This window comes from Mycobacterium sp. NGS45 (assembly GCF_059812645.1).
In genome coordinates, this window is the sequence record NZ_JCALDB010000002.1 from 1 (window position 1) to 57,381 (window position 57,381).

The window sequence follows — 57,381 nt, forward strand, 5'->3', positions numbered from 1 at the left end:
GCCCGCATTTCACCGCGCTGCGCGCCACCACGGCGGTACCGTGATCGCGTGAATGAGCCTTGCGTCCCCACGGTGCTGCGCGAGCGCGCGAGTATGCAGCCCAACGACATCGCATTCACGTTCGTCGACTACGACACCGACTGGAACGGTGTCGCCGAAACGCTGACCTGGGCACAGGTGTACCGCCGAACGGTGAATGCCGCACGGGAGTTCAGCCGCGTGGGCGCGCCGGGGGATCGTGCGGTGATCCTCGCGCCGCAGAGCCTCGACTACGTCGTGGCGTTTCTGGGCGCGCTGCAGGCCGGGCTGGCCGCGGTGCCGCTGGCGGTTCCGCAGGGCGGCGTCAGCGACGAGCGGGTCACCTCTGTGCTGCTCGATGCGGCTCCGTCGGTGCTGCTCACCACGTCGGCGGTATCGGGGGTGGTCGACGAATACGTGCGCGCGCACGACGGCGTCGTGGCGCCCGCGGTCGTCGAGGTCGACCAGCTCGACCTGGACGCTGCACCGGTCTCCGGCGCCGGCGACGACGACGACGACCTGCCGGACCTCGCCTATCTGCAGTACACGTCGGGCTCGACCCGGTCACCGGCCGGGGTGGTGATGTCGCACGACAACATCATGGCCAACTTCGGTCAGTGGGCCGGCGGGTACTTCGCCCAATGGGGGCACGTGCCGCCGGCCGGCGCCACCGTGGTGTCGTGGCTGCCGTTCTACCACGACATGGGGCTGTATCTGGGTATCTGTGCCCCCATCCTGCAGGGTGTACCGGCGGTGATCACCAGCCCGGTTGCGTTCCTGCAGCGGCCCGCGCGGTGGATGCAACTGCTGGCCGGGCACCCCAAGAGCTTCACGGCCGGACCGAATTTCGCGTTCGAGTTGGCGGTGCGCAAGACCTCCGACGAGGACATGGCCGGACTCGACCTGTCCGACGTGCTGGTGATCGCCACCGGCAGCGAACGCGTGAATCCGGCTACGCTGCAACGCTTCACGCAGCGGTTCAGACCACTGGGCCTGCGCGAGGAAGTGGTCCGACCGTCCTACGGTCTCGCCGAGGCGACCGTCTTCGTTGCCAGCCGGGACGCCGGCGACCCGCCGAAGGTGGTGCGGTTCGACTCCGAGAAGCTCAGTGCCGGGAAGGCCGAGCCCTGCGAGCAGGGCGGTATCGCCCTGGTCAGCTACGGCCCGGCGACCTCGCCGCTGGTGCGCGTCGTCGACCCGGACAGCCGGCAGGAGTGTCCGTCGGGCACCGTCGGTGAGATCTGGGTGCACGGCCCCAATGTCGCGCAGGGTTACTGGGGCAAGGCCGATTCGTCGAAGGAGATGTTCCAGGCGAGCATCGAGACGCCGGCTCCGGGCACCCCCGAGGGCCCGTGGTTACGGACCGGCGATTCGGGCTTCTTCTTCGAGAACGAGCTCTACATCATCGCCCGGATCAAGGATCTGCTGATCGTCTACGGCCGCAACCATTCGCCCGACGACATCGAGGCCACCATCCAGGAGATCACCCACGGCCGGTGCGTGGCGATCGCCGTTCCGGACGCCACCACCGAGAAACTCGTGGTGATCGCCGAAGTGCGCAAGCGCGACGAGCCGGAAGCCGAGGTGGCCGCCAAATTGGCGGCGGTCAAGAGCGAGGTTGCGGCCGCCGTCTCGCAGACACACGGTCTGGCCATTGCCGACCTGGTGTTGGTGCCGCCCGGCTCGATACCGGTCACGACCAGCGGCAAGGTGCGTCGATCGACCTGCGTGGAGCAGTACCGCGGACGCCAATTCGCCCGCTTGGATGCCTGACCGACGGCGACCAGGTATTTGACCGCCGGGTGTAACGAACCACTACCGTGGGTAGATATGAGCAGCATGGGAATAGTGATGCGCAAGGTAGGGGCGACGTTCGGCATCTCGGCGATGGCGGTGTCCGCGGCAGTGACGATCGGTCTGGGTACGGCCAACGCCGATCCTGAAGTCACGCCGTCCCCCGAACCCACCACCGAACAGGCTCCCGCCGAACAGGCTCCGGCCGAAGCGGCTCCTGCTGAACAGGCGCCCGCCGAGGCGACGCCGGCCGAGGAGCCCACTACCGAACCCGCACCGGCCGCCGGCAACGTGACCTACACGCTGCTGTCCGATGCGCCCTACGCCTTTGAGATCACCTATCTGGTCAATCAGCCGGAAAGCAAGGACGCGTACAACGCCGACGCCTACTCCTACCTCAAGCGCGAGAAGGTCACCGTCGCACCGGATGCGCCCTGGGTGTACAGCGCCGACCTCGCCGACCCGCAGTGGGCCATCCTGACCGCCAGCAGCACCACCCACGGTGGCCAGGGTGCGCCGAACGCGCGCTGCCAGATCAGCGTCGACGGCCAGGTCGTCGCCGACGTCGCGGCGCCCTACAGCCCGCGCTGCCAGCTCGGCCAGTGGTGATCACCGCACTTTCCTGACCGCCGAAGCCCCGTCACCGTTACCGCGGTGACGGGGTTTTCTTTGGCTATTCGCCGATCATCTGCGCGCCCGGGTGCGCCTCATGCCAGGCCGCGATCGCGGTGTCCCACTGTCCACCGTCCAGCGTGGTCAGCGAGGCCGGAAACAAGCCGTCCTCTTCCTTGGCGATGTGGGCATACAGTTCGTCGAGTTCGCGGCGGATCCGCTGCTGGTCGGCGGCCGCGGTGACGTCGACGCCATCCAGGAACGCGCCCAACGCGCGGTGTTCGGCCACCAGCGGGCTGATGTGCTCGGCGAACATGTCGTCCTCGTCGCGCAGCACCGCGAACAAACCGTTCTCCTCGCCGCGCCAATGCGCGCGCAGTTCCTCGGTCATCGCGGCCACCTCGCGGCGTGCCTTGTCCAGGTCCCCGGCGTCCAGAGCCCGCACCGCGGCGCCGCCGTGGTTGATCACCCGTTCATGCTCGGCGATGTAGTCGCGCAGCAACGGCATGTCCCGGCATCCGCAGTACTGGCACATCGCAACCGGCGACCTCTCAGCTCTCGGCCTGGCCGAACTCCATGGTGTTCATGTTCCAGTACCCGCGCAGGTTGGTGATCAAGCCGGCGTCGTCGACCCGGTAGGTGAACACCCCGCGCACGGTGGAGGTCATGCCGCCGTCGAAATGGCTGCGCAGCACCAGGATGTGCGCGATCTCGCTGGGCGAGCTGGACGGGAAAGTCTCCTCGCAGGTGATCCGCGTGTTGCTCTTGCCGACGATGGTGTCGTAGAACTCGGCCACCGCGGCCTTGCCGCGCACCCCGTTGCCGTCGGCGTTGGTCGGGGCGGGCCCGATCGGATCCTCGATGACGACGTCGTCGGCCATCAACGCCAGCCAGGCCTGCTTGTCCTGGGCCTGCACCGCAGCCCAGGACGCGCGCGAGGCGGCCAAGGCGGGGGAGACGTCGATGGTCGTCATGGGCTACTCCTCGCTCCGGTGTACACAGCTCACCTCACACTAGCCAGCTGCCGGCGCGGTTTGAACCTCAGGACGAGCGGTTGCGTTTGACCTGGTTGAACGGCACGCCGCGGTCGGCAGCCATTTCGCGCGGGAAACCGAGCACGCGTTCGCTGATCACGTTGCGGGCCATTTCGGTGCTACCGCCGCCGAGTGAGCCGGTCTGCCGCGACAGGTACCGGACCCCGACCTCGAGCAGACCGGATCCGTCGTCGACCACACCGGCGGTGCCCGCGATCTGCAGCGCAGTGTCCACCTCGAGTTCGGTGGTCTCGGCGTGGAACAGCCGGATCAGGGTGCCCGCGGTCGGCGGCAGCGAACCATTGGCCACCGCGGCCGACACATGCGCGATCAACTGTTGCTTGACCTCGCGGTGCACGAAGGCCTTGCCGGCCAATTCCTGGATAGCGGTGTCGTCACCGAGCCCGGCCGCCTCGGCCAGTCCGATGTGATCCGGCGGCGCCTCGTTGGCATTCTCCGAACCGGTGCCGCTGATGAACTCCGAACCGCCGCCGACCGCGCGGCGCTCGTGGAACAACTGCCGGGACGCCACCGCCCAGCCGTTGTTCACCTCGCCGACCACGGCGTCCGCGGGCAACTCGAGGCCGTCGAAGAACTCCTCGCAGAATTCTTCGTTGCCGTTGACTTCCTTGATCCGGCGCATCGTGATGCCGTCGGCGGCCAGCGGCACCAGGAACATGGTCAGACCCTCGTGCTTGGGCACCGACCAGTCGGTGCGCGCCAGCATCAGCCCGTAGTCCGCGGCGAACGCGCTGGTACTCCAGGTCTTGGCCCCGTTGATGATCCACTTGTCGCCGACCTTCTCGGCGCGGGTGATCACACCAGCCAGATCGGAGCCGCCACTGGGTTCGGACAACAGCTGGCACAGGATCTGATCACCGCGGATCGCCGCGGCGATGTGCTCGCGCTTCTGCTCTTCGCTACCCATGTCCAGGATCGTTGCCGCGCAGATGGCGAACGACGGCACGTTGAGGATCAGCGGCATCTCATAGCCGCGGGTTTCGACGTTGAACGCCTGCTGATAGGCGATGTCCAAACCCAGACCGCCGTACTCGCGCGGGAAGCAGATCCCGGCGAAGCCACCGGCGTACAACTTGCGCTGCAGATCCCGGGCCCGGTCCCAGGACGACTGTTCGGCGCGCACAGAGTAGGGCGGGTTGTCCGGATCGATCGCCGGCATGTTCTCGGCCAGCCAGGCCCGTGCCCGGGTGGCGAATTCTTCGACGGACTCGGTGGTCTCGGAGGCGATCACGGTCTCGGTCATGCCTTGCTTTCCGCCTTCCTGTTCAGCGCGTACACGGCACGCTGGTGATCTTCGGGGGAGCCGAACATGGCCCGGTACAACGCAACTCGCCGCAGATACAGGTGCAGATCGTGCTCCCAGGTGACGCCGATGCCGCCGTGCAGTTGCACGCAGTCCTGCAGCATCGCCGGCGCCCGTTCGGCCACGTATGCCTTGGCCACCGCCACCAGCCTGGGCGCCTCGGGTGAGCGTGCGGACACCGCCGCGACGGCACCCGCGGTGGTGGCTCGGGCTGCCTCGAACCACAGCTTCATGTCCGCGGCGCGGTGCTTGAGCGCCTGATATGACGACAGCGGCCGACCGAAGCTGTGCCGGTCGCTGAGCCACTGGAAGGTCATGGCCAGCACCGCGTCGAGGATGCCGACGATCTCGGCGCACTGCAGCACCAGTGCGATCTGGCGCTGCCGTTCGACGATCGCGGCGGTGTTCTCGGCGGTACCCACCGCAGCGCTCTCGGGCACCTCGACACCGGCGAATTCCACTCGGGCGTACCGCTTCACCAGATCCAGCGACTGCGCCGGGGTGACCGTGACGCCGGCCGCATCGGTGGGCACCAGCACCTGGCGCAGCTGACCACCGTCGTCGGCGGTGACCAACAGCAGGCCCGCGTTGTCACCTGCTTCCACCCGGTCTTTGACTCCGTCGAGGCGCCAACCGGATTCGGTGCGGGTCGCGGTGAGTCCGGCCCGAGTGGGATCGAACGGTTGGCCCGGTTCGTACACCGCCCAGGATGCGACGAGTTCACCGGACACCAGCGACTCGATGGTCTCCTCGTGTCCCTCCGGCGCCTCCACCAGGCCGGCCAGCACGACGCTGACCGGATGCAGCGGACCCGGCGCGACGGTGCGCCCGATCTGCTCGGCCACCAGCGCCAGATCAGCCAGACCGTCGCCGGAAACGCTGCCGCCACCGAGTTCCTCGGGAACCAGCAGGCTGGCCCAACCCAGCTCGGCGGCTCGCTGCCACCAGTCCGGTTCGAAGGCAACACCTTCGGCGTGCAGTGCGCGCACGCGCTCCAGCGAGGCTTCCTTGTCGATGAACGCCTGTGCGGTTGAGGCGAACAACATCTGTTCTGGATTTGCCACTTCGGTCATGAGTTTCGTTGTGCCTCTTCGCGATGGGGGATCAAGCACCGTGAGCGCGCCGGTGGTACCGACACGCTCACGGTATACGAGACGGGATCAGGCGATCACCAGGGCTGGCACATCGGGCTTGTGCACCTGCTTGTTCTCGACGCCGAACAGGTCGATCAGGTTCTTGCCCATCACCTTGCGGACACCTTCATCGTCGAGGCCCTGGCGCTCCAGGTCGTCGGCCAAGGTGATCGGATCTGCCAGGCCCTCCGGATGCGGCCAGTCCGAACCGAAGATGATCCGGTCGATGCCGCACAGGTCGGCCATCTGCTTGAAGTCGTCCTCCCAGAACGGAGCGACGTACACGCAGCGCTTGAAGGCCTCGATCGGGTCCTCTGGAAACTCCTGCGGCATCTTCGAATAGACGTCCTTGAACTGGTAGAACAGGTAGGGCACCCAGGAGGCGCCGTTCTCCACCGACAGGATGCGCAGGTCCGGATTACGGGTCAGCGCGCCGTGGCAGACCAGCGCGGCCATGGTGTCCTCGATCGGGCGCTTGCCCATGGCCACCATCCGGAACGAGGTCGGCTTGAACGGCAGGAACTCGTCGGCGGGCTCCCAGTCGTTGAGGTACTGCGCATAGCCGCTGTCGGAGGCGTGCATGCAGACCGGGATGCCGGCCTTGACGCAGGCGTCCCAGAACGGGTCGAACTCGGGCAGGCCCATCGAGCGGCTGCCGCGGTAACCGGGGACCGGTGCGGGCCGGACCAGCACGGTCTTGGCGCCCCGCTCGAGGCACCACTCCAGTTCCTCGAGGGCGCGGTCGACCACGCCGAGGTTGATCACCGGGGTGGAGAAGATGCGGTCGGAGTAGTTGAACGACCAGGTCTCATACATCCACTGGTTGAGCGCGTGAATGATGTCGAGGATCAGGTCCGGGTCGTCCTTGAGCCGTTCCTCGACCAGGCTGGCCAGGGTGGGGAACATGATCGTGTAATCCAGGCCCAGGCCGTCGAGCACTTCGAGCCGGGCTTCGGGATTGCGGAAGGCCGGGATCGCCTTCATCGGCTTGCCCATCACCTCGCGGTAGCTCTTGCCGCCGCTGCCGTGCCGGAAGTACTCCTCCTGGGCGCCGGGGCGGGCGACCACCTCGAAGGTGGGGTTGGGGATGTAGTCGCTGATCTGGTTGCGCACCACGATCTTGGTCCGGCCGTGCACGTCGATGTAGTCGATGACGCCCTTGCGGTTCTCGGGCAGGAACTGGGTGAGCGCTTCCTTGGGTTCGTAGAAGTGGTTGTCGGCGTCGAACACCGGATAGTCGAGGATGCGGGACGGCATTGTGGACTCCTGGGCTGTCAGTTGACCGAAGGGGCAGACGGTGGCGGTAACGCCATTACCACCCCAGTGGTAACGAGGTTACCACGCCGTGACGGTATGCCGCCAGAATGTAACGTTGAACCAGGTTCGTGCAGGTCAGATGGTCAGCGCAGCAGTCCGCGCAGACAAAAACCGTAGACGTGGGCGCCGTCGATCGGCCGCCCGTTGAGTTCTGCGCCCAGATCCCGCAGCCGCACCGCGCCGAGCACGGTTTGCATCAGGATCGCGGCGTCGGTCTGGACGTCCAGATCGGGCCGGAAACTGCCCTCGTCGACACCGCGCTGCAGGATGTCGCAGATCAACCCGTGCAGGGGCGAGAGCACCCGGGCGAACTCCTTGGGCCGGGTCTCCAGCAGGTGGTCGTCGTAGTAGGTCAGACCTCGGTTGATGCTGTTCTGGGTGCTCGATGCCGCCGGCGCACTGATCCGGTCGATCAGCATCCGCAGCGCCTCGGTGCTGGGTCGACCCGCGGTCTCTTCGGTCCAGCGTTCGGTGGAGTCCGCCATGATCTTCTCGACCAGCGCCAACAGCAGTTCGTCCTTGCTGGCGAAGTGCTGGTAGAACGCGCGCAGTGAGGTCTTGGACCGCTCCACCACCTCGGCCACGGTGAAGTCGGTGCGCCCGGTTTCGCCCAGGATTGCCAGGGCGGAGCGCATGAAGCTCTCGGCGCGCGACTCACCGGCGGGCCGCTGCGCCTTGGCGCCGTTCGGCACTGCCATTGCCACCCCTAGAGCTTCCACGCGCACGGATTGCCACGTTGGTGGACGAGGGTACCGGCTTTACACCGTGCTGTGCGAGTGTCTAGCGCGCAGGCCGCCCGGGCCGTTACTGTCTTGGACCCATGGCCGAGTGGTACCTGTTTTTGCCCCAAGTGCGGCTGGGCATCGATGAGGTGGTGTTGCGCGCGCGCACCGCCGAAGCGGCCGGATTCGACGGCATCGCGTTCATCGACCACCTGGAGCCTCCCGGTGCGCAAGACCAAAGCATCTGGGAGGCAATGACTATCGCCACTTGGGTGGCGGCGGCCACCGAACGGCTGCGGATTTCTCACCTGGTGCTCTGTGACGCCTTCCGGCATCCGGCGGTGCTGGCCAAGCAAGCTGTCACGCTGGCCGAGGCATCCGGCGGTCGGTTCGAACTGGGCCTCGGTTCCGGATCCTGGCCGGCCGAATTCGACCGCTTCGGCATCGACGGCGGTGACGACGCCAAGGGACGCGCGCGTCGGCTGGCCGCCGATGTGGAGCTGATCCGCGAGTACTGGGGCTGTGCCGGGGTCACCGAACGCACCCAGCAACCCGTTGCCGCCCAACCGATCCCGTTGGTCCTCGGCGGTACCGGCAAGACCACCATGGACCTGGTCCGCCGCTACGCGGACTGGTGGAACATTCCGTCGCACCAACTCGACCGGCTCGACGATCTGCTACCGACCATCGGGTCGGCCCGGGCGTCGTTGCAGCAGATGGTCGGTTTCGTCGGCGCCGACGCCGACCGCGAAAAAGTGGTCGAAACCAGCACGCGGCGCTTCGGACATCTGGGCGACGGGCTGGTGTGCGGCGACGCGGGCGAGTTGTCGGCCCACTTCGACGGGTTGCAGGCCCGCGGCATCGAACGTTTCTACGTCTGGTTCGCCGACTTCGCCGCACCGCAGACCATCGGCGAATTCGCCGACACCGTAATCAAAGTCGTCACCCGATCAGGAGGAAATCAACAGTGACAACGCAATCGGAACCGATCGTCTGGACCGTTCAGACGCTGCTCGACCTGTTCGACGTCGAGCAGATCGAGGAGAACAAGTTCGCGGCTCCCACCGGACCGACCGGTGAGGACGAGCGTCAGGTGGTCGAGGGCACCCAGGTGCTGGCCCAGAGCATCGTCGCGGTGGCCAAGCGGTTCCCGGAGAAGTCGGTGCGTTCGGCGCACGCGGTGTTCAGCCGGGCCGTACTGGTCGGTGCGCCGGTGGAATTGCTGATCGATGTGGTGCAGGAAGGTCGTTCGACCGCGACCGCCGTGGTCACCGCACTGCAGAACGGCAAGCGCTGCATCACCATCACCGTGTTGGCCGACGTGCCGACCGCTGATGTGATCACCCACCACCAGCCGCGCCCGGATGTGGCCGGACCGGACGAGGCCAACGAGTGCCGGATGCCGATGGTGGGCCGGCAGGTCCGGTTGGTCGACGTGGTGGACGTGAACAGCCCCGACGAGGTGGGTCCACCCGAGCTGTACGCCTGGCTGCACTACGACCCGATCCCGACCCGCGACGATCTGGCCAAGGCGTTGATCGCGTATTTCACTGGACACCTGGGTATTTCGACCACCATGCGGGCACACGAGGGGATCGGTACGGCGCAGGCGCACCTGACCGTGTCGACCGCGCCGATGACCGTGACGGTCAGTTTCCACGAGCCGGTCAGCTGGGACGGTTGGCTGCTCTACACCCATGAGAGCACCCAGGTCGGGGCCGGCATGTCCTATGTGCGCGGCACCGTGCACACCGAGGCCGGCGAACTGATCGCGTCGTTCGGGCAGGACGGTCTGATCCGGCCGTTGCGCACCACCGACAACGCGATCGCCGCGACGGCTCGGCTCTAGGTCGACGGTAGCCGCGCCCCCCGTCGTAGAAACTGCGAAACGATCCGCCTAGGACGGCGTGTCGCGGATGAAACCGCAGTTTCGGCCGGGGGGCGGCCGGCGGTGGGGTGCGGCCAGCAGCGGACGGCGGCCGGCTACGCCGACAGCGCCGACTTCAGCACGTCGAGTGGCAGCCCGCCCAAGTCCAGTGCGCGGCTGTGGAACTCACGCAGCGAGGACCCCGCGGCCAAGGCGTCGTCGCGCAGCTGCTGCCAGAATCGCTGCCCGATCGCATACGACGGCGCCTGCCCGGGCCAGCCCAGGTAGCGATCCAACTCGAAGCGCAGATTCTCCTCGGCCATCGCCGAGTGCGTGGTGAGGAACTCCCAGGCGCGCTCGGCGTCCCAGTGCCCACCGCCGGGTGCCGGCAGTCCGCAGTGCACACCGATGTCGATCACCACCCGCGCGGCGCGGAACCGCTGGGCGTCGAGCATCCCCATCCGGTCGCCGTCATCGTCGAGCCAGCCCAGCTCGGCCATCAGCCGTTCGGCGTACAGCGCCCAACCCTCACCGTGGCCGGACACCCAACACCCCAGCCGGCGCCACCGGTTGAGCTGGTCGCCCAGCGCCACGGCCCGACCGATCTGCAGGTGATGACCGGGCACGCCCTCATGGAAGACCGTGGTGGTCTCCTTCCAGATGTGGAACTCGTCGACACCGGGCGGCACCGACCACCACATCCGGCCCGGCCGGCTCAGATCCTCCGACGGCCCGGTGTAGTAGATGCCGCCGGTCGCGGTGGGGGCGATTCGGCATTCCAGCGTGCACAACGGTTCGGCGATCTCGAAGTGCGTGCCCGCCAGTGCTGCCACCACCCGGTCGGACAGCTCCTGCATCCAGCGCTGCAGCGCGTCCACACCCGACACGGTGTAGCGCGACTCGGCGTCCAACGCCGCCATCGCCTCGGCCGGCGTGGCCCCGGGGTAGAGCCGGTCGGCGATCGAATACTGTTCGGCGACAATGGATTCCAACAGAGCCAGGCCCCAGCTGTAGGTTTCGTCCACATCCACCTCGGCGCCCAGGAATTGCCGGGAGTGCAGCCGGTACTCGTCGCGCCCGCAGCCATCCTGGGTGCCGGCCCGCGGTGCCACCTCGGTGCGCAGCACCTCGGCCAACCGCTGGTAGGCCGAGGCCGCGGCCGCCGCGTTCTCGGCCAGCGAGGTGGTCAGCGCCGGGCTGGTTTCCGGTGCGCCGCTGATCATCTCGACGAACAAGTCGGCGGAGGTGACGGCCTGCGTGATGCCGCGGGCCACCTGCCGCAGCGCGGGCGGTCGGCCGCGTTCGGTGCGCTCGCGCAGCGCCACCAGGTAGCTGTCCACGCTGGCCGGCACCGCGGCCAATCGCCGGGCGATCAGCGCCCAATCTTCCTCGGTTTCGGTGGCCATCAGGTCGAACACGTCACGGATGGTTTGCAGCGGTGAGGCGATGACGTTCAACTCGCCGACATCCAAAGCTGCCTCGTGACAGTCCAGGACGACCCCGAGCCGCTCCCGCATGGCGGCCGCGGTCACCCGGTCGGTGCTGTCGACCGGGGCGGCGGCGTCGAGTTCGCGTAGCGCCGCGCGGGCCGCATCCGCGCGGGCATCGGTGGCCTCGGGGGAGTAGTCGGTGAGTCGATCGTCATGACCGACGATGCCCAGTTCGGTTGCCGCGCATGGGTCGAGGGCGGCAAGAGTGTCGAGGTAGCGGTCAGCGACCGAATCGACCGGGGTGGATGTCCTTGGGGTCACGTTCCTCGCTGTGACTAACCGTCGAGGCTCGCGGCGCCGTAGGTGTCACACTTGCGCAGGTCGCCGGTCTGGTAACCGACGGTGAACCAGTGCTGACGCTGCTCGGACGAACCGTGCGTCCAGCCCTCCGGGTCGACCCGCCCGGTGGCTGCCTTCTGGATCCGGTCGTCGCCCACCGAGGCAGCCGCCGACAGCGCATCACTGATGTCCTTGTCGCTCAACGGCTTCAGGAACGGTTGATCGGATCCGGGGGCGTTGATCACCGCGGCGTAGTGCGCCCACACACCGGCGTAGCAGTCGGCCTGCAGCTCGGTGCGCACGCTGTTGCCTTCCGCGCCCTGCGGGCCGCGCTGCGCCTTGGCCAGGTTGCCCATCAGGTTCTGCACGTGGTGGCCGTACTCGTGGGCCACCACGTACTCCTGGGCCAGTGGCCCACCGCTGGAACCGAACCGGGTCGTGAGCAGGTCGAAGAAGTCGACGTCGAAGTAGGCGGTGCGGTCGGCCGGGCAGTAGAACGGGCCGACGTCGCTGGTGGCTGCACCGCACGCGGTGTCGACCTGCCCGCTGAACAGCATCATCGACGGCGGGGTGTACCCGCGCAGCAGCTGGCCGAAGACCGTGTCCACCGAGTTGCCGGTCGCGATCACCCGGCACTCGACCATGGTGTTGGCGTCAGCTCCGGTGCGGCACTTGGACTTGTCGAATCCGGGAGTCTGCACGCCGGGGGAATCGACGCTCTGCTGAGTGACGATGCCGCCCGGGTCCACACCCAGGAACAGCGCCAGCAGCATGATGATCAAACCACCGACGCCGCCGCCGATCGCCATACCGCGACCGCCGAACCCGCCCCCGCCGCCGCTCGTCGACGTGGTGCTGGTGTCGATCCGGACCCCTTCGTTGAAGGTCATCGGCGCTCTCCATCCGCATCCTGGCATCGGCCCGGGCTGACCGGGTCTACTCGGCTACAGCTTTGCACATGCCGTTGCTGGTGTGGCTGACATCGGCACCTCCGGACCGCAGTAGGCGCTACCGTCGAGCGAATGGGTGAGTTGCCGATCGCCGAGCAGGCGAAGCTGACCAGCGGCGCTGACTTCTGGACCACCAAGGCCGTCGAGCCGGCCGGTGCCGAGCCGGTCGGCTCGATCACCCTGACCGACGGCCCGCACGGTGTACGCCGCCAGCGCGGCGCGACCGACCACCTGGGGATCAACGCGGCCGAACCGGCCACTTGCTTTCCGCCGGCGGTCGCGCTGGCCCAAACCTGGGATCCGGAGCTGATCGCGCGGGTGGCCGGCGCGATCGGGACCGAGGCGCACGCCCTGGACGTGCAGGTGGTGTTGGGGCCCGGGGTCAACATCAAGCGGGATCCGCGCGGCGGGCGCAACTTCGAGTACTACTCCGAGGATCCGCACCTGGCCGGGGTGCTGGGCAGCGCCTGGGTCTCGGGTATCCAGGCCCGCGGCGTAGGGGCCTCGGTCAAGCACTTCGCGGCCAACAACCAGGAAACCGACCGGATGCGGGTCAGCGCCGAGGTCGACGCCCGCGCGTTGCGTGAGATCTACCTGCGGCCGTTCCACCGGATCGTGACCCGGGCCAAGCCGTGGACGGTGATGGCGGCCTACAACCAGATCAACGGGGTGCCGGCCACCGAGGACCGCTGGCTGCTGACCACGGTGTTGCGCGAACAGTGGGGGTTCGACGGCGTGGTGGTCAGCGACTGGGGCGCGGTCGCCGACCGGGTCGCCGCGGTGACCGCCGGTATGGACCTGACCATGCCCGGCGGCGACGACGTCGGCGACCGCGAGGTGCTCGCGGCGGTGCGAACCGATGCCGCGGTGGCCGCGGCCGTGGCCGTCAGCGCCGACCGGATCGCCGCCTTGGCTCGGCGCGGCGCCCGGAACCGCCGCCCGGACACCGTGGTCGACACCGATGCGCACCACGAACTGGCGCGCGAGGCTGCCCGCCGAGCGATCGTGCTGCTGCGCAACGACGACTTCGCGCCGGGTTCAGCCACGTTGCCGCTGCCGGCCGGTGAAGCTGTGGCCGTGATCGGCGAGTTCGCCCGCACGCCGCGCTATCAAGGCGGCGGCAGTTCCCACGTGCCACCGACCCGGCTCGACATACCGCTCGACGAGATCGCGGCGCGTGCCGGCGGCCCGGTGCAGTTCGCCGCGGGATACGGCGGCGACGGCGACCCGGCTGCGTTGTGCGCCGAGGCGGCCGGCATCGCCGCCGACGCCGGTGCCGCGGTGGTGTTCCTGGGTCTGGACGACGCCGCCGAAAGCGAGGGATTCGACCGGACCGGCATCGACCTGCCGCCAGAGCAATTGGATCTGCTGGCCGCGGTGCTTGCCGTGCAGCCGCGCACCGTCGTGGTGCTGGTGCACGGCGGGGTGCTGGCCCTGCGACCGGTGGCCGCGCCCGCGGTGCTCGACGCCGCGCTGGGCGGTCAGGGCGGTGGCGCGGCGGTCGCCGACGTGCTCTACGGGCTGGTGAATCCGTCCGGGAAGCTGGCCGAGACCGCACCCCGCCGGTTGGCCGACGCGCCGTCGTACTTGAACTTTCCCGGCGAGGCCGGGCAGGTGCGCTACGGCGAGGGCATCTTCGTCGGCTACCGCTGGTACGACGCGCGTGACCTCAGCGTCGAGTTCGCGTTCGGACATGGCTTGTCCTACACCAGCTTCGAGTACCGCGATCTGCAGGTGCAGCCCGACGGTGACGGGTTGGTGGCTGCCGTGACGATCGTCAACACCGGTGCGCGTGCCGGACGTGAGGTGGCGCAGTTCTATCTCGCGGTGCCGGACTCGCGGGTGCAACGCGCGCCGCGGCAACTCGTCGGGTTCGGCTCGGTGCAGCTGGAACCGGGGCAGCAGCAGCGTCTGCAGGTCCGCCTGGACCGCGACGATCTGCTGTATTGGGATGTGCGGATGGGGGATTGGGAGCTCGAACCCGGGACCTACCGGATCGACGTGGGCGCCTCCAGCCGCGACATCCGAGCCGAGATCACGGTGCCGGTCGAGGGCACCCCGGCCGCGGTGCCGTTGCGGATGTCGTCCACGTTGGCCGAGGTGTTCGCCGACCCGGCCGCGCGGCAACGGTTGCAGACGCTGCTGGCGCAAGTGATGCCGGCCGGTGTGCCGGACGAGGCGGCCGGCTTCGGTGCGGTGGCCGCGATGGCGGCCGGCATCCCGCTCGACCGGCTGGCGGGCTTCAGCGGCGGCGCGATCACCCGCGAGCAGCTGCGCCAGGTGATCGAGGACCGGTAGCCCGGTACGACGCGCTCGATCGCTCGTCGGCATCGCGGCGTGATCGGCATACTCGCCCAGGTAGTGGCGTACGCCACCTCATAGACTGGTCAGTCGTCTCGGGCCCCCGACTCTAGGAGTATGTAGTGCTGCGCACCCGCACCGCCGGTTCGTTGCGTGCCGCCGACGCCGGTCAGACGGTGACGCTGGCCGGTTGGGTGGCGCGTCGTCGCGACCACGGCGGCGTCATCTTCATCGACCTGCGCGACGCCTACGGGGTCGCGCAGGTGGTGTTCCGGGCCGCCGATGTGCTCGACCAGGCGCACCGGTTGCGCGCCGAGTTCTGCGTCGCGGTCACCGGTGTGGTCGAGATCCGCCCGGAGGGCAACGCCAACCCGGACATCGCCACCGGCGAGATCGAGGTGAACGCCACCAGCCTGACCGTGCTGTCGGAAAGCGCTCCGCTGCCGTTCCAGCTCGACGAGACCGCAGGCGAGGAAGCCCGACTCAAGTACCGCTACCTGGACCTGCGCCGGGAAGGCCCGGGCCGGGCGCTGCGGCTGCGCTCCCAGGTCAACGCGGCCGCCCGCCGGGTGCTGGCCGAACACGACTTCGTCGAGATCGAGACCCCGACGCTGACCCGCTCCACCCCGGAAGGCGCGCGCGACTTCCTGGTGCCGGCCCGGCTGCAGCCCGGCTCGTTCTACGCGCTGCCGCAGAGCCCGCAGCTGTTCAAGCAGCTGCTCATGGTCGCCGGTATGGAGCGCTACTACCAGATCGCGCGTTGCTACCGCGACGAGGACTTCCGCGCAGACCGTCAGCCCGAGTTCACCCAGCTGGACATGGAGATGAGCTTCGTCGACGCCGACGACGTCATCGCGGTATCCGAGCAGGTGCTCAAGGCACTGTGGGCGTTGATCGGTTATGACCTGCCGACCCCGCTGCCGCGGATCAGCTACGCCGAGGCCATGCGTCGGTTCGGCACCGACAAGCCGGATCTGCGGTTCGGCGTCGAACTGGTGGAGTGCACCGAATACTTCGCCGATACCCCGTTTCGGGTTTTCCAGGCGCCCTACGTCGGTGCGGTGGTGATGCCCGGAGGTGCGTCGCAGCCGCGGCGCACGTTGGACGGTTGGCAGGAGTTCGCCAAGCAGCGCGGTCACAAGGGCCTGGCCTACGTGCTGGTCGGCGAGGACGGCACCCTGGGCGGACCGGTGGCCAAGAACCTCTCCGACGCCGAACGCGACGGGTTGGCCGCACACGTCGGCGCGCAGCCCGGGGACTGCGTGTTCTTTGCGGCCGGGCCGGCCAAGTCGGCGCGCGCGCTGCTGGGCGCCACCCGCGGCGAGATCGCCAAGCGGCTCGACCTGATCGACCCGGATGCGTGGGCGCTGACCTGGGTGGTGGACTGGCCGCTGTTCGAGGCAGCCGAGGACGCCACCGCCTCCGGTGACGTCGCCGTCGGCTCCGGGGCCTGGACCGCGGTGCACCACGCCTTCACCGCGCCGCAACCGCAATCCGAGGCCACCTTCGACACCGATCCGGGTAGCGCGCTGGCCAACGCCTACGACATCGTTTGCAACGGCAACGAGATCGGCGGCGGGTCGATCCGTATCCATCGCCGCGACATGCAGGAACGGGTGTTCGCGATGATGGGCATCGGCGCCGCGGAAGCCCAGGACAAGTTCGGATTCCTGTTGGATGCGTTCAGCTTTGGCGCACCGCCGCACGGTGGGATCGCGTTCGGTTGGGACCGCATCACAGCGCTGCTGGCCGGCGAGGACTCGATCCGCGAGGTGATCGCGTTCCCCAAGACCGGCGGCGGTGTGGACCCGCTGACCGATGCGCCCGCCCCGATCACCGCCCAGCAGCGCAGGGAAGCCGGGATCGACGCCAAACCCGAGGAGTGATTTCGGTGCGTTTGGGGGCGCGCAGCGCACCCAAACGCACCGAAATCACTGCAGGAAGCGGGCCAGTTCCGCGCGGATCGGGGCTCCCGAGACCACCAGGTCGACCATGGTCACCGACAGGTGGGTGTGCCCGCGGGCGGGCAGGTGCTCGACCGGAACCCCGGCGTCGGCCAGCGCCTTGGCGTAGGCATCGCCCTCGTCGCGCAGCGGATCGAACTCGGCGGTGACGACGATCGCGGGTGGCAGCCCGGACAGGTCGGCGCGCAGCGGCGCCAACCACGGATCGTCGGCGTCGGTCGGGTCCGCGTAATGCGCGTGGAACCATGCCATCAGTGCCGAGGTCAATCCGTAGCCTTCGGCGTTCTCTCGGTGCGACGGGTATTCGCGGGTGTCGGTGACCGGACACAGCAGCGCCTGCCGCTGGATCGACGGGCCGTTTTCGTCGCGAGCGCGTTGACACAGCACGGTCGCGATGTTGGCGCCGGCACTCCACCCGGCCAGCGCCAGCCGTCCCGGGATACCCCCGAGCGCACCGGCGTTGCCGGCCACCCACTGCAGGGCGGCCCAACCGTCGTCGATCGCGGCCGGGAAGCGGTGCTCCGGGGCGTGCCGGTAGTCCGCCGAGATGATCAGCGCGCCGGTGCGCACACACAGATCCCGGCACAGCGGGTCGTCGGTGCTGGTGTTCCCCAAAACCCAACCGCCACCGTGGAAGTAGACGATGACCGGATGCGGTCCCGGCGTGGCGGGACGGTACAACCGGTAGGCCAGCTCGCCGGCCGGGCCGGGCAGGGTGCCGTCCACGACCTCGCCTACGTCCGGTCCGGGCGGCATTTCCGCCACGCTCAGCATCCACATCTCGCGGGCCGCGTCGACCGGTAGCGACTCGAATGCCGGCGGGTTCAACTCCGCGAGTTGTTCGAGCACCATCTGTACATCGGGTTGCAGTTGGCGCACCACTCCGTCGTGGCAGCTGCTGGCGTCCGGTCCGGTCAACCGGAAACCCAGATAGTCCCGGTTCGCCACTTCCTGGCAGACCCGGTGATAGAAATCGACTCCCGCGGCATATGGCATGAACACCCGCGGCTTACCGGGCACGTTGGCACCCATGTACCACGAATTCGCCTGGGGGAACAGGGTGATCGCCGCGGCGTCGGCGACGTGTTGCATCCAGCCCGCCTCGGCGGTCTCGGTGGCCTCGACGGTGTCGAATCCGTGCGAGCGCAGATACGCCAAGGTGTCGGCGACGAAGTCGACGTGCTCTTCGATCGACACCGCCATGTTGGACAGCACCGAAGGGCTGCCCGGCCCGGTGATCAGGAACAGGTTGGGGAAACCGGCCGTGGTGAGCCCGAGATAGGTCGATGGGCCGGGCGCCCACTTGGATTTCAGGCGAGCTCCGGCCCGGCCCGCGATGTCGATCGCATTGATCGCGCCGGTCATCGCGTCGAAGCCGGTGGCGAACACGATGGCATCGAATTCGAAGGATTGCGTCGCGGTGTCGATTCCGGTCTCGGTGATGCCCAGCAACGGATTCTGCTGCAGATCGACGAGTCGGACATTGGGCCGGTTGTAGGTGGCGAAGTAGTCGGTGTCCAGACACAAGCGCTTGGCGCCCACCGGATAGCTGGTGGGGCACAGCTTTTCGGCTGTCTGCGGGTCGTGCACGGCCGCGCGGATCTTGCTGCGGACGAACTCGGCGAACGCGTCGTTGGCATCCGGGTTGCTCATCAGGTCGGCGAACAGGTTCCAGGTGTCGAGCAGTTCGCCGGTCTGCCAGGCCTGCTCGTAGCGGGCTGCCCGGTCGTCGTCCGACACCGCGAACGTCAGTGTCTGAGAGCGCTCCATCGGCGCACCGCCGAACGATTCCCGAGCCGCCCGCCGATAGCCGCTCTCGTCGGTGGACACCGTGGCCAACCGCTCGGCCGGCACCGGGCCGTTGTGCGCCGGCAGCGAGAAGCACGGCGTGCGCTGGAACACCGTGAGTTCGCGAGCCTGCGCGGCGATCAGCGGGATGGACTGGATACCCGAGGAGCCGGTGCCGATCACCGCGACCCGTTGTCCGGTGAAGTCGACGGGTCGATGCGGCCACCGATTGGTGTAGTAGGTGGCACCGGTGAACCGCTCGACGCCGTCGATGTCGGGTTCCTTGGGGACCGACAACACCCCGGTCCCGAGCACCAGATAACGGCAGCTGACGTCGTCGCCGCGGTCGGTGCGCACCTGCCAACGTCGCGCGGTCTCGTCCCAGTGCGCCGCTGTCACCCGGGTGCCGAACTGCACGTCGCGGCGCAGGTCGAACTTGTCCGCGACATGCTCGAGATAGCGCAGGATTTCCGGCTGGGTGGCGTACTTCTCCGACCAGGACCAGTCCTGCTGCCAGTCCGGATCGAAGCTGTACATGTAGTCCAGGCTCGGAATGTCCACTCGGGCACCGGGATAGCGATTCCAGTACCAGGTGCCGCCGACGTCGTCGCCGGCTTCGAAGACCTGGATCGACATGCCCAGGCCGCGCAACCGGTGGATTGCGTAGAGTCCGGCGAAGCCGGCGCCGACGATCACTGCGTCCAGGTGTCGTTCGTCCATCACTGCCCCCACGGCCTTGGCTGAGCACAGTATGCGCCGCCGAGAGTCAGCACCGAGGCGATTCGGAGCACCATGGAGTGGTCGGACCTGTGGGTTGCCGACTGCTCGCGGTACGGTCAGCGCGGGACCATCGAGGTGTCCGGACAGCAGAACAAGTCGGGCCGGAGTGGAGGAGAGACGAGGTGTCGGTGCCGCTGCCAAGCTGGGGACTCGATGCCGCGGCTGCCGGCACCGAGCCTGACCTGCTGGCCGGTTACCGCGCAGCGCGCGGTCAAGAACCCCTGTTCGAGCCGGACGAACCGGCTGAAGACGGCTACGACGAGCTCTTCGACCCATCCGGCGAGCTGCGCCCGGCCTGGCGGGAGCTGGCCGAGGTGGTCAGCGCGCGCGGGTCCGCCGGTCTGAGCCAGTTGCGCGCCGACGTGGCCACCCTGGTGGACGCCGAGGGCATCAGCTACACCCGGGTGCAGGCCGACGCGGACGCGCCTGCCCAGTTGAGCGCAGGCCCGCAGCAGTGGCAACTCGACGGCATCCCGCTGCTGGTGTGCTCGTCGGACTGGGACGCCCTGCAATCCGGGCTGCTGCAACGTTCCCGACTGCTCGATGCGGTACTCGCCGACCTGTACGGCGACCAGCGGTGCCTGACCAGCGGCGCGATCCCGGCCCAGTTGGTGTTCGCCCATCCCGGCTATCTGAGGGCCGCGCGCGGCATCGCGCTGCCCGGACCGCACCAACTGTTCCTGCACGGCTGCGATGTCAGCCGCTCGAGCGCCGGCGGGTTCGTGGTGAACGCCGACTGGACCCAGGCGCCCTCGGGCGCCGGTTACGCGCTGGCCGACCGGCGGGTGGTCGCGCACGCGGTCCCGGAACTCTACGAGCGGCTGGCGCCACGCGCGACGTCCCCGTTCGCCCAGGCGCTGCGGCTGGCTTTGATCGAGGCGGCGCCGGAGGCGGCCGAGGACCCGATGGTGGTGGTGCTCAGCCCCGGTATGCACTCCGAAACCGCCTTCGACCAAGCCTATTTGGCATCCGCACTGGGTTTCCCGCTGGTGGAGAGCACAGATCTGGTGGTTCGCGACGGCAGGTTGTGGATGAGATCTTTGGGCACCCTCGAACGCGTCGACGTGGTGCTGCGCCGGGTGGACGCGGCGTACGCCGACCCACTGGACCTGCGGGCTGATTCGCAACTCGGTGTGGTGGGCCTGGTCGAGGCGCAGCGGCGGGGCACGGTGTCGGTGGTCAACACCTTGGGGTCGGGAATCCTGGAAAGCCCCGCCATCGCCCGGTTTCTGCCCGAACTGGCGAAAACCCTGCTGGGCGAGACGCCGCTGCTGGGAAGCGCACCGAGCTACTGGGCCGGCATCGGCGTCGAGCGCTCGCATCTGCTGGCCAATCTGGACTCGCTGCTGATCAAGTCGGCATCGGGTGGCCCGACCATCGTGGGTGCCACCCTGTCGTCGGCGCAGCGGGCAGCTCTGGCCGACCGGATCACCGCCGAACCGTGGCGCTGGATCGGGCAGGAGCCACCGGAGTTCTCTTCCGCGCCAAGTGCATACGCCCCGAACGGGCTGGCCCCGCACAGCGTGGGTATGCGTCTGTTCTCGGTGGCACAGCGTGGCGGCTACGCGCCGATGATCGGTGGGCTCGGTTACGTGGTGGCTCCCGGCGCTGCTGCCTTCGCCCTCGAGACCGTTGCCGCCAAAGATGTTTGGGTGCTACCGGCGGCGCGCACCGGAACCGAGGAAGCCGTCACGGTGCCGTCGGTGGAGTTGCCCACCGAAACCGCGGCCGGCCCGGGCCTGGTCAGTTCGCCCCGGGTGCTGGCCGACCTGTTCTGGACCGGACGCTACTCCGAGCGGGCCGAGGCCACCGCGCGGTTGTTGACCGTGACCCGGCAGCGTTACCACGAATTCCGCAAACGACAGGATCACGACGCCAGCGAATGCGTCCCTGTTTTGTTGACGGCGCTGGGTTCGATCACCGGCTCCGACATCGGCGGCGGGGACCGCGCCGAGCTGATCGCGATCGCCCCGACCACGTTGTGGTCGTTGACCTTCGACCGGATGCGGGACGGTTCGCTGGCGCAGTCGGTGGAGCGGCTCGGGTCGGCGGCGCGCGGCGTGCGCGACCAGATGTCCAACGACACCTGGATGGTGCTGGCCGGTGTGGACCGTGCGGTGCTGCACACCTTGGTCACCGCGATGCCACCGGACACCCAACTGCGCGGCGAACCGGAGATGGCGCACGCGCATGCCCGCACCCTGGCCGGGATGCTCGCGCTGTCCGGGGTGTTGGCCGAATCGACCGTGCAGGATGCCGGCTGGACCATGATGGACATCGGCAAGCGGATCGAACGCGGCGTGGGGTTGGCGGCGCTGCTGCGGTCCACCATGTGCGAACGGCGCAGCCCGGAAGCCCAGCGCGCGATCACCGAATCGGTGCTGGTGGTCTCGGAGTCCGCGGTGATCTACCGGCGACGCAACCTGGGCAAGATCAGTGTGGCCGCGGTGGCCGAACTGCTGCTGTTCGACGCCCAGAACCCGCGCTCGCTGGTCTATCAACTCGAGCGGCTGCGGGCCGGTCTGCGCAGCTTGCCGGTGGTGGCCGGTTCGTCGCGCGGTGAGCGGGTGGTCGACGAGGTGATGACCAGATTGCGCCGGCTGGACCCGGCCGAACTCGACGTCGTCGACGACGACGGCGTGCGCCGGCAGTTGGCCGGTCTGCTCGACGGCGTGTGCGCCGGTCTGCAGGAACTCTCCGGTGTGCTCACCGCGGCTCAGTTGAGCCTGCCGCGGCGCACCCGGCCGCTGTGGGGCGGCGAGCAACGGCGCCGGCTGCCATGACCGCTGACGCGCCCGAACCGGCCGGGTCGCCGACCCGCCGGCGCTATGCGATCACTCACCGGACCGTGTACCGCTACTCCGACGTGGTGGCCAGTTCCTACGGCCGCGGGTTCCTGACGCCGCGAGACTCGGACCGGCAGCGCTGTCTGGCCTTCGGGCTGGACATCGACCCCGAACCCGCCGATCGGTCCACCAGCCGGGACGGTTACGGCAACCTCAGCTCCTACTTCCACGTCACCGAGAAGCACCGCACGCTGACCGTGACCAGCCGGGCGGTGGTCGAGGTCGATCCGCCGCCGGCCGAATTGTACGGCGCGGGTTCGGCTCTCGCGCCGTGGGAGATTTCCCGTCCGGTCGGCCTGGACGGTGCCCTGGCCACCGAGTTCATCCTGGATCTGGTGCCACCGGAGATCACCGACGAGGTCCGGGACTATGCCGCACCGAGTTTCGCGCCGGGTCGTCCGCTGATCGAAGTGCTCGCCGACCTGAACACCCGAATCTTCACCGACTTCACCTACCGGTCCGGGTCGACGACGGTGTCGACCGGCGTTGCCGAGGTGTTGGCGGCGCGCGAAGGGGTGTGCCAGGACTTCGCCCGGCTGGCGATCGCATGTCTGCGGGCCAACGGTCTGGCCGCCAGTTATGTGTCCGGCTACCTGGCCACCGATCCGCCACCCGGACGCGAACGTATGATCGGTGCCGATGCCACCCATGCCTGGGCGGCGGTGTGGACGCCACAGAATCAGTGGCTGGGCCTGGACCCCACCAATGAACAGATGATCGATGAACGGTATGTGGTGGTGAGCTGGGGCCGGGACTACGCCGACGTGCCCCCGCTGCGCGGCGTCATCTACACCGACTCCGAGCAGAGTGAGGTCGACGTGTCGGTGGACGTGGCGCCCTGCGACGAGGTGGTGCTCGATGCGTGATTTCCGCTGCCCCGAGTGCGGCCAGCACCTGACCTTCGAGAACTCGCTGTGCTTGGCGTGCGGCAGCGCGGTGGGCTTCTCGCTGCCGGATATGGCGATGCTGGTGATCGCCGCGGGCGCCGAGGGCGGGCACGGTGGGGCGGTGGACGCCAGCGAGTACCGGCTGTGCGCGAATCTGCACTTGGCCGAATGCAACTGGTTGGTCCGGGTGGACCCCGCCCACCCGCAGGACGCGCCACTGTGTGTGTCCTGCGCGTTGACCCGGACTCGGCCGCACGACGGCGACACCGAGATGCTGCGCGCCTTTGCGGTCGCCGAGCACGCCAAGCGCAGGCTGATCGCCGAGCTGACCGAGTTGAACCTGCCGATCGTTGGCCGCGATCAGGATCCGCAGTACGGGCTGGCCTTCGACTTGCTGTCCAGCCGGGACGAAGCGGTCTTCACCGGCCACCAGAACGGCGTGATCACACTGGATCTCGCCGAAGGCGACGACGTGCACCGGGAGCGGTTGCGGATCGAGATGGACGAACCGTACCGCACCCTGCTGGGTCACTTCCGCCACGAGATCGGTCACTATTACTACTACCGGCTGGTCGACCCGTCGCCGGAGTACCGGAGTCGGTTCCAGGAGCTTTTCGGCGACCCGGACGCCGACTATCAGGAGGCACTGGACCGGCACTACCAGCAGGGGCCCCCGCCGGGCTGGACCCAAGACCACGTGTCGTCGTATGCCACCATGCATCCGGCCGAGGATTGGGCCGAGACGTTTGCGCACTACCTGCACATCCGCGACACGCTGGACACCGCGGCCGCCTTCGGCTTCGCGCCCGCGGGTGCCGCCTTCGTGCAGAAACGGCTGGGCCCCAGCGGTTTCGACGGCCTGATCGAGCTGTGGCTGCCGCTGGCCTGGGCCCTGAACATGGTGAACCGCTCGATGGGCAAGGACGACCTGTATCCGTTCGTGCTGCCGGGACCGGTGCTGACCAAGATGCGCTTCATCCACACCGTGGTCAGCGAGCAGTCCTCCGACGGTCGGGTCTGATCCGCGCCGGGTGTGCCGACGCCACGATTTGGTCACGAGCCGGTGCGGCGTCCCGGGCCGGGGCGGCGCGCGGCCTACCATCGCCGGCGTGACCGACCGCTATGGCAATGACGTACTGTCCCGAAACCCGCATCAGCGCACCAAGGTTCGTGCCACCGAGGTGCCGGTCGAGATCGGCATGGTGGTCGAGGACCACGAAAGTGGATTCGTCGGCGCGGTGGTCCGGGTCGACTACGGCCGGATGGACCTCGAGGACCGCAACGGCCGGACCCGCGGTTTTCCGGTGGGGCCGGGCTACCTGATCGACGGGGCGCCGGTGATCTTGACCGCGCCGCGCAAGGCCGCACCGGTGGCACCCACTCGTACCGCATCCGGTTCGGTGGCCGTACCCGGCGCCCGGGCCCGGGTGGCGCGCGGCAGCCGCATCTACGTCGAAGGCCGACACGATGCCGAACTCGTCGAGCAGGTCTGGGGTGCGGACTTGAGGCTGGAGGGAGTGGTCGTCGAATACCTCGGCGGCGTCGACGACCTGCCCGGCATCGTCACCGACTTCGGGCCGGGACCGGGCCGCCGGCTCGGGGTGCTGGTCGATCACCTGGTGACCGGCTCCAAGGAATCGCGCATCGCAGAGCAGGTCAGCCGCAGCCGCGCCGGGGCACACACGTTGGTGGTCGGGCATCCCTACGTCGACATCTGGGCCGCGGTCAAACCGCAACGACTGGGTCTGCGGGCCTGGCCGAAGATCCCGCGACACATCGAGTGGAAGCACGGCGTGTGCCAGGCCCTGGGCTGGCCGCATCAAAACCAGGCGGACATCGCGCGGGCCTGGCAGCAGATCCGGTCGCGGGTGCGGGACTGGAACGACCTCGAGCCCGCGTTGATCGGGCGGGTCGAGGAACTGATCGACTTCGTCACCGCACCCGAGGCGCCCTAGCTTCCAGAGGTTACGAGCAGATGCTGGGCCGACCGGCCAGGTAGTCGCACTGCATCGGGAAGCGGTTGTCCACCGGCGGATCCAGCGGTCCGATGAACGACAGCGTGAACGGCTCCTTGGTCATGCCCGGCTGCAGACCGCAGCCCTCGCCCCAGATCGAGCTGTGCGTGCCGGTCAGCGACACCTCGGAAAACGCGTAGCTGTCGGTGGTCTCCAAGTAGCCGCCGCCCGGGCATTCCTTGCCTTCGGCGTTCTTGATCGTGATGGTCCACAGCCCGTCGATCAGCTTGCCGCGGTTGCTGAAGTTGATCAACCGTTCGTCGCGGGTCAGCCGCGACGGCGTCTTGCTGGACCAGTTGACCGTGCAGCCCTGGGCCTGGATGGTCGGGTCGGTGTAGTCGGACTGGATGCGGGTGCCGCTGGCCTGCGAACACAGACTCTGCAGCTCCCAGGTGGCGCTGGGCAGCCCGGCCTGCGAAAACGTGTAGTAGCCGTCGGCCGGCGGGTTGATCGCGCCGGCCGGTGCTGCGGTGCCGGCGGCAACCACAGCGGCCCCGACACACACCAGGCCGAGGCGGTGCAGCTTGGTCATCTCGAAACCCCTTGCCAGACGTCAGCGGGCGAAAACTCGATAGAGAAGGTCTATCACCCCAGCGCAGCTACGTCACGCAGCCGGCGCAGCAGGTCAACACCGCACGCCCGGATCCGAGCCGGGAGTCTGCGAATTCGCCGGTGCAGCTATGGACGGTACCGGCAGCAGGTGACACCATGCTGCAGTGAGCAATCCAGCATCCGAGCCGCAGCCGGGCTACCAGCCGCCGCCGTCCGGCTACGAGCCGCAGCCGTCGGGCTACGAGCCACAGCCGGGCTACCAACCGCCGGGCTATCAACCGCCGCCGCCGGGATACCAGCAGGCCCCACCGGGATATCCGCAGCCGGCCGCGCCCGGCTATCCGCCGTCCGGGGGATCGCCTTATCCGCAACCGGGGGCACCGTTCGGCGTCGATCCCTGGGGGCGTCCCCTCTCGGACAAGAGCAAGCTGGTGGCCGGGCTGCTGCAGCTGTTCCTGGGCTCGCTGGGCATCGGCCGGTTCTATCTGGGCTACACCGGAATCGGCATCGCGCAGATCGCGATCACGGTGGTGACCCTGGGCACCCTGGGCTGGATCTGGCCACTGATCGACGCGATCTTGATCCTGACCGGCAAGCTCCCCGACGCGCAGGGACGCACGCTGCGAGACTGACCGGCGCCGACGCGCGCTGGTGGGCGCGGCCCGCACCGACGCGTTCTGCTGCGCCGGTTTGGTTAGCCTGAGGCCATGTCCGACGGCTTGTTCGACGTTCCCGGCGCGACCGACGTCCCGCAGCCGGGTTCCTCGGGTCTGCCGGCGGCCGGACCGTCGTCGCCGCTGGCGGTCCGGATGCGCCCGGCCACCCTCGACGAAGTGGTCGGCCAGGATCACCTGCTGCGGCCCGGCTCGCCGCTGCGACGTCTGGTCGACGGCTCCGGTGCGGCCTCGGTGATCCTCTACGGACCGCCCGGCACCGGGAAGACCACCCTGGCGTCGCTGATCTCGCAGGCCACCGGTCGCCGCTTCGAGGCGCTCTCGGCGCTGTCGGCCGGCGTCAAGGACGTCCGTGCGGTGATTGACGTCGCGCGCCGCGCCGCCATCGCCGGTGAGCAGACCGTGCTGTTCATCGACGAGGTGCACCGCTTCTCCAAGACGCAGCAGGACGCCCTGCTGGCCGCGGTCGAGAACCGGGTGGTGCTGTTGGTGGCCGCCACCACCGAGAACCCGTCGTTCTCGGTGGTCGCACCGCTGCTGTCGCGGTCGCTGATCCTGCAGTTGCAGCCGCTCAGCGCCGACGGCATCCGCACCGTCATCGAACGTGCGATCACCGACCCGCGCGGGCTGGCCGGCAAGGTCGAGGTGGAATCCGATGCCCTCGACCTGCTGGTGGCGTTGTCGGCGGGGGATGCCCGGCGTGCCCTGACCGCACTTGAGGTGGCTTCCGAAACGGCCTCGGGAACACCGGCGGATGCCACCCTGGTGACCGTCGACGTGGTCGAACAGTCGCTGGACCAGGCCGCGGTGCGCTACGACCGCGACGGCGACCAGCACTACGACGTGGTCAGCGCGTTCATCAAGTCGGTGCGTGGCTCCGACGTCGACGCAGCCCTGCACTACCTGGCCCGGATGCTGACCGCGGGGGAGGACCCGCGGTTCGTGGCGCGCCGGCTGATGATCCTGGCCAGCGAAGACATCGGGATGGCCGACCCCACCGCGCTGCTGACCGCGGTGGCCGCCGCGCAGACCGTCGCACTGATCGGGATGCCGGAAGCCCAACTCACGCTCGCGCACGCCACCGTGCACCTGGCCACCGCACCCAAGTCGAACGCGGTCACCACCGCACTGGGCGCGGCGATGGCCGATATCAAGGCCGGCAAGGCCGGGATGGTGCCCGCCCACCTGCGCGACGGGCACTACTCGGGGGCGGCTGCCCTGGGCAATGCCCAGGGGTACCGCTACGCCCACGACGATCCCGACGGCGTGGTGCCGCAACAGTATCCGCCCGATGAACTGGTCGGCACCGACTACTACCGGCCGACCACGCACGGCGCCGAGCGGGAGATCACCGCTCGGCTGGCCAAACTGCGGGCCATCGTGCGCCGGTCCGGCCGGTAGCCTCGGCCAGCGTCGCTCAGCGGTCCTCGCTCAGCGGTTCAGCAGCCCGCTGCGCCGGCGACCCATCAGGGCGGCGACCAGGGCGACACCACCGATGGCGACGATGAGCTGAACCAGCAACTCCAGCCAATCCACCCCGCCGGTGGCCGTCGGCACACCCATGGCCCGCGCCAGCGCGGTGCCCAGGAACGCCGACACGATGCCCACCAAAACCGTCAGCAATACGCCGATGGGCTGCTTGCCGGGGAGCACGAGGCGGGCGAGCACGCCCACGAGTGCGCCGATCAGGATGGCGCTGATAACTCCGGTGATGGTCATTGCCTGCTCCTTCGACGTGCCGGTGTGTGCGACCTGAAATACCCGGCGGACCAGCGGCACAAACGTAGGCTGGCGATGTGCACAGCGAGGCCTTCGACGTCGACACCTCCACCCGGCGCATCCTCGACCTGACCGATCGGGTCCGACGGTTCTGCGCCGCGCGCGGGGACGGATTGTGCAACGTGTTCGCCCCGCATGCCACGGCCGGCGTCGCGATCATCGAGACCGGTGCCGGCTCGGATGACGACCTGGTGGCCGCCCTGGAGCGGCTGCTGCCGCGCGACGATCGTTATCGGCACGCGCACGGATCTCCCGGTCACGGCGCCGACCATGTGCTGCCGGGCATCGTCGCGCCGTCGATCACCGTGCCGGTGCTCGGCGGTACACCTGCGCTGGGCACCTGGCAGAGCGTGGTACTGGTCGACCTGAACAGGGACAACCCGCAGCGCACGGTGCGATTGAGCTTCTTGGGCGGCTGATGCGGGCCGCTCGCGGCGACCGGTAGTGTTAAGCGGTTGAAAGTGTGGCGCGGCAGTGCGCGCACGGCCGGCGAAACTCCTCCAGCGAACCAGGAAGTCAAGCAAGTGCAGACACACGAGATCAGGAAACGGTTCCTCGATCATTTCGTGACCGCAGGCCACACCGAAGTGCCCAGCGCCTCGGTGATCCTCGACGATCCCAACCTGCTGTTCGTCAACGCGGGCATGGTGCAGTTCGTACCGTTCTTCCTCGGTCAACGCACCCCGCCGTACGCCACCGCGACGAGCGTGCAGAAGTGCATCCGCACCCCGGACATCGACGAGGTGGGCATCACCACCCGGCACAACACCTTCTTCCAGATGGCCGGCAACTTCAGCTTCGGCGACTACTTCAAACGCGGCGCCATCGAGTTGGCGTGGTCGCTGCTGACCAACCCGGTCGACGAGGGCGGCTACGGCTTCGACCCGGAACGCTTGTGGGCCACCGTCTTCTACGACGACGACGAGGCCATCGAACTGTGGCAGGAGATCGCCGGGCTGCCGCCCGAGCGGATCCAGCGCCGCGGCATGGCCGACAACTACTGGTCGATGGGCATCCCCGGACCGTGCGGGCCGTGCTCGGAGATCTACTACGACCGCGGCCCGGAATACGGTGTCGAGGGCGGCCCGGTGGCCAACGAGGACCGCTACATCGAGATCTGGAATCTCGTGTTCATGCAGAACGAGCGCGGCGAAGGCACCTCCAAGGACGACTTCGAGATCCTCGGGCCGCTGCCGCGCAAGAACATCGACACCGGCATGGGCGTGGAACGCATCGCGTGCCTGCTGCAGGGCGTGGACAACGTCTACGAGACCGACCTGGTGCGTCCGGCGATCGACGTGGTCGCCGCCCGCGCCCCGCGCGGCTACGGGCAGGGCAACCACGCCGACGACGTGCGCTACCGGATCATCGCCGACCATTCCCGCACCGCGGCGATCATCATCGGCGACGGGGTCACCCCGGGCAACGAAGGCCGCGGCTACGTGCTGCGCCGGCTGCTGCGCCGGATCATCCGGGCGGCCAAGCTGCTCGGTGTGGACGACCCGATCATGGCCGAACTGATGATCACGGTGCGCGACGCGATGGGCCCGTCGTACCCGGAACTGGTCAGCGACTTCGATCGGATCAACCGGATCGCGGTGGCCGAGGAGACCGCGTTCAACCGCACCCTGGCCGCGGGTTCCAAGCTGTTCGCCGACGCCGCGGCGGCCACCCGCTCGGCCGGTAAGAGCACACTGTCCGGTACCGATGCGTTCACGCTGCACGACACCTACGGCTTCCCGATCGACCTGACCCTGGAAATGGCCTCCGAGGCCGGCCTTTCGGTCGACGAACTCGGTTTCCGCGAGCTGATGGCCGAGCAGCGCCGCCGGGCCAAGGCCGATGCCGCAGCCCGCAAACACGCGCACGCCGACCTGAGCGCCTACCGCGAACTGGTCGACGCCGGGCCCACCGAGTACACCGGCTTCGACGAGTTGTCGTCGGAAGCCCGGATTCTGGGCATCTTCGTGGACGGCAAACGGGTGCCGGTGGTGTCGCATTCGGGTCGGCCCGAGGCCGGCCAGGACATCCCGGACCGGGTCGAGATCGTGCTGGACCGCACCCCGCTGTACGCCGAATCCGGCGGGCAGATCGCCGACGTCGGCAGCATCTCGGGTGCCGGCGGTACGGCCCGGGCCCAGGTGACCGACGTGCAGAAGATCGCCAAGACTTTGTTCGTGCACCGGATCAACGTCGAATCCGGTGAGTTCGTGGAGGGCGACACCGTGACCGCCGCGGTCGACCCGAGCTGGCGTCGCGGCGCCACCCAGGGCCACTCCGGCACCCACATGGTGCACGCTGCGCTGCGACAGGTGTTGGGCCCCAACGCTGTTCAGGCCGGCTCGCTGAACCGGCCGGGTTATCTGCGGTTCGACTTCAACTGGCAGGGCTCGCTCAGCGAAGAGCAACGCAGCGAAATCGAACTGGTCGCCAACGCGGCCGTGGAAGCCGACTACCAGGTCAACACCTTCCACACCAAGCTGGACCAGGCCAAGGCGATGGGTGCGATGGCACTGTTCGGCGAGGCCTACCCGGACGACGTGCGGGTGGTCGAGATCGGCGGACCGTTCTCGCTGGAGCTGTGCGGCGGCACCCACGTGGAAAGCTCGGCGCAGATCGGTCCGGTCACCATCCTGGGTGAGTCCTCGGTGGGCTCGGGCGTGCGGCGCGTCGAGGCCTACGTGGGCCTGGATTCGTTCAAGCACCTGGCCAAGGAACGCGCCCTGATGGCCGGGCTGGCGTCGTCACTCAAAGTCCCCTCCGACGAGGTGCCGGCCCGGGTGGCCAACCTGGTGGACCGACTCAAGTCCGCCGAGAAGGAACTCGAGCGGATGCGGCTGGCCTCGGCGCGCGCCGCGGCCACCAACGCGGCCGCCGGGGCCGAGACCGTCGGCAAGGTCCGGCTGGTGGCCCAGCGGATGTCGGGGGACATGAGCGCGGGTGACCTGCGCTCGCTGGTCGGCGACATCCGCGGCAGCTTCGGTTCCGAACCGGCCGTCGTCGCCCTGATCGCCCAAACCGACGGCGGCTCGGTGCCGTACGTGGTCGCCGTCAACGCCGGTGCCCAGGATCTGGGGCTGGGCGCCAACGATCTGGTCAAGGTGCTCGCCGCGGCGGTCGACGGCCGCGGCGGCGGCAAGGCCGACCTGGCCCAAGGCTCCGGCAAGAACGCCGGCGGCATCGAGGCGGCCCTGGCTGCGCTGCGGGCCGAAGTAGCCCGGAGCTAGCCGCGGTGGGCGCCGAGGAGCATCGGGTGCCGGACCGGCCCGGCACCGATGACCCGGGGCGGGGCCGCCGGCTGGGGATCGACGTCGGAACCGTGCGGATCGGGGTCGCGGTCAGTGACCCCGACGCGATCCTGGCCACGCCGGTCGAGACGGTGCGCCGGGAGCGCACCGGCAAGCACCTCAAGCGGCTGCGCACACTGGTCGGCGAGTACGACGTGGTCGAGGTGGTCGTCGGGTTGCCGCGCACGCTGGCCGACCGGGCCGGTGCCTCAGCCGCCGACGCCGTCGAGATGGCCGATGCGTTGGCCGCGCTGCTGCCCGGCATACCGGTGCGGATGGCCGACGAACGACTCACCACGGTGACCGCGCAACGAGCACTGCGCGACGCCGGGATCCGCGCCAAAGGCCAGCGCGCCGTGGTCGACCAAGCCGCCGCTGTCGCGATTCTGCAGGGCTGGCTCGAGCAGCGTCGTACAGTACTGAGCAGTTCATCTCCCGAAAGGCCGCATGACTGACCACGACGAGCGCGAACGCGCCCAACCGGTCGCCGTGGGACCCCCGCGTCGCAGGATGTCCCGGACGGCCCGAGCCCGCGCCGAACGGCAACGCCGTCGCCGCCGCTGGGTCGGGGTGTTCACCATCGGGTTGCTGTGCGCGGTGCTGTTCGCGCTGGTGTTCGTCGGCTCCAAGATCTGGCATTCGATGACCGGTTCGGCCTCGGACTTCGCCGGTGAGGGCACCGCCGACGTGGTGTTCGAGGTGCAGCCCGGCGACACCACCGCGGTGATCGCGCAGCGGCTGGCCGACGCCAACATCGTCGCCGAGGCCAAGACGTTCAAGGAAGCCGCTCGCGGCAACCAGGCCATCACCGACATCCAGTACGGGTTCTACCGGTTGCGCACCGAGATCCCGGCGCAGCGCGCGGTGGACCTGTTGACCGATCCGGAGTCCCGGGTGGGCAAGCTGACGATCCCGGAAGGCCGCCAACTCGACGACACCCGCGACGTGAAGACCGACGCCGTCACGGCCGGGGTATTCACCTTGATCTCCAACGCCAGCTGCGTCGAACTCGACGGCGAGCGCCGCTGCATCCCGGCAGCTGCGCTCAAGCAGGCCGCCGGCAGCGCCGATCTGGTGGCGCTGCAGGTGCCGGACTGGGCTTCGGCGCGGGTCGCCGAGATGGGGGCCGACCACCGCCGCATCGAGGGTTTGATCGCGGCCGGAACCTGGGACGTCAACCCGTCGGCGTCGCCCACCGATGTGTTGGCCTCGCTGATCGCTACCAGCAATGCGCACTACGGTCAGGTTGGTCTGCTCACCGCGGCGGCGAACAAGGGGATGTCGCCGTACGACGTCTTGGTGGTGGCCTCGCTGGTGCAGAAGGAATCCCATCCGCAGGACTTCGCCAAGGTGGCCCGGGTGATCTACAACCGGTTGGCTCAACCGCAGCAGCTGGAATTCGACTCCACCGTGAACTACGCCCTGGATCTGCAGGAGGTGGCGACCACCGACCAGGACCGGGCCACCGTCACGCCGTGGAACACCTACGCCTCACCCGGGTTGCCGGCCACGCCGATCGCCTCACCCGGTGATGACGCGCTGCGCGCCGCCGAGCATGCCGAGCCGGGGGACTGGCTGTACTTCGTCACGATCGACAACGACGGCACCACGGTGTTCACCCACGACTACCAGCAGCACCTGGCGAACATCGAAATCGCCCGCCGCAACGGTGTGCTCGACAGTGCACGCTGATCCCGGATCGGTGCACCGGGCCGGGGTGCTCGGGTCACCGATCGCGCATTCGAAGTCCCCGCAGTTGCACCTGGCGGCCTACCGGGCGCTGGGCCTGACCGATTGGACCTACGACCGGATCGAGTGCACGGCCGAGCAGCTGCCCGAACTGGTCGGCGGGTTCGGCCCGGAATGGGTGGGGCTGTCGGTGACCATGCCGAACAAGTTCGCCGCGCTGGCCTTCGCCGACGAGTGCACGCCGCGCGCCGAGCTGGTCGGCTCGGCCAACACGCTGGTGCGGACCGGCTCCGGCTGGCTGGCCGACAACACCGACGTCGACGGCATCACCGGCGCGATCGGCGCCGCAGCCGGCCGCGCCGTGGTGCTCGGCGCCGGCGGCACCGCGCCGGCCGCACTGGTCGGACTGGCCGAGTTGGGGGTGCAGGATCTGACGGTGGCCGCGCGCAACCCCGACCGGGCCGCCGAATTGGTGGCGGTGGCCGAGCGGATCGGGTTGGTCGCGCGGCACTGCCCGCTGGAAACCGACGCCCTGCATGCGGCGGTGAGTCGGGCCGCGGTGGTGGTCAGCACGCTGCCGGCCGACGTGGCCGCCCAGCACGCGCAAGCCGTCGCCGCCGCACCGGTGCTGCTGGACGCGATCTACGACCCATGGCCCACCGCACTGGCCCGCGCGGTCGACGCGGCCGGCGGCACCGTGATCAGTGGTCTGCAGATGCTGCTGCACCAGGCCTACACCCAGGTCGAACTGTTCACAGGCCGGCCGGCTCCGCGCACACAGATGGCGGCTGCCCTGGCCTAGCCTGCCGGGCATGCGGATTGCGCTGGCGGTGGCGGCGGCCGGGCTGATCGGTGCCTGGCTGCTGGCCCTGACCGTCTGCGACCTGTGCGAGCACCGACTGCCCAACGTCTTGACCATCCCGGGCGCCGGCGCGGTGCTCGTCGGGGCGGCGCTGACCGGCCGCGGGCCGGCGGCGCTGACCGGAGCCGGGCTGCTGGCCGGGTGCTATCTGCTGGTGCATCTGATCGCGCCGGCCGGGATGGGAGCCGGCGACGTCAAACTCGCGGTCGGCCTGGGCGCACTGACCGGTGCGTTCGGGGCGCCCAGCTGGATGCTGGCCGCGCTGGGCGCACCGGTGCTGACTGCGGTCGCCGGCCTGTGCCGGCGACGACGGGTGCTGCCGCACGGCCCGGCGATGTGCGCCGCGAGCGCGACGGCGGTGCTGTTGGCGCTGTGATCGGCGCCGGTGGATTTAGCTCACGAACGCGCACGTGGGAAGATGGGACGCGTGTTGCGATGGACCACCGCAGGTGAATCTCACGGCCGCGCATTGGTGGCCGTGGTCGAAGGCATGGTCGCCGGCGTCCGCGTCACCTCCGAAGACATCGGTGCCCAGTTGGCCCGGCGCCGACTCGGCTACGGCCGCGGCGCGCGGATGAAGTTCGAGCAGGACCAGGTGAGCATGCTCGGCGGGGTTCGGCACGGCCAGACCCTGGGCGGCCCGATCGCCATCGAGATCGGCAACACCGAGTGGCCCAAGTGGGAAACCGTGATGTCGCCGGACCCGGTGGACGAGGCTGCCCTGGACGTGGCGCGGAATGCGCCGCTGACCCGGCCGCGGCCCGGACACGCCGACTACGCCGGCATGCTCAAGTACGGGTTCGACGACGCCCGCCCGGTGCTCGAGCGGGCCAGTGCCCGCGAGACCGCGGCCCGAGTGGCCGCCGGCACCATCGCGCGGCAGTTCCTGCGTCAAGCGCTCGGTGTCGAGGTGCTCTCACACGTCATCTCGATCGGGCCCTCGGAACCCTACGTCGGTCCGGTCCCGCAGATCGGTGACCTGGATGGCATCGACGCCAGCCCGGTACGCGCGTTCGACGCCGCGGCCGAGGCCTCGATGATCGCCGAGATCGAGGCCGCCAAACGCGACGGCGACACCCTCGGCGGTGTGGTCGAGGTGGTCGTCCACGGCCTGCCGATCGGATTGGGTTCGTTCACCAGCGGCGACAACCGGTTGGACGCCCAACTGGCCGGAGCCCTGATGGGCATCCAGGCGATCAAGGGCGTCGAGGTGGGTGACGGCTTCGAGACCGCGCGTCGGCGCGGCAGCCAGGCGCACGACGAGATCTACCCCGGCCCGGACGGCGTGGTGCGCTCCACCAACCGCGCCGGCGGTCTGGAAGGCGGCATGACCAACGGGCAGCCGCTGCGGGTGCGCGCAGCCATGAAGCCGATCTCGACGGTGCCGCGCGCGCTGGCCACCGTCGACATGGCCACCGGCGATGAGGCCGTCGCGATTCACCAGCGCTCCGATGTGTGCGCGGTGCCCGCCGCAGGTGTGGTCGCCGAGACCATGGTGGCGCTGGTGGTGGCCCGCGCCGCGCTGGCCAAGTTCGGCGGCGATTCACTCGCCGAGACCCGCCGCAACATCGACGGCTACCTGGCCGAGGTGGCTGCCCGGCAACCCGCGCCGCAGGCTGCGTCAGGTTAGGGGCAGGCCATGGCACCCAAGGCCGTCCTGGTCGGCATGCCCGGTTCGGGTAAGTCGACGATCGGCCGACGGCTGGCCAAGGCGCTGGGTGTGCCGTTACTGGACACCGACGTCCAGATCGTGGAGAGCACCGGCCGGGCCATCCCGGACATCTTCGCCGAAGACGGCGAGGCCGGCTTCCGCCGCATCGAGGAGGACGTGATCCGCACCGCGCTGGCCGAACACGACGGTGTGCTGTCCCTGGGTGGCGGCGCGATCACCACCCCCGGGGTCCGCCAGGCGCTGGTCGGCCACACCGTCATCTATCTGGAAATCAGTGCTGCCGAAGGTATTCGGCGTACCGCCGGGTCGGCGCGGCCGCTGCTGGCCGGCGATGACCCGGGCGCCAAGTACCGCGCGCTGATGGCCGAGCGGGTGCCGCTGTACCGGCGGGTGGCCACCATGCGGGTCAACACCAACCGGCGCAATCCGGGCGCGGTCGCGGCCTACATCGCGGCGCGCCTGGAGGACCCGGACGCCGCCCGGCAGATCCGGCAGAGTCGCCGCCGCCGCCCGCCCTGGCGACTGACCCCGCCCCGGGTGGAAACGGATGCCGCCGAAGGGGTTTCATCGACACCGCCCACACCCGCCACGCCCGCCGCCCTGGCGGCCCGCCGCGCAGAGGTTCGCAAATGACCGACTTTTCCACCCCCGTCGTCGTCGACGTGGCGGTTGATCCGCCGTACCCGGTGACCATCGGGACCGGACTGCTCACCGAACTGGGCACCGCGCTCGAGGGCACCAACAAGGTCGCCATCCTGTATCAGCCGACGTTGACGGTCACCGCCGAGTCGATCCGTAAATTCCTGGCGGACAAGGGTATCGACGCGCACCGCATCGAGATACCGGACGCTGAAGCCGGCAAGGACCTGCCGGTGGTGGGTTTCATCTGGGAGGTGCTGGGCCGGATCGGGCTGGACCGCAAGGACGCCGTGGTCAGCCTCGGCGGCGGTGCCGCCACCGACGTCGCCGGCTTCGCCGCGGCCACCTGGCTGCGCGGCATCTCGATCGTGCACGTGCCCACCACGCTGCTCGGCATGGTCGACGCGGCGGTCGGCGGCAAGACCGGGATCAACACCGAGGCCGGCAAGAACCTGGTGGGTGCCTTCCATCAGCCGCGTGCAGTACTGGTCGATCTGGCCACCCTGGAGACGCTGCCGCCGAACGAATTGGTGGCCGGCATGGCCGAGATCGTCAAGGCCGGCTTCATCGCCGATCCGGTGATCCTGGACCTGATCGAAGCCGACCCGGCGGCTGCCGTCGACCCGCGCGGCGACGTGCTGCCCGAACTGATCCACCGCTCGATTGCGGTCAAGGCGCAGGTGGTGGCGGCCGACGAGAAGGAGTCGGCGCTGCGCGAAATCCTGAACTACGGACACACTTTGGCGCACGCCATCGAGCGTCGCGAACGCTACAACTGGCGGCACGGTGCGGCCGTGTCGGTGGGTCTGGTGTTCGCCGCCGAGCTGGGCCGGCTGGCCGGCCGGCTCGACGACGCCACCGCCGAGCGGCACCGCAGCGTACTGACCGCATTGGGTCTGCCGGTCGACTACGACGCCGACGCCTTCCCGCAGCTGCTGGAGTACATGGCCGGCGACAAGAAGACCCGCGCCGGGGTGCTGCGTTTCGTGGTGCTCGACGGCCTGGCCAAACCGGGCCGGCTGGAGGGCCCAGATCCGGCGCTGCTGGCCGCGGCCTACGGCGCGATCGCCCGGGACTGACGCGCTTCTCGGGCTTGCCGCTGCCGCTCACCCGTTTCGCTCGCGCTTATTGAATTCAATAAGCGCGAGCAAAACGGTTGAGCGGGAATGCGTTTGGGTTAAGCGGAGCTGCGGAACCCGGAGCAAAACAGCGGTCAGCGCCGGTCAGCGAGTCTGCTGGTCGTCCTGCACCGCGGCGAACACGTCGGTGTCGGCGCGTTCTTCGCCGTCTTCGTCGTGCACGTGGCCGTGCTGCGGCGCGGGCGGGCCCTTGCGGTCGATCAGCACCCGGCCGACCACCACGCCCAGCATCGCGGGCAGGAACACCACCAGCGCGATGAATGCCGCGAACGTGGTCAGCTCACCGAACAGCCCCTGCACGTACAGCTGGGGGTAGGCGAACGAGATCAGCCAGCACACCGCACCGGAGACCAGTCCGGCCACCAACCCGGCCACCAGCCAGGTCATCGCCAGGTCTTCCCGACGGTCCGGGTCGGGGTTTTCGCGCGCGTCGGCGCGACCGTCGCGCAGACCCCACAGCACGGCCACCAGCACCAGAATGGTCAGCGCCACCAGGCTGATGTGCAGCGCGTAGCGCTCCATGTTCGAGGTCAGTACTTCCTTGATGAGGCGGATCAGGACAACCAATGCCGCGAACACCAAGCCGCGCGCCAACCACTTGCTCATGACTGCACAGCGTAGCGAGTACCGTTTTGGGGCGTGACACATTCCCAGCGGCGTGCCAAGTTGTGTGATCGATTACAGTCCGCGTCCCTGGACGCGATGCTGGTCAGTGACCTGAACAACGTCCGCTACCTGTCCGGGTTCAGCGGATCCAACGCCGCGCTGCTGGTCTTCGCCGACGATCGGCCCGCGGTGCTGGCCACCGACGGCCGCTACCGCACCCAGGCGGCCCGGCAGGCTCCCGACGTCGACCTGGTGATCGAGCGGGCCTGTGCGCGCAGCCTGGCCGGCCACGCGGTCGGCGCCGGGGTGGGCCGGCTGGGTTTCGAAGGTCACGTGTTGACCGTCGACGCGTTCGATGCGTTGCAGCGCGCGGTGGCCGACGCTCCAGCCCTCGAGTTCGTCCGCGCGTCCGGCACCGTGGAGGCGCTGCGCGAGGTCAAGGACGCCGGTGAACTGGCGCTGCTGCGGCTGGCCTGCGAAGCCGCCGACGCTGCCCTGACTGATCTGATCGAGCGCGGTGGTCTGCGGCCCGGCCGCACCGAGCGTGAGGTGCGCAACGAGTTGGAGGCGTTGATGCTCACGCACGGCGCCGATGGGCCGTCCTTCGAGACCATCGTGGCCGCCGGAGCCAACTCCGCGGTACCGCATCACCGGCCCACCGACGCCGTGCTGGCCGCCGGTGACTTCGTCAAGATCGACTTCGGTGCGCTGGTGGCCGGCTACCACTCGGACATGACCCGCACCTTCGTGCTGGGCCGGCCGGCCGATTGGCAACGCGAGATCTACCAGCTGGTGGCGGCCGCGCAGCGGGCCGGTCGGGAGGCGTTGGCACCCGGTGTCGCGCTGTGCGACGTCGACGCCGCCGCGCGCGATGTGATCGCCGAGGCCGGGTACGCCGAGACCTTCAGCCATGGTCTGGGGCACGGCGTGGGACTGCAGATCCACGAAGCGCCGGGAATCAACGCCAGCGCCGCCGGTACACTGCTCGGTGGCTCTACGGTCACCGTCGAGCCCGGCGTCTACTTGCCCGATCGCGGCGGTGTCCGCATCGAGGACACGCTCGCGGTTTCAGGTAGTGCCCCTGAACTGCTTACCCGGTTCCCCAAGGAACTGCAGACCCTCTGACTAAGGAGTCAACCTCGTGGCATCGACTGCCGATTTCAAGAACGGACTGGTCCTCAAGATCGACGGCCAGCTCTGGCAGATCATCGAATTCCAGCACGTCAAGCCCGGTAAAGGGCCGGCGTTCGTGCGGACCAAGCTGAAGAACGTGGTGTCCGGCAAGACCGTCGACAAGACCTACAACGCGGGTGTGAAGGTGGAGACCGCCACCGTGGACCGCCGCGACGCCACCTACCTGTACCGCGACGGCGCCGACTTCGTGTTCATGGACTCCGAGGACTACGAGCAGCACCCGCTGCCCGAGGCGATGGTCGGCAAGGCCGCGGGCTTCCTGCTGGAGTCCATGCCCGTGCAGATCGCCTTCCACGACGGCACCCCGCTGTACCTGGAACTGCCGGTTTCGGTCGAGCTCGAGGTCACCCACACCGAGCCCGGGCTGCAGGGTGACCGCTCCAGCGCGGGCACCAAGCCGGCCACGGTGGAGACCGGCGCCGAGATCCAGGTGCCGTTGTTCATCAACACCGGTGACAAGCTCAAGGTCGACACCCGCGACGGAAGCTATCTGGGTCGCGTGAATGGCTGACGCCAAACCCGGCAAGTCCGGCGGCAGGCACGCGGCCCGCAAGCGCGCGGTCGACCTGCTGTTCGAGGCCGAAGCGCGGGCACTGACGCCGGCCGAGGTGGTCGATTCACGCACCCTGCTGGCCAACTCGGTGCGCGGGATCGAACCGCTGGCGCCCTACACCGAGACGGTGGCCCGCGGCGTGACCGAGCATGCCGCGCACATCGACGACCTGATCAGCAGTCACCTGCAGGGCTGGACGTTGGCCCGGCTGCCCGCGGTGGACCGGGCGATCCTGCGGGTCGCGGTCTGGGAGTTGCTGCACGCCGACGACGTACCCGAACCGGTCGCGGTGGACGAAGCCGTCGAGCTGGCCAAGGAACTGTCCACCGACGACTCGCCGGGATTCGTCAACGGCGTGCTGGGTCAGGTGATGCTGGTCACCCCGCAGATCCGTGCGGCGGCCCAGGCGGTACGCGGCACGGCCAGTCCCGAAGAGTGACGCTGCGCACCCTCGCGTAGCCGCGCGCGATCTGGTTGGCTCGAAGAAACACACTGCCCGGAACACCGGTGCAGCCTCGCCCGACCAGATTGGGACGCTGATGGCCTTCAACCCCAAGGACGCGATCGACACCGCACGTGACATCGCCACCTACGCCGTCGAGATGTCGGCCGACATCGTGGACAACGCCGTCGAGGTGATCAAGGGCAACGTCACCGAGGGCGTCAACAACATCGTGCAGGACTCGCTGGACATCGCCGGCCACGCCGTGCAGAAGACCGTGGAACTGTTCTCCGGTGCCGACGACGGCGACGTCGGTGCCGACGTCGACAACGCCGCCGCCCCGGACGCTTAGTCCGGCGCCGGCGCCGGAACCCCGAGCACGTAGGCCCCGCAAAACCGTTGCCGCGCATTACCCTTCTCGTTGCATACGGAAGGATGTTCAGTGGACGGGTTCAGCCGCGACGGCCTGCGGATCATGTGGTACATCAACGGCGCCGACGGCGACGTGCCGTGGCAACGTGACCGCCGCATCCCGCCGTCGCTGGGCCATCTGCGGGCCCTGGCCGCAGCCTTGGACGGGGTGGGCTACTACGGCGCGCTGAGCACCGCGCGGGAGACCATCGCGCTGGTCGGTGACACCGAGCGGTTGCGGTTCATGATCCCGGAGTACCCGGGCGTCAAACCGCCCGCACTGCTGGCCGAGGAAGCCCAGGTGTTCGACCACTATTCGGGTGGCCGGCTGATCTACAACCAGGTGAACGGCGCCGACCCGGTGCTGGCCCGCTACGGCCGGTTCGACTCCAAGGCGCAGCGTTACGCGATCTCGCAGGAGTACTGGAAGCTGGTCCGCCGGCTCTACCTCGACGAGACCGACGCCGTCGACGGCGAACACTTCCAACTCGGCCCGCGCTACAAACCGCCGATCATGGGGCCCCGGCAACGTGGCGGGGTACCGGTGTGGGGGACCGGCGCCTCCCCGGAGGGGGTGGCGCATGCCGCCGAGGTGCTCGATGTCTACCTGAGCTTCCTGGCCCAACCCCATTTGTTGGCAAGCACTTTCGGCGCGGTGCGCGAAGCTGCTGCGGCCAGGGGCCGTGCCATCCCGATGGGTGTGCTGGCCAGTGTGGTCGTCCGGGACACCGACGAGCAGGCCTGGTCACACTTCGAATGGCAACTGGCGCACACGGATCCGGCCGAGATGACCCGGCTGGCCGACCGCAACCTGCGCTCGTTCGGGTTCGGGCCGCTGGAACAGATGTCGAGCACCGACGCGCAGGTGCAGGCCCGGATCGAGGCGCTGCGCGCCGGCCGGATCCCGGGCCGCGCCGAACTCGAATTCGCCCCGGGCCTGGCCGCCGGGCTGACCACCTGGACCTCCGGTGAGCCGCCGTTCGACATCGCCGGCAAGGGATCGGGCAACTACCTGGTGGGCAGTCCGGAGACAGTGGCCAAGCTGATCACCGAGCTGTCCGCCGAACTCGACATCGACACCTGGATTCTGTCCGGCTGGCCGCTGGCCGCCGAAGCGCAGCGGTTCGCCGAGCAGGTGATGCCGCTGCTGGACGTGCGGCCATATGAGCCGCCGGTGTTGTCGTCGGCGCCGGTGCTCTGATCGGCCGCTGACCAGCCCGAGACGTCCATACTAAAAGGTATGGTAACGTCGCCGGCATGACGTCGGTCACCGAAGATTTCGTCGCCAAGCTCGCCGACCGCGCCGCCGAAGCCGAGGACCTGCGCCGGCTGCCGGCCGCGACCGTGGCCGATTTCCGCGACAGTGGACTGGCCACCCTGCTGCTGCCGGCGCGCTACGGCGGTCAACAGGCCGACTTCCCGCAGATCCTGGCGCCGATCCGGCAGATGGCGCACGGTTGTGCGTCGAGCGCCTGGACGCTGGGCTTCTACATGCTGCACAACTGGATGCTGGCGCTGTTCAGCGAGCAAGCGCAGCAGGAAGTGTTCGCCCACGGCCCGGCGCTGTGCCCGGCGCCGCTGGCCCCGACCGGGCGGGCGGTACCGTGCCAGGGCGGGTTGCAGCTCAGCGGCCGCTGGTCCTGGGCCACCGGCGTGATGGACGCGGACTGGATCATGGTCGGTGCGCTGTGCGGACCCGAGGATGACCCGGCCGGGATGTACCCCGCGCTGCTGCTGTTGCCGATCGCCGACGTCACCGTCGAGGACGTGTGGCACACCGCGGGTATGCGCGCCACCGGGTCCAACGACGTCGTCGCCGCCGATGTGGTGGTGCCCGAGCACCGGGTGGTCAAGGTGCTCGACGTCTACCGCGGCACCGCTCCGGGTGCCGCGCTGCACGACGCCGACTGCTACCGCTGGCCCATGGTGCCGGCGCTGTCGCTGGTGGCCGCGATGCCGGCGTTGGGTGCGGCCGAAGGTGTGGTGGACAAGTTCGCGGCCCGGCTTGCCGAGCGGGTGCTGGCGTATTCCGCTACCGCACAACGGGATCAGCCCTCGGCGCAGATCCGGCTGGGCGACGCCCGGGTGCGGTTGGCCGCCCTGCGCGCGCTGCTGGACGCGACCGTCGCGCGGATCGCAGAACTGGTCGCCTCCGGTGAGCCGGTGCCGCGGGCCGAACGTGCCACCGCGCGGGTGGCCGCAGCGCACATCGTGCACGAGTCCCGTTCGATCATCGCCGACGTGCTCGAGGCCTCCGGCGCCAGCGCGCAGTTCTTGACCAACCCGATGCAGCGCGCCAAACGGGACGTCGACGTGATCAGCGGGCACGTGGTGTTCGACTACGACGTGGCCCGCGAACTGGCCGGCGCACTGGAGATCGGCGTCAAAGTATCGCCAATCGCCATGCTCTAGTTGCGATTTCGGTGCGCTAGGGGGCGCTGCGCGCCCCCAAACGCACCGAAATCGCTCAGAGCTCGAGTGCTTCGTAGGTGCGACGGACGAACCGCGGCTGTGCGGTGCGCAGCGCGGCCAGCGAGGTGTTGCCGGCGATTGCGGCCGCGGCATCCGGCGACAGGTCCGGCGCATTCTGGATCAGGTAGATCAGGATCAGATCGGCGCTCGGGTCGGCCTGCCACCAGGTGCCGTAGGCGCCGGGCCAACCGAAGCTGCCCAGCCCGCCGGGACCGTAGAGCTGCTCGGAGCGGGCCGGGTCGGTGACCAGCGACAGGTTCAGCCCGAAGCCGCGGCCCAGCCAGAACGGCATACCCAGGAACGGCACTTCCTTCTGCGCCGGGGTCAGCCGGTCGGTGCGCATCGCGGCCACCGCATCCTTGGACAGCACCCGCACGCCGTCGACCTCGCCGCCGTCGAGCAGCATCCGGGCGAATCGCAGATAGTCGTCGACGGTCGACCACAGTCCGGCCCCGCCCTGACAGAACGGCGGCGCGGTGATCGGCGGTGGTCCCATCACGTCGTGGGCCAGCGTGCCGGTCTCGTCGAGCTGGTACATGGTGGCCGCGCGACGGCGAGATTGCGGGGTGAGGAAGAACCCGGTGTCGGTCATACCCAACGGTTCGAAGACCCGCTCGCTGAGCACCTGGTGCAGCGGTTTGGCCTCGATCCGCGAAATCAGGATGCCCAGCACGTCGGTGGCGTGGCTGTAGGTCAGTTGCTGTCCGGGCTGATGCGCCAGCGGCAGCGCCGCCAGCTCGGTCAGCCAGCGGTCCTGGTCCTGGCGCATCGGCAGCCGGGCGTAGGCGCGGGCCAGCTCGCCGGGGATGGAGAACTGGTAGGCCAGACCGCTGCGGTGGGTCATCAGATCGTCGATCGTGAGAGCCCGATGTGCCGGGGTGGTCTTGTCCAGCGGGCCGCGCAGGTCGACCAGCACGCGGGGTGCGGCGAACTCCGGCAGCCAGCGCGCGATCGGGTCGCGCAGGCTCAGCTTGCCCTCGTCGAGCAGGGCCATCGCGGCTGCGACGGTCACGGGTTTGGTCATCGACGCGATCCGGAAGATGGTGTCGCGGGTCATCGGCAGGCCGGCGTCGACGTCGCGATGCCCGATCTCATTGACCTGCAGGGTCTTTCCGCGCTGCCAGACCAAGGTGACCGCACCGGCGAGCAGGCCCGCGTCGCAGGCCTGCTGGATCGAGGTGGCGTTGCCGTCGAGATTCATCGCAGCTCAGCCTAGTGCAGCCGGTGGCAGCTACCCGCGCTGCGCGCGCAGCATCCACATCTGCGCCTCGGTGCCGTCGTCGATCGGCAGCTCGAGGGTGCCCAGCTCCTCGATGATCCAGCCGGCCGCGGTGAGGGTCTGGCGCAACTGCTGCTCGGTCACCGCGGGCCGCGGCCAGTCCCCGGCCTGGGTGTTGGCGTCGGAGAACGCCGAGAGCAACAACGTGGCGCCCGGCCGGGTGGCGCGGTGCACCGCGCGGCCGTAGGCGGCCCGGCCGGCGTCGTCGAGGCAGTGGTAACAACCGCTGTCGACGACGGTGTCGAACTTGCCGTCGTGACCGTCGAGCACGGTGGCGTCGGCGACCGAGAACCGGACGTTCACGTGCGCGTCGACCGCGCGGCGCTCGGCGGTGATCAACGCGGTCGGGGAGACGTCCACCCCGGTCACCGCAAACCCCTGCTGGGCCAGATAGATCGCGTTGTCGCCGAGACCGCACCCGATGTCGAGCACCTCGCCGTGCACCAGACCGGCCTCATGCCAGGCGATGACGTTCTGCTTGGGCGCCTTGGTGTCCCACGGCGGGCTGCTCACCGCAGGCAGGCCCGGCCCGGGGCTTTCACCTCGGTAGAGCGCATCGAAGTCCATCGGCGTCGAAGCTGGGCTGCGCGGGTCGTCCGCGTTGGCATTCGTCACTTCCGCCAATGTAGTCCTGATCACTGCCGATGCCACCTGTGATTGCGGTTGCGGCGACTCGTGGATCTGGCCGACCGGCTGCTAAGCTGCCCGGCAGTTCGACATCCTTTAACGATCCGTCCGGTGAGGCGGAGAAGGAGGTCACGGCGACCCATGGGCGCTACCACCGATGAGCACGAACGCGAGCTGATGTCCGCGGCGGACGTCAGCCGTACGGTTTCCCGCATCGCCCATCAGATCATCGAGAAGACCGCGCTCGACGGTGCCGACGCACCTCGCGTGGTCCTGCTCGGCATTCCCACTCGCGGCGTGGTCCTGGCGTCCCGGCTGGCCGCGCACATCACCGAGTTCTCCGGTGTCGCGGTCAGCCACGGCGCGATCGACATCACGCTCTACCGCGACGACCTCAACATCAAACCCCCACGCCCGCTGGAGGAGACCTCGATCCCGGAGGGCGGCATCGACGGCGCGTTGGTGATCCTGGTCGACGACGTGCTCTACGCCGGCCGGTCGGTGCGCTCGGCGCTGGACGCGTTGCGCGACATCGGTCGTCCGCGTGCGGTGCAACTGGCGGTGTTGGTCGACCGTGGGCACCGCGAACTGCCGATCCGCGCCGACTACGTCGGCAAGAACGTCCCGACGTCGCGCTCCGAGAGCGTCAAGGTCCATCTGACCGAAATCGACGGCTACGACAGTGTCACGATCGCCCCGCACGGAGGTTCTGCCCGGTGAAACACCTGCTGACCACGGCAGATCTCACCCGCGACGAGGCCGTCGCGATCCTCGACGACGCCGACCGGTTCGCGGCGGCGCTGCTGGGCCGCGAGGTCAAGAAGCTGCCCACCCTGCGTGGCCGCACCGTGATCACCATGTTCTACGAGAACTCCACCCGCACCCGGGTGTCCTTCGAGGTGGCCGGCAAGTGGATGAGCGCCGACGTGATCAACGTCAGCTCGTCGGGTTCCTCGGTGGCCAAGGGTGAGTCGCTGCGCGACACCGCGTTGACCTTGCGCGCGGCCGGCGCCGATGCCCTGATCATCCGGCATCCCGCGTCCGGCGCGGCCCAGCAGCTGGCGGCCTGGACCGCCGAAGACGACGAACTCGGCGGGGGCGGCCCCTCGGTCATCAACGCCGGCGACGGCACCCACGAGCACCCCACCCAGGCACTGCTCGACGCGCTCACGCTGCGGCAGCGACTCGGTGACATCGAGGGCAAGCGGGTGGTGATCGTCGGCGACATCCTGCATTCCCGGGTCGCGCGCTCCAACGTGATGCTGCTGGCGACCCTGGGGGCCGAGGTGGTGTTGGTGGCTCCGCCGACGCTGCTGCCGGTCGGTGTCGGTGGCTGGCCGGCCGTGGTGTCCCACGACCTGGACGCCGAGTTGCCGGCCGCCGATGCGGTGTTGATGCTGCGGGTGCAGGCCGAGCGGATGAATGGCGGGTTCTTCCCGTCGGCCCGCGAGTATTCGGTGCTCTACGGGCTCTCCGAGCGCCGGCAGGCGATGCTGCCCGGCCATGCCGTGGTGCTGCACCCCGGACCGATGCTGCGCGGCATGGAGATCGCCTCGTCGGTCGCCGATTCATCGCAATCTGCGGTGCTGCAACAGGTTTCCAACGGTGTCCACGTCCGGATGGCGGTGCTGTTCCACCTGCTGGTGGGTGCCGGCCAGCCGGCTGAGACGGGAGCTGGGTCATGACCCGAGTCGACGATGCGGCGCGCGGGACGAGTGCGGCTGAGGAGCGAGGAAATTGAGCACGATTCTGCTTCGCGGGGTGCGCCGCTACGGCGAGGGTGATCCGGTCGATGTGCTGATCGCCGACGGTCAGATCACCGAGATCGGCACCGATCTGGTGGCCGACCTGGACCTGGTCGAGGTCATCGAAGTCCAGGGGCAGGTGCTGCTGCCCGGTTTCGTCGACCTGCACACCCACCTGCGGGAGCCGGGCCGCGAAGACACCGAGACCATCGAAACCGGTTCGGCGGCAGCCGCACTGGGTGGCTACACCGCGGTGTTCGCGATGGCCAACACCAATCCGGTGGCCGATTCGCCGGTGGTCACCGACCACGTCTGGCACCGCGGTCAGCAGGTCGGCCTGGTCGACGTGCACCCGGTCGGTGCGGTCACGGTCGGGCTGGAGGGCCGCCAGCTCACCGAGATGGCGATGATGGCCAGCGGCGCCGGGCAGGTCCGGATGTTCTCCGATGACGGCAAATGCGTGCACGACCCGTTGGTGATGCGCCGGGCCCTGGAATACGCCACCGGCCTGGGCGTACTGATTGCCCAGCACGCCGAAGAGCCGCGGCTGACCGTCGGGGCGGTGGCCCACGAAGGACCCACCGCGGCCAAGTTGGGGCTGGCCGGCTGGCCGCGGGCCGCCGAGGAGTCGATCGTGGCGCGCGATGCCATTCTGGCCCGCGACGCCAGCGCCCGGGTGCACATCTGCCACGCGTCCACGGTGGGCACCGTGGAGATCCTGAAATGGGCCAAAGCCCAAGGTATTTCGATCACCGCCGAGGTCACGCCGCATCACTTGCTGCTGGACGACTCGCGGCTGGAGAGCTACGACGGCGTGAACCGGGTGAACCCACCGCTGCGGGAAGCCGACGATGCGCTGGCGCTGCGCCAGGCGCTGGCCGACGGTGTGATCGACTGCGTGGCCACCGACCACGCGCCGCACGCCGAACACGAGAAGTGCGTCGAATTCGCCCACGCGCGCCCCGGCATGCTGGGTCTCGAGACCGCACTGTCGGTGGTGGTGGCAACCATGGTGCAAACCGGGCTGCTGGACTGGCGCGGCGTGGCCGCGGTGATGAGCGAGAACCCGGCCCGGATCGCGGGTCTGCCCGATCAGGGCCGCCCGATCGAGGTCGGCGAGCCGGCCAACCTGGTCGTGGTGGACCCGGATGCCAGCTGGACCGTCGAGGGCGCCGAGTTGGCCAGCCGGTCGGCCAACACGCCCTATCAGGCCATGACCCTGCCGGCGCGGGTGACCGCGACGCTGCTGCGCGGCAAGATCACCGCGCGGGACGGGAAGGTCGGCTGGTGAACACCCCCACGCTGGTCAGTTCGCTGATCTTCGCCGCCGTGCTGGCGGTGCTGGTCACCGTGCTGATCATGCTGATGATGCGCGGCTGGCGCCGGCGTGCCGAGCGGCAACTCGCCGTGGTCGGCCAATGGCCTGCGCTGCCGGACACCGTCGGCCCGGCACTGCGCCCGGGCATCACCGGGCTTTATGTGGGCAGCACCTTCGCGCCCAGCTGGCAGGACCGAATCGTGGTGGGCGACATCGGATACCGCAGCAAAGCGGTGCTGACCCGCTACCCCGAGGGGATCATGGTGCAGCGCAGCGGTGCGGCACCGATCTGGATACCTGACGAGGCCATCGTGGCGATCCGCACCGAACGCGGCATCGCCGGGAAGGCCATGACGCACGAGGGAATTTTGGCGATCCGGTGGCGACTGCCGTCGGGCACCGAGATCGACACCGGGTTCCGGGCCGACGATCGGCGTGAGTACGCCGCGTGGGTGACCGAAAACGGTGAGATGGCAGATGGAGCGGAGAGCGCGTGAGGCACGACGAAGCAGTACTGGTTCTCGAAGACGGCCGGGTGTTCACCGGCACGTCGTTCGGGGCCGTGGGTAAGACGCTGGGGGAGGCGGTGTTCTCCACCGCGATGTCGGGCTATCAGGAGACCCTGACCGACCCCAGCTACCACCGCCAGATCGTGGTGGCCACCGCGCCGCAGATCGGCAACACCGGCTGGAACGACGAGGACAGCGAGAGCCGCGACGACAAGATCTGGGTGGCCGGCTACGCCGTGCGCGACCCGTCGCCGCGCTCATCGAACTGGCGCTCCACCGGCACCCTCGATGAACAACTCGTCGGGCAGGGCGTGGTCGGTATCGCCGGTATCGACACCCGGGCGGTGGTGCGCCACCTGCGCAGCCGCGGCTCGATGAAGGCCGGGATCTTCTCCGGCCCGGCGCTGGCCGGTGTCAGCGACCGGGACGAACTGCTGGCCAAGCTGGTCGACGAGGTTAGCGGCCAACCCTCGATGCTGGGTGCGGACCTGGTCGGCGAGGTCAGCACGACCGAGCCCTATGTGGTGGAAGCCCAAGGGCCGCACCGGTTCACCGTGGTCTCGCTGGATCTGGGCATGAAGAGCAACACGCCGCGCAACATGGCCAAGCGCGGGATCCGCAGCCATATCCTGCCGGTGGCCAGCAACTTCGATGCGATCACCGAACTGAAACCCGACGGGGTGTTCCTGTCCAACGGGCCTGGCGATCCGGCCACCGCAGACCATGTGGTGGCGCTGACCCAACAGGTGCTGGAGGCCGGGATCCCGCTGTTCGGAATCTGTTTCGGCAACCAGATCCTGGGCCGGGCGTTGGGCCGGTCCACCTACAAGCTGGTCTACGGGCACCGCGGCATCAACATTCCGGTGATCGACCACGGCACCGGGCGGGTGGCGATCACCGCCCAGAACCACGGCTTCGCGCTCGAGGGCGAGGCCGGCGAGGAGTTCGACACCCCGTTCGGTCGCGCCGTGGTCAGCCACACCTGCGCCAACGACGGTGTGGTAGAGGGTGTTCGGCTGCTCAACGGCCGGGCGTTCTCGGTGCAGTACCACCCCGAGGGCGGGGCCGGGCCGCACGACGCGGAATACCTGTTCGACCAATTCATCGATCTGATGGCCGAAGGCGCCGGAAAGGACGGACGCTAGATGCCACGCCGTACCGACCTCGAGCATGTCTTGGTGATCGGCTCCGGGCCGATCGTGATCGGTCAGGCCTGCGAATTCGATTACTCGGGCACCCAGGCCTGCCGGGTGCTGCGCTCGGAAGGGCTGCAGGTCAGCCTGGTGAACTCGAATCCGGCCACCATCATGACCGACCCCGAGTACGCCGACCACACCTATGTCGAGCCGATCACGGCGGCGTTCGTCGAGAAGGTGATCGCCCAGCATGCCGAGCGGGGCAACAAGATCGACGCGCTGCTGGCCACCCTGGGCGGGCAGACTGCGTTGAACACCGCGGTCGCGCTGTACGAGAACGGTGTGCTGGAGCGCTACGGCGTGGAGCTGATCGGCGCCGACTTCGACGCCATCCAACGCGGTGAGGACCGGCAGAAGTTCAAGGACATCGTGGCCAAGGTCGGTGGCGAATCCGCGCGCAGCCGCGTGTGTTTCACCATGGACGAGGTGCGTGACACGGTCGCCGAACTGGGCCTGCCGGTGGTGGTGCGGCCCAGCTTCACGATGGGCGGACTGGGGTCGGGCATGGCGGCCAGCCTCGAGGACGTCGAGCGGATGGCCGGTGACGGTCTGGCGGCCTCGCCGAGCGCCAACGTGCTGATCGAGGAGTCCATCTACGGATGGAAAGAATACGAACTCGAGTTGATGCGCGACGGCCGCGACAACGTCGTGGTGGTCTGTTCGATCGAGAACTTCGACCCGATGGGGGTGCACACCGGTGACTCGGTGACCGTGGCCCCGGCGATGACCCTGACCGACCGCGAATACCAGGACATGCGCGATCTGGGCATCGCGATCCTGCGCGAGGTCGGGGTCGACACCGGCGGCTGCAACATCCAGTTCGCGATCAACCCGCAGGATGGCCGGTTGATCGTGATCGAGATGAATCCGAGGGTGTCGCGGTCGAGTGCGCTGGCGTCGAAGGCGACCGGCTTCCCGATCGCCAAGATCGCGGCCAAGCTGGCCATCGGCTACACGCTCGACGAGATCCTCAACGACATCACCAAGGAAACCCCGGCCTGCTTCGAGCCGACGCTGGATTACGTGGTGGTCAAGGCGCCCCGGTTCGCCTTCGAGAAGTTCCCCGGTGCCGACGCCACCCTGACCACCACCATGAAGTCGGTCGGTGAGGCGATGTCGTTGGGCCGCAACTTCACCGAGGCCCTGGGCAAGGTGATGCGCTCACTGGAGACCAAACGCAGCGGTTTCTGGACCGGTCCCGCCCCGGACGGCTCGGTCGAGGAGGTGCTCGACCGGTTGCGCACGCCCACCGACGGCCGGCTCTACGACATCGAGTACGCGCTGCGGTTGGGCGCATCGGTGGAAGAAGTCGCCGCAGCCTCGGGCGTGGACCCGTGGTTCGTCGACCAGATCGCCGGACTGGTGGCGCTGCGCACCGAACTGGTCGAGGCGCCCGTGCTCGACGAGTGGCTGCTGCGCCGGGCCAAGCACAGTGGGCTGTCCGACGGCCAGATCGCCGCGCTGCGACCCGAACTCGCCGGCGAGGTCGGGGTGCGGTCGCTGCGCGAGCGGCTCGGCATCCATCCGGTGTACAAGACCGTGGACACCTGCGCGGCCGAGTTCGAAGCCAAGACGCCCTACCACTACTCCAGCTACGAGTTGGATTCGGCCGCCGAGACCGAGGTGGCTCCGCAGACCGAACGGCCCAAAGTGCTGATCCTAGGTTCCGGACCGAACCGGATCGGGCAGGGCATCGAATTCGATTACAGCTGCGTGCATGCGGCCACCACGCTGAGCCAGGCCGGTTTCGAGACCATCATGGTCAACTGCAACCCGGAGACGGTGTCCACCGACTACGACACCGCCGACCGGCTCTACTTCGAACCGCTGACCTTCGAAGACGTGCTGGAGGTCTACCACGCCGAAAGTGCCTCCGGCGCCGGCGGACCCGGTGTGGTCGGGGTGATCGTGCAGCTCGGCGGGCAGACCCCGCTCGGGTTGGCCGAACGCCTCCAGGCGGCCGGGGTGCCGATCGTGGGAACCAGTCCCAAAGCCATCGACCTGGCCGAGGACCGCGGCGCCTTCGGTGAGGTGCTGACCGACGCGGGACTGCCGGCGCCCCGGTTCGGTACCGCCACCAGCTTCGAGCAGGCCCGCGAGATCGCGGCCGAGATCGGCTATCCGGTGCTGGTGCGGCCGTCCTATGTGCTCGGTGGCCGCGGCATGGAGATCGTCTACGACGAGGAGACCCTGCAGGGCTACATCACCCGGGCCACCGAGTTGTCGCCCGAGCATCCGGTGCTGGTGGACCGGTTCCTGGAGGACGCCATCGAGATCGACGTCGACGCGCTGTGCGACGGCACCGACGTCTACATCGGTGGGGTGATGGAGCACATCGAGGAGGCCGGTATCCACTCCGGGGACTCGGCCTGCGCGCTGCCGCCGGTGACGTTGGGTCGCACCGACATCGCCGCGGTGCGCCGGGCCACCGAGGCGATCGCGCACGGCATCGGTGTGGTCGGCCTGCTCAACGTGCAGTTCGCGCTCAAGGACGACGTGCTCTACGTGCTGGAAGCCAACCCCCGCGCGAGTCGCACGGTGCCGTTCGTGTCCAAGGCCACCGCGGTGCCGCTGGCCAAGGCATGCGCACGAGTCATGTTGGGCGCCACCATCGCCGAACTGCGGGCCGAGGGCCTGCTGGCCGCCGACGGCGACGGTGCCAGCCCGGCGCCGCGCGCTCCGATCGCGGTCAAGGAGGCGGTGCTGCCGTTCAACCGGTTCCGCCGCACTGACGGCACCAACGTGGATTCGCTGCTGGGTCCGGAGATGAAGTCCACCGGCGAAGTGATGGGCATCGACTCCGACTTCGGCCGGGCCTTCGCCAAGAGTCAGACCGCCGCCTACGGTTCGCTGCCGATCAGCGGCACGGTCTTCGTGTCGGTGGCCAACCGGGACAAGCGTTCGCTGGTGTTCCCGGTGAAACGGTTGGCCGACCTGGGGTTTCGGCTGCTGGCCACCGATGGCACAGCAGAAATGCTGCGGCGCAACGGAATTCCGTGCGAGCTGGTCCGCAAGCACTTCGAGAGCCCGAGTCCCGAACTGCCCGAGGTGTCTTCGGTGCAGGCGATCCGGGCCGGCGAGGTCGACATGGTGATCAACACCCCGTTCGGCAACTCCGGGCCGCGGGTGGACGGCTACGAGATCCGCGCGGCCGCCGTGCAGATGCAGATCCCGTGTGTGACCACGGTGCAGGGCGCCTGGGCGGCGGTGCAGGGCATCGAGGCCGGTATCCGCGGCGACATCGGGGTGCGCTCACTGCAGGAACTGCACGCCACGCTGGACGGACAATGACGGCTGCCGGATTCGGTGCCCGGCTGGCCACCGCCATCGCCGACCGGGGTCCGCTGTGTTTGGGCATCGATCCGCATCCGGAACTGCTCGACGCCTGGTCGCTGCCGCGCGACGCCGACGGGCTGGCGGCGTTCTGTGCCATCTGCACCGAGGCCTACGCCGACTTCGCAGTGGTCAAACCGCAGGTGGCGTTCTTCGAGGTCTACGGCGCGGCCGGTTTCACCGTGCTGGAACGCACGATGGCCGAGTTGCGTGCGTGCGGTGTGCTGGTGCTCGCCGACGCCAAACGCGGCGACATCGGTTCCACCATGGCTGCCTACGCGCAAGCCTGGGCCGGGGACGCGCCGCTGGCCGCCGATGCCGTCACGGCCTCGCCGTACCTGGGCTTCGGGTCGCTGACCCCGCTGCTGGACACCGCCGCAGCGCACGGCCGCGGCGTCTTCGTGCTGGCCGCCACGTCCAACCCGGAGGGTGCGCAGGTGCAGCGCGCCACCGGCGCTGACGGGCGCAGCGTCGCGCAGACCGTGGTCGACGCTGCCGCTGCCGTCAACGCGGCCCAGCCTGGGCCGGGAGGGGTCGGCGTCGTCGTCGGCGCCACGTTGGCGCAGGTGCCCGATCTGAGCGCGCTGGGCGGTCCGGTGCTGGTTCCGGGCGTAGGGGCCCAGGGTGGGCGCCCAGAGGCCCTGGCGGGCCTGGGAGGGGCGGTTGCCGGCCAGCTGCTGCCCGCGGTGTCGCGCGAGGTGCTGCGCGCCGGCCCGGACGTCACCGCGCTGCGCGCTGCCGCCGAGCGGCTCCGCGACGCGGTCGCGTACCTGGCCTGACGCCGCTCACAGCGGGATCCAGACCCCGAAGATGGGTGCCGGCTGAGCAACCGTCGCGACCGCGTCGTCCGGTTGCCGAAGCTCGACACGCCGAAATGCAGCAAAAATGTCGAAATGGCCGGCGAAAGCGCAGGTGGGGCCGCTGGGACTGGCGTGACCGGGCGCCCGATCCGCTCTCGTCGGTCCCGAAACCGGGTCCTGCCTGCGATTTCGGTCCACCGCCCGGCCCCGCACCGGGGCGGCCGGCCGACCGCGGTCAGCGCGTCAAAGGTGGCTTCAGTCGGCCCTACACGCTGGGAGTTCGGCCAGGAAACCGGGGGGTGGGGTTAGATTTCGTCAGACAGCCTGGGTACGGTCGTCGTCGCTGGCCGGAAAGTTCCCGGCCGAGGCAGGACAAGCCGGTGGCGCACAGGCGGCGCCGGTGTACCAATGGCAATGAGACGGAGGAATCGTGGCCCTTCCCCAGTTGACCGACGAACAGCGCGCGGCAGCGTTGGAGAAGGCTGCTGCCGCACGTCGAGCCCGAGCTGAGCTCAAGGATCGGCTCAAGCGCGGCGGCACCAACCTCACGCAGGTGCTCAAGGACGCCGAGACCGATGAGGTCTTGGGCAAGATGAAGGTCTCCGCACTGCTGGAAGCCCTGCCCAAGGTCGGCAAGGTCAAGGCCCAGGAGATCATGACCGAACTGGAGATCGCCCCGACCCGCCGGCTGCGCGGCCTGGGCGACCGGCAGCGCAAGGCGCTGCTGGAGAAGTTCGACCCCTCCTAGAGGTCAGTGAACGCTGGCGGGGGACCGGACGGCGAAAACCAGCGGGCAAACCGGGTGGTGGTGCTGTCCGGTCCTTCCGCGGTCGGCAAGTCGACCGTGGTGCGTCTGTTGCGCCAACGCGTCCCAGAACTCTTCTTCAGTGTGTCGGCGACCACCCGGGCCCCGCGCCCGGGTGAGATCGACGGCGTCGACTACCAGTTCGTGTCGGCACCGCGCTTCCAGAGCCTGATCGACGACGGCGAGTTGCTGGAATGGGCCGACATTCACGGTGGTCTGCAACGCTCCGGCACTCCTCGACAGCCGGTCCTGGATGCCATGGCCGCCGGTCGGCCGGTTCTCATCGAAGTGGACCTGGCCGGCGCCCGCGCCGTGAAGGCCGCGCTGCCCGAAGTGCTGTCGGTGTTCTTGGCCCCGCCCAGCTGGGAGGTGCTCGAGCAGCGATTGGTCGGCCGGGGGACCGAAGCCCCAGAGGTGATCGACCGGCGGTTGGCCACCGCGCGCGACGAATTGGCCGCCCAGGATGACTTCGACGTCGTCGTGGTGAACAGGCAATTGGAAACTGCCTGCTCGGAATTGGTATCCTTGCTGGTGGGACTCCCGTCGGATTGACCCGGCGGCCCGCCAGACGAATGCCAAGTGAGTTCGGCTCATCCCGGAATCGACCTCCAAGCCACCATCTGCCAGGAGACTTTGTAGTGACCAACGGAAACGCCGACACCTTGCCCGTCGTCGATGCCTTCGATCCGGCCGGCCTCGGTGTGGGTGCCTACGACACGCCGGTTGGCATCACCAACCCGCCCATCGACGAGCTGCTCGATCGGGTGTCCAGCAAGTACGCCCTGGTGATCTACGCCGCCAAGCGCGCCCGGCAGATCAACGACTACTACAACCAACTCGGCGACGGCATCTTGGAGTACGTCGGCCCGCTGGTCGAGCCCGGCCTGCAGGAGAAGCCGCTGTCGATCGCGCTGCGCGAGATCCACTCCGACCTGCTTGAGCACACCGAAGGCGAATAGCGGCCTGGACCCGGCGCGATGAACTCCTTCCGCGAGGACCCACCCCGTTGACCGGCAAGCACGTCGTCGTCGGGGTGGCGGGCGGCATCGCCGCCTACAAGGCATGTTCGCTGGTGCGGGCACTGACCGAAGCCGGCCATGACGTCCGCGTCATCCCCACTGAGTCGGCGTTGCGGTTCGTCGGCGCAGCGACCTTCGAAGCCCTGTCCGGCAACCCGGTGCACACCGGGGTGTTCACCGACGTGCACGAGGTGCCGCACGTGCGGATCGGTCAGCAGGCCGACCTGGTGGTGATCGCCCCGGCCACCGCGGACCTGTTGGCCCGCGCGGTCGCCGGCCGGGCCGACGACCTGCTCACCGGAACCCTGCTGACCGCACGCTGTCCGGTGCTGTTCGCACCCGCCATGCACACCGAGATGTGGCTGCACCCCGCGACCGTCGACAACGTCGCAACGCTGCGCCGGCGCGGGTCGGTGGTGCTGGAACCGGCGTCGGGGCGGCTCACCGGCGCCGACAGCGGTCCCGGCCGGCTGCCCGAAGCCGAGGAGATCGCGGGGCTGGCGGAACTGCTGCTGGAACGCCCGGATGCCCTGCCGCACGACCTGGCCGGGGTCCGGATGCTGGTGACCGCGGGTGGTACCCGCGAACCGCTGGACCCGGTCCGGTTCATCGGCAACCGTAGCTCCGGCAAACAGGGCTACGCGCTGGCCCGGGTGGCCGCCCAGCGTGGCGCCGAGGTCACCTTGATCGCCGGCCACACCGCCGGTCTGGCCGATCCGGCCGGCGTGCACATGGTGCAGGTCAGCTCGGCGACCCAGCTGCGTGACGCGGTCTCCAAGCATGCGCCGGATACCGACGTGCTGGTGATGGCGGCCGCGGTCGCCGATTTCCGGCCCGCCCAGGTGGCCAGCACCAAGATCAAGAAGGGCGCCGCCAGTGAACCCTCTTCGATCGAGCTGATCCGAAATGACGACGTGCTGGCCGGGGCGGTGCGCGGCCGGGCCGACGGCCAGCTGCCCAACCTGCGCGCGATCGTCGGGTTCGCAGCCGAGACCGGGGACGCGGCCGGGGATGTGTTGTTCCACGCCCGCGCCAAACTGGCCCGCAAGGGCTGTGACTTGCTGGTGGTCAACGCCGTCGGCGAAGGTCGTGCCTTCGAGGTGGACGTCAACGCGGGCTGGCTGCTGGCCGCCGACGGCACCGAAGCTGCGCTCGAGCACGGCTCGAAGGCGTTGATGGCCAGCCGTATCGTGGATGCCATCGCGGCGTTCCTGCGGCGTGCAGACTAGCCGAAGATGGGTTGGGTAGCGGAGCGCTCTCGGGGGAGGCTGCAGCGGCCGTCGCCGTGACGCTATGTTTTGATTGACTAAATGATTGGCTGACAAGGGCTGTGGCGCTCGGCGCCAGGTCGGAAGGACTGATGAGACGTGAGCGATAAGAGTCGGCTGTTTACCAGTGAGTCGGTGACCGAGGGACACCCCGACAAGATCTGTGACGCCATCAGCGACTCGGTGCTCGACGCCCTGCTGGCCGGTGACCCGAGATCCCGGGTCGCCGTCGAGACGCTGGTCACCACCGGTCAGGTGCACGTGGTCGGTGAGGTGACCACCTCGGCCAAGGAAGCCTTCGCCGACATCCCGCTGATCGTGCGGGACCGGATCAAGGCGATCGGCTACGACTCGTCGGACAAGGGTTTCGACTACGAGACCTGCGGGGTC

General features: G+C 69.0%; 52 protein-coding genes and 1 pseudogene (1 of these 53 only partly in view). 39 read left to right on the forward strand and 14 right to left on the reverse strand.

The window, feature by feature from the left end:
• Positions 1 to 48: 48 nt before the first annotated feature.
• Entirely contained in the window at positions 49 to 1,791 is a 1,743-nt protein-coding gene (locus tag AC5Y3P_RS02295) for an AMP-binding protein (protein WP_500044283.1), read from the forward strand.
• Between the two features lie 57 nt (positions 1,792 to 1,848).
• Entirely contained in the window at positions 1,849 to 2,421 is a 573-nt protein-coding gene (locus tag AC5Y3P_RS02300; protein ID WP_500044284.1) for an Rv2576c family protein, read from the forward strand.
• 64 nt (positions 2,422 to 2,485) lie between these two features.
• Here the strand turns inward: AC5Y3P_RS02300 and AC5Y3P_RS02305 are convergent, their stop codons facing one another.
• The 6 genes from AC5Y3P_RS02305 to AC5Y3P_RS02330 form a co-directional block, all read right to left on the reverse strand.
• Positions 2,486 to 2,932 carry a hemerythrin domain-containing protein gene (locus AC5Y3P_RS02305; RefSeq protein ID WP_500044285.1) on the reverse strand — a complete coding sequence of 149 codons (447 nt, stop codon included), beginning with the start codon at positions 2,930 to 2,932 and terminating at the stop codon, positions 2,486 to 2,488.
• A gap of 43 nt (positions 2,933 to 2,975) precedes the next feature.
• Entirely contained in the window at positions 2,976 to 3,398 is a 423-nt protein-coding gene (locus AC5Y3P_RS02310) for a nuclear transport factor 2 family protein (protein ID WP_500044286.1), read from the reverse strand.
• Positions 3,399 to 3,465: 67 nt separating this feature from the next.
• On the reverse strand, positions 3,466 to 4,722 hold the full coding sequence (locus AC5Y3P_RS02315; RefSeq protein ID WP_500044287.1) for an acyl-CoA dehydrogenase family protein: 1,257 nt from the start codon (positions 4,720 to 4,722) through the stop codon (positions 3,466 to 3,468).
• Positions 4,719 to 5,855, reverse strand: coding sequence for an acyl-CoA dehydrogenase family protein (locus AC5Y3P_RS02320; RefSeq protein WP_500044288.1), 1,137 nt, complete (start codon positions 5,853 to 5,855; stop codon positions 4,719 to 4,721). The genes AC5Y3P_RS02315 and AC5Y3P_RS02320 overlap by 4 nt, the downstream gene beginning before the upstream one ends.
• Positions 5,856 to 5,942: 87 nt before the next feature.
• Positions 5,943 to 7,172: an amidohydrolase family protein gene (locus tag AC5Y3P_RS02325; protein WP_500044289.1), complete on the reverse strand. Its 1,230-nt coding sequence runs from the start codon at positions 7,170 to 7,172 to the stop codon at positions 5,943 to 5,945.
• A gap of 143 nt (positions 7,173 to 7,315) precedes the next feature.
• Positions 7,316 to 7,930: a TetR/AcrR family transcriptional regulator gene (locus tag AC5Y3P_RS02330; RefSeq protein ID WP_500044290.1), complete on the reverse strand. Its 615-nt coding sequence runs from the start codon at positions 7,928 to 7,930 to the stop codon at positions 7,316 to 7,318.
• A gap of 122 nt (positions 7,931 to 8,052) precedes the next feature.
• Here AC5Y3P_RS02330 and AC5Y3P_RS02335 point away from each other — a divergent pair, with 122 nt between their 5' ends.
• Positions 8,053 to 8,925, forward strand: a complete 873-nt coding sequence (locus AC5Y3P_RS02335) for an LLM class flavin-dependent oxidoreductase (RefSeq protein ID WP_500044291.1) — start codon at positions 8,053 to 8,055, stop codon at positions 8,923 to 8,925.
• Positions 8,922 to 9,803 (forward strand): acyl-CoA thioesterase, encoded by an 882-nt coding sequence (locus tag AC5Y3P_RS02340; protein ID WP_500044292.1) that lies wholly within the window; start codon positions 8,922 to 8,924, stop codon positions 9,801 to 9,803. Before AC5Y3P_RS02335 ends, AC5Y3P_RS02340 begins: the two co-directional genes overlap by 4 nt.
• A 134-nt stretch (positions 9,804 to 9,937) precedes the next feature.
• Here the strand turns inward: AC5Y3P_RS02340 and AC5Y3P_RS02345 are convergent, their stop codons facing one another.
• Both AC5Y3P_RS02345 and ypfJ read right to left on the reverse strand, forming a co-directional pair.
• Complete coding sequence (locus tag AC5Y3P_RS02345) at positions 9,938 to 11,572, reverse strand: DUF885 domain-containing protein (protein ID WP_500044293.1); 1,635 nt, start codon at positions 11,570 to 11,572, stop codon at positions 9,938 to 9,940.
• A 14-nt stretch (positions 11,573 to 11,586) separates the two neighbouring features.
• Positions 11,587 to 12,480 carry a KPN_02809 family neutral zinc metallopeptidase gene (gene ypfJ, locus AC5Y3P_RS02350; protein WP_500044294.1) on the reverse strand — a complete coding sequence of 298 codons (894 nt, stop codon included), beginning with the start codon at positions 12,478 to 12,480 and terminating at the stop codon, positions 11,587 to 11,589.
• Between the two features lie 132 nt (positions 12,481 to 12,612).
• Between ypfJ and AC5Y3P_RS02355 the strand changes: the two genes are divergently transcribed.
• Both AC5Y3P_RS02355 and aspS read left to right on the forward strand, forming a co-directional pair.
• Positions 12,613 to 14,838, forward strand: coding sequence for a glycoside hydrolase family 3 C-terminal domain-containing protein (locus tag AC5Y3P_RS02355; RefSeq protein ID WP_500044295.1), 2,226 nt, complete (start codon positions 12,613 to 12,615; stop codon positions 14,836 to 14,838).
• Positions 14,839 to 14,963: 125 nt separating this feature from the next.
• Positions 14,964 to 16,727, forward strand: a complete 1,764-nt coding sequence (aspS, locus tag AC5Y3P_RS02360; protein ID WP_500044296.1) for an aspartate--tRNA ligase — start codon at positions 14,964 to 14,966, stop codon at positions 16,725 to 16,727.
• A gap of 45 nt (positions 16,728 to 16,772) precedes the next feature.
• Here aspS and AC5Y3P_RS02365 read toward each other — a convergent pair whose 3' ends face one another.
• A complete protein-coding gene (locus AC5Y3P_RS02365) occupies positions 16,773 to 19,313 on the reverse strand; it encodes a flavin-containing monooxygenase (RefSeq protein ID WP_500044297.1) in 2,541 nt (846 codons plus the stop codon).
• Positions 19,314 to 19,501: 188 nt separating this feature from the next.
• Between AC5Y3P_RS02365 and AC5Y3P_RS02370 the strand changes: the two genes are divergently transcribed.
• From AC5Y3P_RS02370 to AC5Y3P_RS02385, 4 genes are all read left to right on the forward strand, one after another.
• Complete coding sequence (locus tag AC5Y3P_RS02370) at positions 19,502 to 22,156, forward strand: circularly permuted type 2 ATP-grasp protein (RefSeq protein ID WP_500044298.1); 2,655 nt, start codon at positions 19,502 to 19,504, stop codon at positions 22,154 to 22,156.
• The gene (locus tag AC5Y3P_RS02375; RefSeq protein WP_500044299.1) at positions 22,153 to 23,085 is read left to right on the forward strand and encodes a transglutaminase family protein; all 933 of its coding nucleotides are present in this window, start codon (positions 22,153 to 22,155) and stop codon (positions 23,083 to 23,085) included. Before AC5Y3P_RS02370 ends, AC5Y3P_RS02375 begins: the two co-directional genes overlap by 4 nt.
• Complete coding sequence (locus AC5Y3P_RS02380) at positions 23,078 to 24,127, forward strand: zinc-binding metallopeptidase family protein (protein WP_500044300.1); 1,050 nt, start codon at positions 23,078 to 23,080, stop codon at positions 24,125 to 24,127. The genes AC5Y3P_RS02375 and AC5Y3P_RS02380 overlap by 8 nt, the downstream gene beginning before the upstream one ends.
• An 88-nt stretch (positions 24,128 to 24,215) precedes the next feature.
• A complete protein-coding gene (locus tag AC5Y3P_RS02385; RefSeq protein WP_500044301.1) occupies positions 24,216 to 25,061 on the forward strand; it encodes a DUF3097 domain-containing protein in 846 nt (281 codons plus the stop codon).
• A 10-nt stretch (positions 25,062 to 25,071) separates the two neighbouring features.
• Here AC5Y3P_RS02385 and AC5Y3P_RS02390 read toward each other — a convergent pair whose 3' ends face one another.
• A complete protein-coding gene (locus tag AC5Y3P_RS02390) occupies positions 25,072 to 25,653 on the reverse strand; it encodes a hypothetical protein (protein WP_500044302.1) in 582 nt (193 codons plus the stop codon).
• Between the two features lie 184 nt (positions 25,654 to 25,837).
• Between AC5Y3P_RS02390 and AC5Y3P_RS02395 the strand changes: the two genes are divergently transcribed.
• The gene (locus AC5Y3P_RS02395; RefSeq protein WP_500044303.1) at positions 25,838 to 26,305 is read left to right on the forward strand and encodes a TM2 domain-containing protein; all 468 of its coding nucleotides are present in this window, start codon (positions 25,838 to 25,840) and stop codon (positions 26,303 to 26,305) included.
• A gap of 75 nt (positions 26,306 to 26,380) precedes the next feature.
• A complete protein-coding gene (locus AC5Y3P_RS02400; RefSeq protein WP_500044304.1) occupies positions 26,381 to 27,748 on the forward strand; it encodes a replication-associated recombination protein A in 1,368 nt (455 codons plus the stop codon).
• Positions 27,749 to 27,778: 30 nt separating this feature from the next.
• Here the strand turns inward: AC5Y3P_RS02400 and AC5Y3P_RS02405 are convergent, their stop codons facing one another.
• Positions 27,779 to 28,066, reverse strand: coding sequence for a GlsB/YeaQ/YmgE family stress response membrane protein (locus AC5Y3P_RS02405; protein ID WP_500044305.1), 288 nt, complete (start codon positions 28,064 to 28,066; stop codon positions 27,779 to 27,781).
• Positions 28,067 to 28,143: 77 nt separating this feature from the next.
• On the opposite strand from AC5Y3P_RS02405, the gene AC5Y3P_RS02410 reads away from it, so the two are divergent.
• From AC5Y3P_RS02410 to aroB, 9 genes and pseudogenes are all read left to right on the forward strand, one after another.
• The gene (locus AC5Y3P_RS02410) at positions 28,144 to 28,545 is read left to right on the forward strand and encodes a YjbQ family protein (protein ID WP_500044306.1); all 402 of its coding nucleotides are present in this window, start codon (positions 28,144 to 28,146) and stop codon (positions 28,543 to 28,545) included.
• Between the two features lie 105 nt (positions 28,546 to 28,650).
• Positions 28,651 to 31,353: an alanine--tRNA ligase gene (gene alaS, locus AC5Y3P_RS02415; RefSeq protein ID WP_500044307.1), complete on the forward strand. Its 2,703-nt coding sequence runs from the start codon at positions 28,651 to 28,653 to the stop codon at positions 31,351 to 31,353.
• 5 nt (positions 31,354 to 31,358) lie between these two features.
• A complete protein-coding gene (ruvX, locus tag AC5Y3P_RS02420; RefSeq protein ID WP_500044308.1) occupies positions 31,359 to 31,868 on the forward strand; it encodes a Holliday junction resolvase RuvX in 510 nt (169 codons plus the stop codon).
• Positions 31,861 to 33,105 (forward strand): endolytic transglycosylase MltG, encoded by a 1,245-nt coding sequence (mltG, locus tag AC5Y3P_RS02425; RefSeq protein ID WP_500044309.1) that lies wholly within the window; start codon positions 31,861 to 31,863, stop codon positions 33,103 to 33,105. Before ruvX ends, mltG begins: the two co-directional genes overlap by 8 nt.
• A complete protein-coding gene (locus tag AC5Y3P_RS02430; RefSeq protein WP_500044310.1) occupies positions 33,095 to 33,904 on the forward strand; it encodes a shikimate dehydrogenase in 810 nt (269 codons plus the stop codon). The genes mltG and AC5Y3P_RS02430 overlap by 11 nt, the downstream gene beginning before the upstream one ends.
• 10 nt (positions 33,905 to 33,914) lie before the next feature.
• Positions 33,915 to 34,340, forward strand: coding sequence for a prepilin peptidase (locus tag AC5Y3P_RS02435; protein WP_500044311.1), 426 nt, complete (start codon positions 33,915 to 33,917; stop codon positions 34,338 to 34,340).
• A 51-nt stretch (positions 34,341 to 34,391) separates the two neighbouring features.
• On the forward strand, positions 34,392 to 35,594 hold the full coding sequence (gene aroC, locus AC5Y3P_RS02440; RefSeq protein ID WP_500044312.1) for a chorismate synthase: 1,203 nt from the start codon (positions 34,392 to 34,394) through the stop codon (positions 35,592 to 35,594).
• Positions 35,595 to 35,603: 9 nt separating this feature from the next.
• A pseudogene (locus tag AC5Y3P_RS02445) lies at positions 35,604 to 36,107 on the forward strand (shikimate kinase); the annotation flags it as partial.
• A 158-nt stretch (positions 36,108 to 36,265) separates the two neighbouring features.
• A complete protein-coding gene (gene aroB, locus AC5Y3P_RS02450) occupies positions 36,266 to 37,354 on the forward strand; it encodes a 3-dehydroquinate synthase (RefSeq protein ID WP_500044313.1) in 1,089 nt (362 codons plus the stop codon).
• Positions 37,355 to 37,498: 144 nt separating this feature from the next.
• Here aroB and AC5Y3P_RS02455 read toward each other — a convergent pair whose 3' ends face one another.
• Positions 37,499 to 38,020 carry a B-4DMT family transporter gene (locus tag AC5Y3P_RS02455; RefSeq protein WP_500044314.1) on the reverse strand — a complete coding sequence of 174 codons (522 nt, stop codon included), beginning with the start codon at positions 38,018 to 38,020 and terminating at the stop codon, positions 37,499 to 37,501.
• Between the two features lie 33 nt (positions 38,021 to 38,053).
• Here AC5Y3P_RS02455 and AC5Y3P_RS02460 point away from each other — a divergent pair, with 33 nt between their 5' ends.
• The 6 genes from AC5Y3P_RS02460 to AC5Y3P_RS02485 all read left to right on the forward strand — a co-directional run bounded on the left by AC5Y3P_RS02460 (position 38,054) and on the right by AC5Y3P_RS02485 (position 43,032).
• A complete protein-coding gene (locus tag AC5Y3P_RS02460) occupies positions 38,054 to 39,145 on the forward strand; it encodes a M24 family metallopeptidase (RefSeq protein WP_500044315.1) in 1,092 nt (363 codons plus the stop codon).
• Between the two features lie 16 nt (positions 39,146 to 39,161).
• Positions 39,162 to 39,725 carry an elongation factor P gene (gene efp, locus AC5Y3P_RS02465; RefSeq protein WP_500044317.1) on the forward strand — a complete coding sequence of 188 codons (564 nt, stop codon included), beginning with the start codon at positions 39,162 to 39,164 and terminating at the stop codon, positions 39,723 to 39,725.
• Positions 39,718 to 40,206, forward strand: a complete 489-nt coding sequence (gene nusB, locus AC5Y3P_RS02470; RefSeq protein WP_500044318.1) for a transcription antitermination factor NusB — start codon at positions 39,718 to 39,720, stop codon at positions 40,204 to 40,206. The genes efp and nusB overlap by 8 nt, the downstream gene beginning before the upstream one ends.
• Positions 40,207 to 40,306: 100 nt before the next feature.
• Positions 40,307 to 40,561, forward strand: a complete 255-nt coding sequence (locus tag AC5Y3P_RS02475) for an Rv1893 family protein (protein WP_500044319.1) — start codon at positions 40,307 to 40,309, stop codon at positions 40,559 to 40,561.
• Between the two features lie 123 nt (positions 40,562 to 40,684).
• Positions 40,685 to 41,821, forward strand: a complete 1,137-nt coding sequence (locus tag AC5Y3P_RS02480; RefSeq protein WP_500044545.1) for an LLM class flavin-dependent oxidoreductase — start codon at positions 40,685 to 40,687, stop codon at positions 41,819 to 41,821.
• Positions 41,822 to 41,877: 56 nt separating this feature from the next.
• Positions 41,878 to 43,032: an acyl-CoA dehydrogenase family protein gene (locus AC5Y3P_RS02485; RefSeq protein WP_500044320.1), complete on the forward strand. Its 1,155-nt coding sequence runs from the start codon at positions 41,878 to 41,880 to the stop codon at positions 43,030 to 43,032.
• A 55-nt stretch (positions 43,033 to 43,087) separates the two neighbouring features.
• Here AC5Y3P_RS02485 and AC5Y3P_RS02490 read toward each other — a convergent pair whose 3' ends face one another.
• Together AC5Y3P_RS02490 and AC5Y3P_RS02495 are read right to left on the reverse strand one after the other, a co-directional pair.
• Positions 43,088 to 44,293: a serine hydrolase domain-containing protein gene (locus tag AC5Y3P_RS02490; RefSeq protein WP_500044321.1), complete on the reverse strand. Its 1,206-nt coding sequence runs from the start codon at positions 44,291 to 44,293 to the stop codon at positions 43,088 to 43,090.
• A gap of 30 nt (positions 44,294 to 44,323) precedes the next feature.
• A complete protein-coding gene (locus AC5Y3P_RS02495; RefSeq protein WP_500044546.1) occupies positions 44,324 to 44,938 on the reverse strand; it encodes a class I SAM-dependent methyltransferase in 615 nt (204 codons plus the stop codon).
• Positions 44,939 to 45,139: 201 nt separating this feature from the next.
• On the opposite strand from AC5Y3P_RS02495, the gene pyrR reads away from it, so the two are divergent.
• From pyrR to metK, 12 genes are all read left to right on the forward strand, one after another.
• The gene (gene pyrR, locus AC5Y3P_RS02500; RefSeq protein ID WP_500044322.1) at positions 45,140 to 45,718 is read left to right on the forward strand and encodes a bifunctional pyr operon transcriptional regulator/uracil phosphoribosyltransferase PyrR; all 579 of its coding nucleotides are present in this window, start codon (positions 45,140 to 45,142) and stop codon (positions 45,716 to 45,718) included.
• A complete protein-coding gene (locus tag AC5Y3P_RS02505) occupies positions 45,715 to 46,683 on the forward strand; it encodes an aspartate carbamoyltransferase catalytic subunit (protein WP_500044323.1) in 969 nt (322 codons plus the stop codon). Before pyrR ends, AC5Y3P_RS02505 begins: the two co-directional genes overlap by 4 nt.
• A gap of 52 nt (positions 46,684 to 46,735) precedes the next feature.
• Complete coding sequence (locus AC5Y3P_RS02510) at positions 46,736 to 48,034, forward strand: dihydroorotase (protein ID WP_500044324.1); 1,299 nt, start codon at positions 46,736 to 46,738, stop codon at positions 48,032 to 48,034.
• Complete coding sequence (locus tag AC5Y3P_RS02515) at positions 48,031 to 48,558, forward strand: PH-like domain-containing protein (protein ID WP_500044325.1); 528 nt, start codon at positions 48,031 to 48,033, stop codon at positions 48,556 to 48,558. The genes AC5Y3P_RS02510 and AC5Y3P_RS02515 overlap by 4 nt, the downstream gene beginning before the upstream one ends.
• Positions 48,555 to 49,715 (forward strand): glutamine-hydrolyzing carbamoyl-phosphate synthase small subunit, encoded by a 1,161-nt coding sequence (carA, locus tag AC5Y3P_RS02520; RefSeq protein ID WP_500044326.1) that lies wholly within the window; start codon positions 48,555 to 48,557, stop codon positions 49,713 to 49,715. Before AC5Y3P_RS02515 ends, carA begins: the two co-directional genes overlap by 4 nt.
• Positions 49,716 to 53,057, forward strand: a complete 3,342-nt coding sequence (carB, locus tag AC5Y3P_RS02525) for a carbamoyl-phosphate synthase large subunit (RefSeq protein ID WP_500044327.1) — start codon at positions 49,716 to 49,718, stop codon at positions 53,055 to 53,057. It begins immediately after the preceding gene.
• On the forward strand, positions 53,054 to 53,878 hold the full coding sequence (gene pyrF, locus AC5Y3P_RS02530) for an orotidine-5'-phosphate decarboxylase (RefSeq protein ID WP_500044328.1): 825 nt from the start codon (positions 53,054 to 53,056) through the stop codon (positions 53,876 to 53,878). The genes carB and pyrF overlap by 4 nt, the downstream gene beginning before the upstream one ends.
• A 451-nt stretch (positions 53,879 to 54,329) precedes the next feature.
• Positions 54,330 to 54,647, forward strand: coding sequence for an integration host factor, actinobacterial type (gene mihF / locus AC5Y3P_RS02535; RefSeq protein ID WP_500044329.1), 318 nt, complete (start codon positions 54,330 to 54,332; stop codon positions 54,645 to 54,647).
• Positions 54,648 to 54,653: 6 nt separating this feature from the next.
• Positions 54,654 to 55,256, forward strand: coding sequence for a guanylate kinase (gene gmk / locus AC5Y3P_RS02540; RefSeq protein WP_500044330.1), 603 nt, complete (start codon positions 54,654 to 54,656; stop codon positions 55,254 to 55,256).
• Positions 55,257 to 55,366: 110 nt separating this feature from the next.
• The gene (rpoZ, locus tag AC5Y3P_RS02545; protein WP_500044547.1) at positions 55,367 to 55,663 is read left to right on the forward strand and encodes a DNA-directed RNA polymerase subunit omega; all 297 of its coding nucleotides are present in this window, start codon (positions 55,367 to 55,369) and stop codon (positions 55,661 to 55,663) included.
• Positions 55,664 to 55,710: 47 nt separating this feature from the next.
• Positions 55,711 to 56,952: a bifunctional phosphopantothenoylcysteine decarboxylase/phosphopantothenate--cysteine ligase CoaBC gene (coaBC, locus tag AC5Y3P_RS02550; RefSeq protein ID WP_500044331.1), complete on the forward strand. Its 1,242-nt coding sequence runs from the start codon at positions 55,711 to 55,713 to the stop codon at positions 56,950 to 56,952.
• A gap of 138 nt (positions 56,953 to 57,090) precedes the next feature.
• A protein-coding gene (metK, locus tag AC5Y3P_RS02555) for a methionine adenosyltransferase (RefSeq protein WP_500044332.1) crosses the window boundary here: on the forward strand, positions 57,091 to 57,381 show its beginning. The gene runs 921 nt beyond the window's last position; the window shows 291 of its 1,212 coding nt (coding positions 1-291); it begins with the start codon at positions 57,091 to 57,093; the stop codon falls past the right edge of the window.

Excerpts from the sequence above, each read along its gene's own strand:
- mltG (WP_500044309.1), top strand. The coding sequence starts at position 31,861 with ATGACTGACCACGACGAGCGCGAACGCGCCCAACCGGTCGCCGTGGGA.
- AC5Y3P_RS02495 (WP_500044546.1), bottom strand. The coding sequence starts at position 44,938 with ATGGACTTCGATGCGCTCTACCGAGGTGAAAGCCCCGGGCCGGGCCTG.
- AC5Y3P_RS02490 (WP_500044321.1), bottom strand. The coding sequence starts at position 44,293 with ATGAATCTCGACGGCAACGCCACCTCGATCCAGCAGGCCTGCGACGCG.
- AC5Y3P_RS02325 (WP_500044289.1), bottom strand. The coding sequence starts at position 7,172 with ATGCCGTCCCGCATCCTCGACTATCCGGTGTTCGACGCCGACAACCAC.
- pyrF (WP_500044328.1), top strand. The coding sequence starts at position 53,054 with ATGACGGCTGCCGGATTCGGTGCCCGGCTGGCCACCGCCATCGCCGAC.
- ypfJ (WP_500044294.1), bottom strand. The coding sequence starts at position 12,480 with ATGACCTTCAACGAAGGGGTCCGGATCGACACCAGCACCACGTCGACG.
- AC5Y3P_RS02355 (WP_500044295.1), top strand. The coding sequence starts at position 12,613 with ATGGGTGAGTTGCCGATCGCCGAGCAGGCGAAGCTGACCAGCGGCGCT.
- AC5Y3P_RS02380 (WP_500044300.1), top strand. The coding sequence starts at position 23,078 with ATGCGTGATTTCCGCTGCCCCGAGTGCGGCCAGCACCTGACCTTCGAG.
- AC5Y3P_RS02405 (WP_500044305.1), bottom strand. The coding sequence starts at position 28,066 with ATGACCATCACCGGAGTTATCAGCGCCATCCTGATCGGCGCACTCGTG.
- AC5Y3P_RS02305 (WP_500044285.1), bottom strand. The coding sequence starts at position 2,932 with ATGCCGTTGCTGCGCGACTACATCGCCGAGCATGAACGGGTGATCAAC.
- AC5Y3P_RS02310 (WP_500044286.1), bottom strand. The coding sequence starts at position 3,398 with ATGACGACCATCGACGTCTCCCCCGCCTTGGCCGCCTCGCGCGCGTCC.
- AC5Y3P_RS02375 (WP_500044299.1), top strand. The coding sequence starts at position 22,153 with ATGACCGCTGACGCGCCCGAACCGGCCGGGTCGCCGACCCGCCGGCGC.
- AC5Y3P_RS02390 (WP_500044302.1), bottom strand. The coding sequence starts at position 25,653 with ATGACCAAGCTGCACCGCCTCGGCCTGGTGTGTGTCGGGGCCGCTGTG.
- AC5Y3P_RS02335 (WP_500044291.1), top strand. The coding sequence starts at position 8,053 with ATGGCCGAGTGGTACCTGTTTTTGCCCCAAGTGCGGCTGGGCATCGAT.
- AC5Y3P_RS02400 (WP_500044304.1), top strand. The coding sequence starts at position 26,381 with ATGTCCGACGGCTTGTTCGACGTTCCCGGCGCGACCGACGTCCCGCAG.
- AC5Y3P_RS02485 (WP_500044320.1), top strand. The coding sequence starts at position 41,878 with ATGACGTCGGTCACCGAAGATTTCGTCGCCAAGCTCGCCGACCGCGCC.
- AC5Y3P_RS02480 (WP_500044545.1), top strand. The coding sequence starts at position 40,685 with ATGTGGTACATCAACGGCGCCGACGGCGACGTGCCGTGGCAACGTGAC.
- AC5Y3P_RS02455 (WP_500044314.1), bottom strand. The coding sequence starts at position 38,020 with ATGAGCAAGTGGTTGGCGCGCGGCTTGGTGTTCGCGGCATTGGTTGTC.
- nusB (WP_500044318.1), top strand. The coding sequence starts at position 39,718 with ATGGCTGACGCCAAACCCGGCAAGTCCGGCGGCAGGCACGCGGCCCGC.
- AC5Y3P_RS02365 (WP_500044297.1), bottom strand. The coding sequence starts at position 19,313 with ATGGACGAACGACACCTGGACGCAGTGATCGTCGGCGCCGGCTTCGCC.
- AC5Y3P_RS02435 (WP_500044311.1), top strand. The coding sequence starts at position 33,915 with ATGCGGATTGCGCTGGCGGTGGCGGCGGCCGGGCTGATCGGTGCCTGG.
- AC5Y3P_RS02315 (WP_500044287.1), bottom strand. The coding sequence starts at position 4,722 with ATGACCGAGACCGTGATCGCCTCCGAGACCACCGAGTCCGTCGAAGAA.
- aroB (WP_500044313.1), top strand. The coding sequence starts at position 36,266 with ATGACCGACTTTTCCACCCCCGTCGTCGTCGACGTGGCGGTTGATCCG.
- AC5Y3P_RS02330 (WP_500044290.1), bottom strand. The coding sequence starts at position 7,930 with ATGGCAGTGCCGAACGGCGCCAAGGCGCAGCGGCCCGCCGGTGAGTCG.
- carB (WP_500044327.1), top strand. The coding sequence starts at position 49,716 with ATGCCACGCCGTACCGACCTCGAGCATGTCTTGGTGATCGGCTCCGGG.
- AC5Y3P_RS02300 (WP_500044284.1), top strand. The coding sequence starts at position 1,849 with ATGAGCAGCATGGGAATAGTGATGCGCAAGGTAGGGGCGACGTTCGGC.
- pyrR (WP_500044322.1), top strand. The coding sequence starts at position 45,140 with ATGGGCGCTACCACCGATGAGCACGAACGCGAGCTGATGTCCGCGGCG.
- AC5Y3P_RS02475 (WP_500044319.1), top strand. The coding sequence starts at position 40,307 with ATGGCCTTCAACCCCAAGGACGCGATCGACACCGCACGTGACATCGCC.
- AC5Y3P_RS02320 (WP_500044288.1), bottom strand. The coding sequence starts at position 5,855 with ATGACCGAAGTGGCAAATCCAGAACAGATGTTGTTCGCCTCAACCGCA.